This window comes from Nocardiopsis coralliicola, from assembly GCF_054779695.1.
Window position 1 is genome coordinate 1 of sequence record NZ_BAAGXT010000027.1, and the last position, 57,671, is coordinate 57,671.

A 57,671-nucleotide genomic window follows, 5' to 3' on the forward strand; every position below is an offset into this window, starting at 1 on the left:
GGCGGCCGGGGCGCGCCGGCTGCGCCGACCGACCCGTTGACCGCGCCGGCCCCGCAGCCCCGGGGCCGGCCGCAGCAGACCGCAGGGCGCGCCCGCGCGCCCGAGAGCCGCCGCCCCTGCGGCGGCACACAGGAAAGGACGCCGTGGTGAGCGCGGAAGACTCGGCCGCCGTTGATCCCGTCCCCGCTGAGGCGCGCGAGCGCCACGCCGAACTGTCGCAGGAGCTCGACGACCACAGCTACCGCTACTACATGCAGAGCCCGATCATCTCCGACGCGGAGTACGACGGGCTCATGCAGGAGCTGCGTGCCCTTGAGGAGCGCTATCCGGAGCTGGTCACCCAGGACTCGCCCACCCAGAAGGTCGGCGCGCCGATCAGCAACGAGTTCGCGCCGGTGGAGCACCTGCGCCGGATGGAGAGCCTCGCCAACGCCTTCAGCGCCGACGAGCTGTCCGCCTGGGCGGACCGGGTGGCCGGCGAGGCACCGGTCGACGCGTACCTCTGCGAGCTGAAGATCGACGGGCTCGCCGTCGACCTCGTCTATGAGAACGGCAGGCTGACCAGCGCCGCCACCCGCGGCGACGGGCGCGTCGGCGAGGACATCACGCTCAACGTGCGCACCATCGCCGCCGTCCCCGACCACCTCGACGGGTCGGTCCGCCCGGCGCCCGAGCTGCTCGAAGTACGCGGCGAGGTGTTCCTGCCGGTGGAGGAGTTCGGCGCGCTCAACCGCCGGCTGCTCGCCGAGGGAAAGCCGGAGTTCGCCAACCCGCGCAACGGCGCGGCGGGCTCGCTGCGCCAGAAGGACCCGCGGATCACCGCCACCCGGCCGCTCACCATGATCGCGCACGGCGTCGGCGCGCACCGCGGGGTGGAGTTCACCCACCAGTCGCACGTCTACGACCTGCTCCGCGATTGGGGCATCCCGATCAGCGACCGGTACCGGGTGGTCGGCTCCCTGGCCGAGGTGCGCGCCTTCGTCGACTACTACGGCGAGCACCGGCACGAGCCGGCCTACGAGATCGACGGCGTCGTGGTGAAGGTCGACGACGTCACCCTGCAGCGCCGCCTCGGCTCCACCTCCCGTGCGCCGCGCTGGGCGATCGCCTACAAGTACCCGCCGGAGGAGGTCACCACCAAGCTGACCGACGTCCGCGTCAACGTCGGCCGCACCGGGCGGGTCACGCCGTACGGGGTGATGGAGCCGGTGCGCGTCGCCGGCTCGGAAGTCGAGTTCGCCACCCTGCACAACGCGCAGGAGGTCGCGCGCAAGGGCGTCCTGATCGGCGACACGGTCGTCCTGCGCAAGGCCGGCGACGTGATCCCGGAGATCGTCGGCCCGGTCGCGGAGCGCCGGGACGGCTCCGAGCGGCCCTTCCAGATGCCGGAGACGTGCCCGGAGTGCGGCACACCGCTCGGCCAGCAGAAGGAGGGCGACGTCGACCTGCGCTGCCCCAACGCGCGGCGCTGCCCGGGCCAGCTGCGCGAGCGGCTGTTCTACGTCGCCGGCCGCAAGGCGCTGGACATCGAGACGCTCGGCTACGTCGCCGCAACAGCGCTCACCCAGCCGCTGGAGCCGGCCGAGCCGCCGCTGGCCGACGAGGGCGACCTGTTCGACGTCACTGTGGAGCAGCTGCTGCCGATCCGCACCCTGGTACTCGACCCCGACACGACCGAGCCCAAGACCGACCCCAAGACCGGTGAGCCGAAGGTCGTCACGTTCTTCGCCAACGCCGACGGCGAGCCGAAGAAGACCGTCGAGCGGCTCTTCGCCGAGCTGGAGGCGGCCAAGGAGCGGCCGCTGTGGCGGGTGCTGGTGGGGCTGTCCATCCGGCACGTCGGCCCGCGCGCGGCCGAGGACCTGGCCCGGCACTTCCGCTCGATGGATGCGATCGAGTCCGCAACCGAGGAGGAGCTCGCCTCGGTCGAGGGGATCGGACCGACCATCGCCGCCTCCATCCGCGAGTGGTTCGCCGAGGACTGGCACCGCGACATCGTCGCCAAATGGCGGGCCGCGGGTGTCCGCATGGCCGACGAGGGCGCCGACAGCGGGCCCCGCCCGCTCGACGGCACCACCGTCGTCGTGACCGGATCGCTGGAGGGCTTCACCCGGGACGGCGCCAAGGAGGCCATCGCGGAGCAGGGCGGCCGCGCCTCCGGCTCGGTGTCGAAGAAGACGCACTTCCTGGTGGCCGGCGACAGTCCGGGCAGCAAGTACGACAAGGCCGTGAAGCTCGGTGTCCCGGTGCTCGACGAGGACGGCTTCGGAGTCCTGCTCCGGCAGGGCCCGGAGGCGGCCGCGGCCGTCGCCGTCACCGGCGGCGAGGACGGCGCCGGCGGGGACTCCGCCGACGCCTAGGGCGTGCCGGGCGGGCACCTGTCCTGCTGCGCGGCGCCCCGGCGCGCCCCTCGCGACGTATCTCCTCTCCTCGACGGGAGAAGCCCGCCCTGACCCCCTCGTCGGCCGTGCGGCGGGTGCACTGCCGGCACCGCTCGCGGCAGACGCCGTCCGCCCGGCACGCCCCGAGGGCGCGCGCCCGGAGGTGGTGCTCCGGGCGACAGGGCCCCGCCGCAGCCGGTACCGGCCAACCGCCGGGAGCCGGCGCCGAAGCGTCTGAAACCGCGGCGCCGGAAGCGGGCGGCTGCCCCGCGGCAGCCGCACGCTTCCGCGTCAGCCCAGCGCCGGCCGCTCCCTCCCGCGCGGCCGGAGCTTCCCCGGCGTGCCCGCCCGCGGCACCGCCGTGCGCTGAAACAGCCCACCATGCGCGACCGCGGCGCTACCCGTCGCAGTACTCTGGGGGCGGGCGCGCGATACCCGACCTTTCGGCCGACGTCTTACGCAACGTCCCCGTATGGCGACACCTGGTGATGAAGAGTCGTAAGCTGGGCAGAGTCGCGGGCACCGATTCGGTCGTTTCGCGGCGCCGAACCGGCCGCATCCGCTGCCGCCTCGGATGGAAAGGGTGGGAACCGGCACCGCGCATGGACGTACCGAGACGACAACCGCCGCAACGGATACCGGGACAGGTACCGAGCTGATGAGGGACCCGAACAACACGCGGGACATCGGCCCGCGGGCCGGCACCCCGCTCTGGTGGTACCTGGCCGGCGGCACGGCCGCGGGAGCGGCGCTGCTGGCCGGGTCGCTGGCGTGGTCGGGGCGGGACAACCTGCTGCTCCTCGCCGAGCAGCCGCTGGTCTGGGTCGTCCTGTGCATGGTGGTCCTCGGCGAACTGCGCCCCATCGCCACCGCCGGGTCGGCCACCGACGAAGGCGCGCCCACCTCGCTGCCGTTCTCCTTCGCGCTGCTCATCTTCGTCGGGCTGCCCGCGGCCGCCGCGGTGCAGGCGGTGGCCACCCTCGTCGCGGGGACGATGCGCCGGCACTCGCTGCACCGCACCGCGTTCAACGCCGGCCAGTACGTGCTCTCGCTCGGCGTCGCAGACGCCGTCCTGCGGCTCTTCCACGCGCCCGCCTCCGCCTACCCGTGGGTGCCCGACGGCGCCGAGCTGCTGCTCGTCGCGCTGGCGGCCGCCGCCTACTTTGTGACCAACCTGGTCCTGGTCGAGTGCGCGGTCGCCATGCACGAGCGGGCGCCGCTGCACACGGTGCTGGGCAAGGACTTCGGCCAGCGGCTCTTCGTCAACGGCGTGCTGCTCGGCCTGGCTCCGCTGGTCGTCGTCACCATGGCGCAGTCGATCTGGCTGGTCCCGCTGTTCGCGCTGCCCCTGGCCGCGCTCTACGTCAGCGCCACCCTCTCGGTCACCCGCGAGCACCAGGCCAACCACGACGAGCTGACCGGCCTGGCCAACCGCAAGCTGCTCATCCTGCGCACCGAGGAGGCGCTGACCGAGGCCCGTCAGCGCGGGCACCGCGTCGGGCTGCTCCTGCTCGACCTGGACCGGTTCAAGGAGGTCAACGACACCCTGGGCCACCCCACCGGTGACCGGCTGCTGCAGATCGTCGCGCTGCGCCTCACCCACAGCGTCCGCCCGGGCGACCTGGTCGCGCGGCTGGGCGGGGACGAGTTCGCCGTGCTGCTGCCGCAGGTGCGCGATGCCGCCTCGGCCCGGGAGGTCGCCGCCCGGCTGCGCGTCTCGCTCGCCGAGCCCACCCGGATCGACGGGATGGACTTCGACCTGGAGGCCAGCGTCGGCATCGCCCTGTTCCCCGAGCACGCGCCCGACTTCGAGATGCTGCTGCAGCGCGCCGACGTCGCGATGTACGTCGCCAAGGAGCGCCGCACCGGCGCCGAGTCCTACACGCCGCAGAAGGACCGCCACTCCACCGCCCGGCTCAGCCTCTTCGGCGAGCTGCGCCGCGCCCTGGTCGAAAAGGAGCTGGAGATGTTCTTCCAGCCCACCGTCGACCTGTCCACCCGCGGCACGGTGGGCCTGGAGGCGCTGGTGCGCTGGCGGCACCCGCAGCGCGGCGTGCTGGAGCCGCACGACTTCGTGCCGCTGATCGAGCAGTCCTACCTGATCCGCGGCTTCACCCACGAGGTCCTGGAGCAGACCCTCACCCGGCTGGCCGAATGGCGGGCCGCCGGCCACACCGTGCCGGTCGCGGTGAACCTGTCTGCCCGCGAACTGCTCGATCCCACGCTGCCCGGCGTGGTCGAGGCCGCCCTGCGCCGGCACGGAGTCCCCGCCGCGGCGCTGCGCCTGGAGATCAGCGAGCGCGTCGTGGTCGCCGAGGCCGACGCGGTCACTCCGGTCATCCTGGCGCTGGCCGACATCGGCGTGCCGCTCAGCCTCGACGACTTCGGCACCGGCTACTTCACCCTGGCCCGCCTCAACGGCCTGCCCGTGGAGGAGATCAAGGTCGACCCCTCCTTCGTGCGCCGGATCGCGGACGGCGGAGACGGCCGCACCATCGTCGCGTCGGCGGTCGCCCTGGTGCGCACCCTCGGCATGCGCTCGGTGGCCGAGGGCGTGGAGGACTCCGCCACCGCCGACGCCCTGCGCGCCATGGGCTGCGACGCCGCGCAGGGCCGCTTCTTCGCGCCGCCCCTGGAAGCCGCGGCGGTCACCGCGCGGCTCCGCGCCGAGTACCCGCCCGATCCCGGCGGACTCCCCGGCGAGCGCAGGATCGGGCAGTTCTAGGGCGTGTTGGGTGGGCAACTGTCCTGCTGCGCGTCGCCCGGGCGTATTCGGGGAACGCCGGCGGCCCCCGACCCGCCCGCGCCGCGGAGCGGACCCGGGCGGCCGGACTCGGGGCGGACCCCGACGCAGGACTGCCGCGCGGTCATAGGATCGGGGCGTGGTGAACGCACGCCCGACGGCTCTGAGCAGAGAGCGGTACATGTCCGGAGGTACTGCGCCATCGCCCGCGGTGGGCGCGTCGTGGGCGGGCGGCTGTCGGTCGACTTCGGCAGAGGAGTGCTGTGCGGCCATAGGATTGGCTTGTCGTGAACCGCGTGTGGTCGGGTGTGCCTGGCGGTTGGGTCCCCTCCGGCTGCGCACTCGACGGCCCCAGAGCAGAGAACGGTACGTATCTACATGACCGCCATCACCCGTGATGAGGTCGCGCACCTCGCCCGGTTGTCGCGGCTGGCACTGAACGAGGACGAGCTCGAACCCCTCGCCGCCCAGCTCGACGAGATCATCTCCGCAGTGGCGAAGGTCCAGCAGGCCGCCGAGGGCGACATCCCGCCGAGCTCGCACGCGCTGCCGCTGACCAACGTCTACCGCCCCGACGAGGCGCAGCCCGGCCTCACCCCCGAGCAGGCGCTCGCCGGCGCCCCGGCGGTGGAGGACCAGCGGTTCCGCGTCCCGCAGATCCTGGGCGAGGAGGAGTAGCGATGAGCAGCGAACTGATCGGGCTGAGCGCGGCCGGGCTGGGTGCGGCCATCGCGCGCGGCGAGGCGTCGGCTGCCGACGCGGCGACCGCCTACCTGGACCGTATCGGCGAGGTCGACGGCGGCATCAACGCGTTCCTGCACGTGGACCGCGAGGCGACGCTGGCGCAGGCGCGCGCGGTGGACGAGCGGCGCGCGGCGGGTGAGGAGCTGGGCCCGCTGGCCGGTGTGCCGATCGCGCACAAGGACGTGTTCACCACCTCCGACATGCCCACCACGGCGGCCTCGCGCATGCTCGAGGGCTGGACACCGCCCTACGACGCGACCGTCACCGAGCGGCTGAAGTCCGCCGGCATGGTGGTGCTCGGCAAGACCAACATGGACGAGTTCGCGATGGGCTCCTCCACCGAGAACTCCGCGTTCGGCCCCACCCGCAACCCGTGGGACACCGGCCGCGTGCCCGGCGGCTCCTCCGGCGGCTCCTCTGCGGCGGTGGCCGCGTTCGAGGCGCCGCTGGCGACCGGCACCGACACCGGCGGCTCGATCCGCCAGCCGGCCGCGGTCTGCGGCCTGGTCGGCGCGAAGCCCACCTACGGCGGCTCGTCCCGCTACGGGCTGATCGCGTTCGCGTCCTCGCTGGACACGCCGGGCCCGTTCGCCCGCACCGTGGAGGACGCCGCGCTGCTGCAGGAGGCATTCTCCGGGCACGACCCGCGCGACTCCACCTCGATCGACTCGCCGGTGCCGCCGGTCGTCGAGGCGGCGCGCCGGGCCGACGTGTTCGGGATGACCATCGGCGTGGTGCGCGAGTTCGGCGGCGAGGGATACCAGGCCGGCGTGCTGCAGCGGTTCCAGGAGAGCGTCGAGCTGCTGGAGTCGCTCGGCGCGAAGGTCGTCGAGGTCTCCTGCCCGAGCTTCGACACGGCCCTGGCCGCCTACTACCTCATCGCGCCGAGCGAGGCGTCGTCCAACCTGGCCCGCTTCGACGCGATGCGCTACGGCCTGCGGGTCGGCGACGACGGCTCGCGCGGCGCCGAAGAGGTCATGGCGCTGACCCGCGCCGAGGGCTTCGGCCCGGAGGTGAAGCGCCGCATCATCCTCGGCACCTACGCGCTGTCCAGCGGCTACTACGACGCCTACTACGGTTCGGCGCAGCAGGTCCGCACGCTCATCAAGCGGGACTTCGACGCGGCGTTCGGCCAGGTGGACGTGCTGGTGTCGCCGACGGCGCCGACCACGGCGTTCCCGCTGGGGGAGCGGACCGGCGACCCGATGGCCATGTACCTCGCCGACCTGTGCACGATCCCGACCAACCTCGCGGGCAACGCGGCCCTGTCGGTGCCGTGCGGCCTCGCTCCGGAGGACGGCCTCCCGGTCGGCCTGCAGGTGATGGCGCCGGCGCTGGCCGACGACCGCACCTACAGGGTGGGCGCGGCCCTGGAGGCGGCGCTGCGCGACCGCGACGGCGCCGCGTTCCTCGACCGCAGCCCCTACGCGGTCTAGGGCAAGCAGGCCTGCAGTTCGGCACCTTTCGGCGCCCCCGGCCACCGGCCGGGGGCGCCGCGTGCGCTGTACCCGTGCCGGCGGAGCCCCCCGGCCGCACCGCAGCGGTGCCGGGCCGGGCGCCTGCCGTGCCCGCGGACGCGCCACGGCCCCGCAGCCGGGCGGCTGCGGGGCCGTGTGCAGTTCCGGACGGGCCGGACCGGGGATCCGGTCAGGCTTCGTCGACGGCGCTGCGGCGCTTGCGGCTCAGGTACATGGCCGCACCGCCACCCGCGACGGCGGCGACGGCCGCGCCGATGAGCGCGGTCAGGGCGCTACCGGTGACCGGCAGGCCGCCCTGGTCCTCGTCCTTCTCCGGGGCCGGCTTGTCGTCCGGCTTGTCCGTCTCCTCCGGAGCGCTGGGCGACGGCGACGGCTCCTCCGGGGTCTCCGTCTCCTCCGGCGGCGGCGGGGTCTCGCCGCCCTCGGACGCCGCCCAGGAGACCGACGCGCCGGCGGTGACCTCGGTCGACTTGCCGGCGGCGGTGATCAGCGTCTGGGTGGCCTCCTCGCCCTCGGCGCCCTTGAACAGGCGGCCGACCTCGACCGTGGCCGAGACGGTGCCGGAGACGCTGGCCTGGCCGGCCTCGGCGTCCTCGGCGACCTGGAAGCCGAAGGTGTCGCCGTTGGCGACCTCCTCGACGGGCTCGCCCGACTCAAGGTCGACCAGCTGCACGCCCTCGGGCGCGTCCAGGGTCAGCGGCACGGAGTCGGCGCTGGTGGCGACCGTGAACTCGCCGATGGTCTCGCCGGCGGTGCCCTCGGCGGACCCGGGGGTGATGGTCAGCGAAGCCTGCGGCTCCTCGACCTCCTGGTCCTGGGCGTTCTCGACCAGGCTGTCGTACAGGGCATCGACGTTTCCGTCCTTGCCCTTGTCCAGCTCGACACCGTTGCTGAAGTGCCAGATCGCGGCCTGGGTGCCCGCGATGGCCTGCTCCTGGGTGAGGCCCTCGATCTTGGTGGCCTCGGCCAGCGTGGCCACGTCGACCTTGGGGAAGGAGTTCTGCAGGATCCAGTGGACCTTGCCGGCGTCCTCAGTGGAGCCCTTGCCCGGGTAGTTGGCCCAGGCGTCCTCCTGGTAGGCCGCGCCCTTGCGGATGTTGGTCTCGTAGTCGATGCAGTACGTCTTCAGCACGGTGCCGTCTTCGAGGGTGAGGTCGAAGACGCTGGTGCCGATCGTGCTGCCGTTGACGGAGACCTTCTGGCCAGCGGTGCTGGTGCCGTCGTAGACGCCCTTGGCGCCGGAGGCCAGGGCGGGGGCCCCGGAGAACCCGAAGGCCAGGGCGGCGGCGGTGGTGGCGGCCGCGAAGGCGGCCGCGCGCCGGCCGCGGCGCGGTGCGCTGTGCGGAATGGTCGTCTCGATCAAATTGTGTCCCGGTGGATTTGAGGGAACCGGATTGCGGCGGGCGCACCCACGCCGTGCTGGAGGGCACGGTGGAAATCGGGGTGGGCGCAGGCCCGAGGGTGCGGGTCCGGAACGGCGCGGCGGACGCGGGCGCTCGAAGGGCGGCCGCGGGCCGTGGCTCTCGGGAATTGAGATGCGTGGTGGGGCTTCCGGACTACCGCACCGCCTGATCTTAGCGACCCGATTACGGTCTTCCAACATGGTTCGCGGAATTAGTCAGAATCGATGAGCTAGGTCGGGCTCGCGGCACTATGTCGCAATTCTCGACCTGCGGAAATGTCGAAAACCGCGAGTTCGGGGGCTGTGGACAACGGGCTCTCGTGCCGCTGCCCTGACGTTTTCGGACCCCGGTGGTTTACCTGCCGACGTGGCCGTTTGCGGAACTCTGCGCCCTGCCGCGGCCGGCGTGACTCCGGTCTCAGGCCGCGTGATTACGCAGTGTTCCGTGCCCCCTGGGGCATTCGGGACCATTGATTGCGGTGGGGCGGCGCCGCAATGGGGGTGCCGGCCCGCGCGGCAGCCGGAGTGCGCAATCGGGCCGCCGGTTTCAGCGCCGCCGCCGCGCCAGGGCCATCGCCGCCGCCCCGGCCAGCGCGAGGACCGCGCCGGCCGCCAGGAGACTGCCCAGCCAGGTGCCGGTGCGGGCGAGCGCCGCGGGCTCATCCGCTCCGGGCTGCGGCGACGGTGAGGGCGCGGGAGCTGCGTCGGGCTGCCCGCTGGGGACCGGGCCCGCGGCGTCCGGCGCCACCGGCGTCCCCGGCGGGGGAGCCGTCGGAGCGGCCTCGGCCGGAGCGGTGGCATCAGGGCCCCACACGGCCTTGACGGTGTCGGTGCGCGGCGCCGAGGCGGCCTCGGCCGTCACCATCGCCACGGCGGCGACGCCGTCGCGGCCCACGAACGGGCGGCCGGGCTCGATCGCCGCATCCTCCACCGCCGCATACACGGTGGCCACGCCCGCGGCGCCCGGGTCGGGCGCGCGCAGGAAGAACTCGCCGCCGTCGGACACCCGCTGCAGCGCGGTGCCGTCGGCGTCGGTCAGCGCCGCGCCCTGCGCACCGCGCACGTCGACCCGGACCGGGCCGGAGGCCGTGGTGGACACGGTGAACGGCCCCATCGGGCCGCCGGGGCCACCGCCGTCCAGCCGCTCGGGGGAGAGGTGCAGCGCCGGCGCCGCGAGCGGGCCGTCCTGGCCCTCCGCGCCGTCCACCAGGTGCCGGTAGAGGCGGAGGACACCGGGGTCGTTGGCGCCGCTGCGCGGCGGAGCGGGCTCCGCGCCGTCGGTGTAGTGCCAGATCGCGGCTTGGGCGGCCGCGATGGCCTGGGCCTCGGAGAGCTCGGACAGCCCGGCCCGGCGGGCCAGCGTGTCCAGGCCGTTCTCCGGGTAGGCGTTGCGCACGATCCAGGTGACGGGGCCGGCGGCGCGGTCGGCCCCGGTGCCCGGGGCCGCGTCGTCCCAACCGCCTTCGACATAGGGGGCGGACGGGTCAGGCTCGGTGGCGAGCGCCGTGCCGTAGGCGGCGGCGCTCGCGTCGTCGGTGATGCGGAGCCGGTACAGGGCGGTCGGCACTTCGCGCCCGTTGGAGAGGACCACGGGGGCGCCGGGGACGGCCTCGCGCTCCACCCGCGACACGCCGCCCTGCGCGGAAGCGGGTGCGGCCGGAGCGGCGACGGCTGCCGCGGCGGCGAAGGCGCCGGCCAGCAGGGCGGCCAGGACGGGGCGCAGGAACGAGCGGGAGCGGGCCGGTGCGGCAGCCGCCCGACGGGCGCGCAGGACCGTCCGGCGGCGGAGCAGAGCAGCACGGGACACGGTGCGTGATCTCCTTCGCGCGGAACGTGGTTGCTGCCAGCGTAGCCGCCGGGCCCCCTCGTGTCGGGAGGAACCGCCCCCCGTATCCCGATCGTGCGCGCTCTGTGACATTGCGCCCGGCCCGCTCGGGCAGGTCCGCGGCATCGGTAGGCTTCAGGCAGATCCCCGCTTCCGCGCCGGCGTGCAGCCGGCAGGGGGAGCGGTGCAGTCGGGGCGCGCGCGGCGCGCCCCGGGCCGATGTCCACGGATGAACAGAACGGGTTGTGCGGCGATGGTCGACGCGGTGAAGAACGCCCCTGCCGCGAGCGGAGCTCCGGCGCCGGTGGCGTACGAGGACGCGGTGCAGCGGTACGCGCCGCTGCTGGGCCTCGAAGTACACATCGAGCTGGGCACCGCCTCGAAGATGTTCTGCGCGTGCGCGACCGCGTTCGGCGGCGACCCCAACACCCAGGTGTGCCCGGTCTGCCTCGCCCTGCCCGGTGCGCTGCCGGTGGTCAACGCCACCGCCGTGGAGAGCGCGATCCGCCTCGGCCTGGCGCTGAACTGCTCCATCGCGTCCTGGTGCCGGTTCGCCCGGAAGAACTACTTCTACCCGGACATGCCGAAGAACTACCAGATCTCCCAGTACGACGAGCCGCTGTGCAGCGACGGCCACCTCGACGTCACCGTCGACACGCCGGACGGCCCCCGCGAGGTCCGGGTGCCCATCGAGCGCGTGCACATGGAGGAGGACACCGGCAAGAGCGCCCACGTGGGCGGCTCCACCGGCCGCATCCACGGCGCCGACCACTCCAACGTCGACTACAACCGGGCCGGCATCCCGCTGCTGGAGATCGTCACCCGCCCGATCGAGGGCGCCGGCGACCTCGCCCCGGCGGTGGCCCGCGCCTACGTCGCCGAACTGCGCGCGCTCGCCCGCTCGCTGGGCATCTCCGACGTCCGCATGGAGGAGGGCTCGCTGCGCTGCGACGTGAACGTGTCGCTGTCGCCGGCGGGCTCCGACGAGTGGGGCACCCGCTCGGAGACCAAGAACGTCAACTCGCTGCGCTCGGTCGACCGCGCCGTGCGCTCCGAGATCGAGCGGCAGGCCGGCGTGCTCGACGCCGGCGGCCGCGTGGTGCAGGAGACCCGCCACTTCCAGGAGAACACCGGTACCTCGGTGTCCGGCCGGAGCAAGGAAGAGGCGCAGGACTACCGCTACTTCCCCGACCCCGACCTGGTGCCGGTCGCGCCGAGCGCCGACTGGGTCGAGGAGCTGCGCGCCGGGCTGCCCGAGCTGCCCTCCGCCCAGCGCGCCCGGGTGCGCGCCGAGTGGTCGCTCACCGATGAGGAGCTGCGCGACCTCGTCAACGCCGACGCCATCGAGCTGGTCGCCGCGACCGTCGCCGCCGGCGCAGGGCCGGACGAGGCGCGCAAGTGGTGGCTGAACGAGCTGTCCCGCGCCGCCTCGGACCGCAGTACCGAGCTCGCCGCGCTGCCGGTCAGTCCGGAACAGGTCGCGCGGGTCTGCGCGCTGGTGGCCGAGGGCACGCTCACCAACAAGCTGGCACGCCAGGTCGTCGACGGCGTGCTCGCCGGAGAGGGCGGCCCGGACGAGGTCGTCGAGGCCCGCGGGCTCGCCGTCGTCAGCGACGACGCGGAGCTGGGCGCGGTGGTCGACCAGGCCATCGCCGACAACCCCGATGTGGCCGAGAAGATCCGCGGCGGCAAGGTGGCCGCGGCCGGCAAGCTGGTCGGCGACGTCATGAAGGCCACTCGCGGCCAGGCCGACGCCGGGCGCGCCCGCGAGCTCATCCTGGAGCGGCTCGGGGCCGGCTGATCAGTGCCGGATCCGGTGCGGGGCGGGGAGTGATGGCGGTCACCCACCGTGCACGGTTCGTCGCCGGGTCTCCGCCCGTCCTCAATCCCAGCGTGACCTTGCGTGCATACCGTTGCGGCGCAAGGAATGCCGTGACCGGCGGGAACGGTGCCCGGTGTGCCGCTGGTGCCAGTGCGCCGCGCGGTGCTGCGCAGCGCCGCCGGCCAGTACCGGAGGCCGTGCGGCCGCGCCGCGGGCCCGGATGTGCCGGAGCGGTGCCGGAGCGGACGGCTCCGGGGGACGGAGCGCAGCGCCGGGGCACCGGCGCAGCGCCGAACGGCGGCGGATGCGCCGCAGTGCACAGCGCCATCGACCGAAGGGGTGCCCAGTGAGATCGCCCGCGGCGGTGGCCCCATGACGGGCATACACCGGATCTGGATCGCCGGCATCGCGGCGGTCACCGTGCTCTACGCCCTCGGCACCCTGGTGCCGACGGGGACCGGGGTGACGCTCACCTCGGCGCTGGGCAGCTGGCCGGCCGGTGTCGCCGCGGCGGCCGCCGCGGCGTCGCTGCTGTACGCGTCCCGCCAGCGCGCCGCGACCTCGGCCGACGACGCGGCCAACGCCGACGGCGCCGACGGCGCGGGCGCGATGCGCCTGCTCGGGTTCGCCGCTGCCGCGTGGAGCGCCGGCGCCGTCACCCTGGCCCTCACCGGGCTGCTGGTGACCAGCCCCGCCGTGTCGCTCACCCTCAGCGACCTGTTCTCGCTGGCCGCGCTGCCGCTGTTCGTGCTGGGCTTCATCCGGTTCGCCCCGCTGCCGCACGGCATGCGCCCGATCACCCGGCACTTCACCGACAGCTACGTCGCGGCCGCCGCGGTGTTCTCGGTGGTGTGGCTGCTGCTGTTCGCGCCGCTCTACACCGAGCTCAGCGATGGCGGCGAGTTCCTCGGCTTCGCGCTGGTCTACCCGGTCGCCGACATCGCGGTGCTCTGCCTGCTGGCGCCGCTGGTGTTCACCTCGCCGCACAGCACCCGGCGCGCGGTGCTCATCGCGATGGGCGCGTTCGTCATCGTGTGCGGCGCCGACCTCATCGGCGCCGTCACCCGGCTCACCGGCACCGCGCCGGCCGGCGGCATCGAGTACCCGGTCCGGGTGCTCGGCTTCGCGCTGCTGGCGCTGCTGCCCTGGCTGATCCGGGACCGGGCCGGCGCCGATCCGCGGCGCATCACCGGCCGCGCCCTCTACCGGTTCGCTCCCGAGATTGCGGCGTGCGGCGCACTCGCGGTGGGCGCCGTCGTGCTCACCATCGCCGCGCTGCGGATGGCCGACGTCGCGCCCGCGCTCGCCGTGGCCGCCGGGTCGTCGGTGCTGGTACTGCTGGTGCGCATGGTGGGCCTGCTGGAGGAGAACGGCACGCTCACCCGGATGCTCAGCACCCGGGAGAGCCACTTCCACGAGCTGGCCCGCAACAGCGGCGACGTCATCCTCATCCTGGAGCAGGACGGCCGCGTCTTCTACGCCAGCCCGGGCGCCGCCGAGTCCTTCGGCTACGGGCTGGACGACCTGGTCGCCGAGCCGCTGACCGCGATCATCCACCCCGAGGACCTGCCCCGGGCCGGCGCGGTGGCGCAGGTGTTCGAGCGCGGCTCGGACAGCGTGCACCTGCGGGTGCGCGCCCGCGCCGGAGACGGGACGTGGCGGCACACCGAGTCCACCGTGTCGCTGTACGAGCAGCCCGGCGAGCCCGACCGGCTGCTGGTCACCACCCGCGACATCAGCGCCCAGGTGGCGCTGGAGGACCAGGTCAACCACCTGACGTTCCACGATGGACTCACCGGCCTGCCCAACCGGGCCTATCTGGAGGAGCGCGCCCGCGAGACGCTGGCCGGCCGCGCTGTCGGCGCAGACGGCGGCCCGGGCGGTGCCGGGGCCGACGGCGGCGAAGTCGCCGCGATCTTCCTCGACCTGGACGGCTTCACCGCGGTCAACGACTCCGCCGGGCACAGCGCCGGCGACTACCTGCTGGCCCAGGCCGCCCGCCGGCTGCGCGCCACGGCGCCGTCCGGCACCACACTGGCCCGGTGGGGCGGCGACGAGTTCGCCGTCCTGGTCGAGGGCGGCCTGACCGCGCAGCGCATCGCCGATCTCGCCGAGCGGATGGCGCAGACGATCGGCGCGGAGCCGTTCCACATCGCCGACCGCGAGGTGCTGCTGACCGCCGCCTCCGGCGCCGCGTTCGCCGAGCCCGACATGGACGCCGGCGAACTGCTGCGCAACGCCGACATGGCGCTGGCCCGCGCCAAGGAGCAGGGCGGCGGCCGGATGGAGATCTACGCCGCCGACATGCACGCCCGGGTGGTCGGCCGGCTGGAGCTGCAGGCCGAGCTGCGCCAGGCCCTCGCCGACGGTGCCTTCACCCTGGAGTACCAGCCCGTGGTGGACCTGGAGAGCTCCCAGGTGACCGCGGTCGAGGCGCTGGTGCGCTGGAAGCGCGGGGGCGGGGACGCCGAGCTGGTGCCGCCGGCCGGGTTCCTCGGCGCCGCTGAGGAGTCCGGCCTGATCGTGCCGCTGGGCGCGTGGATCCTCCGCGAGGCGTGCGAGCGGGTCGCGATCTGGCGGGCCGCGGACTGGGACATCGCGCTGTCGGTCAACCTGTCGGTGAAGCAGATCCTCTCGCCGAAGTTCGTGGAGACGGTGGCCGGAGCACTGGAGGAGAGCGGCCTGCCCGCTTCGGTGCTCACCCTGGAGGTCGACGAAGAGGTCCTGCTGGAGGACCAGGGCGAGGCCGTGGAGCGGCTCGCCGCGCTGCGCCGGCTGGGCGTGCGGCTCGCCATCGACGACTTCGGCATGGGGTATGCGTCACTGGCCCACCTGCGCGAACTGCGGGTCGACGCGATCAAGATCGACCCCTCCTTCGTCCGCGACCTCGGCACCGACGGCACCGTCACGCTGCTCACCCACACCCTCATCCGGCTCGGCCAGGACCTGGGCGTCCAGGTGATCGCTGAGGGCATCGAGCGGCCCGAGCAGCTGCAGAAGCTGCGCGCCATGGGCTGCGGCTTCGGCCAGGGCTTCCTGGTGGCCCGCCCGATGGCGGCCGAGGGGATGGAGGCGCTGGTCGGCGGCGCCGGCATCACGCTCTGACGACGCACGCCGACGCCCCCTGCCGCTGACCGGAGGACCCTCCAGGCCCGGCGGGGGGCGTCGTTGCGCCCGGCCCCCGCCGCTCTCAGGTGTACGTATGTCGGAAGTCACATCCCGAATGCTGAGACGTTCTGTAGTTCCGGTTGACGTCCGCCCCGGCCTCGGCCAAGGTTGACACCGTGCAGAGCAACCTCCACCTCATTCTCGTACTTGGTCGGCGCGCAGCCGGTTGACCAAGTCTCTTCTGCTGCGCGCGCCCTCCGACCGCATCGAGCGGTGGAGGGTTTTTTGATGCCGCAGGCGGCGGCATCGACCACTGCACACCGATACCGAGCCCTCGAGCTCTCGAAGGAATGTGTGATGACCGATCAGATGACCGGAGCCCAGTCGCTCATCAGGTCGCTGGAGCACGCAGGCGCCGACGTGGTCTTCGGAATCCCCGGCGGGGCCATCCTCCCCGCCTACGACCCCCTCTACGACTCCGCCAAGGTCCGGCACATCCTGATGCGCCACGAGCAGGGCGCAGGCCACGCGGCAGAGGGCTATGCCTACGCCACCGGCCGTCCCGGCGTGTGCATGGCGACCAGCGGCCCCGGCGCGACCAACCTCGTCACCCCCATCGCCGACGCCCACATGGACTCGGTGCCCATGGTCGCCATCACCGGCCAGGTGGCGACCCCCGCGATCGGCACCGACGCCTTCCAAGAGGCCGACATCTCCGGCATCACGATGCCGATCACCAAGCACAACTTCCTCGTCAAGGACGCCGAGGACATCCCGCGCACCATCGCCGAGGCGTTCCACATCGCCTCCACCGGCCGGCCCGGCCCCGTCCTGGTCGACATCGCCAAGGACGCGCTGCAGAACAGCGCCGGGTTCCGCTGGCCGGAACGGCTCGACCTGCCCGGCTACCGCCCGGTCACCAAGCCGCACGGCAAGCAGGTGCGCGAGGCCGCCCGGATGATCGCCGACGCCCGCCGCCCGGTCCTCTACGTCGGGGGCGGCGTGCTCCGCGCAGGCGCCCACCAGGAGCTGCGCGTTCTCGCCGAGCTCACCGGCGTGCCGGTCGTCTCCACCCTGATGGCCCGCGGCGTCTTCCCCGACTCCCACCCCCAGCACCTCGGCATGCCCGGCATGCACGGCAGCGTCTCCGCTGTCGGCGCGCTGCAGAAGGCCGACCTCGTCGTCGCCCTCGGCGCCCGGTTCGACGACCGGGTCACCGGGCGGCTGGACAGCTTCGCGCCCGGCGCCGCCATCGTGCACGCCGACATCGACCCCGCGGAGATCTCCAAGAACCGGCACGCCGACGTGCCGATCGTCGGCGACTGCCGCGAAGTCCTCGCCGACCTCGTCGTCGCGGTCCGCCGCGACCAGGCCGAGGACCGCTACGGCGACTACGCCGCCTGGTGGGCCCAGCTGGACCGGCTGCGCAGCGTCTACCCGCTCGGCTACGACCGCCCCTCGGACGGAAGCCTCGCCCCGCAGCAGGTCATCCAGCGCCTCGGCGAGATCGTCGGCCCCGACGCCGCCTACGTCGCCGGCGTCGGCCAGCACCAGATGTGGGCCGCCCAGTTCGTCTCCTACGAGAACCCGGGCAGCTTCATCAACTCCGGCGGCCTGGGCACCATGGGCTTCTCGGTGCCGGCCGCGCTCGGCGCCGCCGTCGGGCAGCCGGACCGCCCCACCTGGGCGATCGACGGCGACGGCTGCTTCCAGATGACCAACCAGGAGCTGGCCACCTGCGCCGTCGAGGGCATCCCGATCAAGGTCGCGGTCGTCAACAACGGCAACCTCGGGATGGTGCGGCAGTGGCAGACCCTCTACTACGAGGGCCGCTACTCCAACACCGAGCTGCGCACCGCGCCCGACGAGGGCAAGGTCCGCATCCCCGACTTCGTCCGGCTCGCCGAAGCCTACGGCTGCGTCGGCCTGCGCTGCGAGAGCGCCGAGGACATCGACGCCACGATCGAGAAGGCCATGGCGGTCGACGACCGGCCCGTCGTCGTCGACTTCACCGTCAACGCCGACGCGATGGTCTGGCCGATGGTCGGCCCCGGCATCAGCAACGACAACATCCAGTACGCACGCGACATGGCGCCGGACTGGGGCGACACCGACTGACACCCCCGCGGCACCCGCCCCGCGGCGGCCCTCCGGCCAGCGCACCCGCTGCCCGGAGCGCAGCGCCGCAGCGTCCACCGCCCCACCGCGTCCCCAACCCAGCGAGAAGAACGAGACAGAGGGCCTCACCGATCATGACCCAGCACACGCTCGCCGTCCTCGTCGAGGACACGCCGGGCATCCTCGCCCGCGCCTCGGCCCTGTTCTCCCGCCGGGGCTTCAACATCAACTCCCTCAGCGTCTCCACCACGGAGTACGAGGGGCTCTCCCGCATGACGATCGTGGTCAACTGCGACCGACACCCCTTGGAGCAGGTGACCAAGCAGCTCAACAAGCTCGTGAACGTCATCAAGATCGTCGAGATGGACACCGAGGCATCGGTCCGCCGGGAGCTGCTGCTGGCGAAGGTCAAGGCCGACGCCGCCAGCCGCCCGCACGTCATCCAGACCGCCGAGCTGTTCCGCGCCAACATCGTGGACGTCGGCACCGACGTGGTGGTCATCGAGGCCACCGGCAAACCGGAGAAGCTCGACGCGCTGATCCGGAACCTGGAACCGTACGGGATCAAGGAACTGGTCAAGTCCGGTCTGGTCGCCCTCGGGCGCGGACCCCGGTCCATCACCGATCGATCGCTGCGCCCCGTCGAGCGCAGCGCCTAGGGCGCGCACCCCCGCGTCCCGCGCCGGCGGCGCGCCTCCCGCGCCGCCGCCGCACCCCGCGTCCGCTGCTGCAGCACCCCCTGCAGCGCGCCCGCGGCAGACACGAGCACGAGCAACGAGCCGAGGAGCCCGAAGTGGCAGCAGAGATGTACTACGACGACAACGCCGACCTGGGCATCATCCAGGGCCGCAAGGTCGCGGTGATCGGATACGGGAGCCAGGGGCACGCGCACGCGCTCTCGCTGCGCGACTCGGGGGTCGACGTGCGCGTCGGCCTCGCCGAGGGCTCCTCCAGCCGCGCCAAGGTCGAAGAAGAGGGCCTGCGCGTCGTCACGCCCGCCGAGGCCGCCGCAGAGGCCGACCTCATCATGGTGCTGGTGCCCGACCACATCCACCGCGACCTCTACGCCAAGGAGATCGAGCCGCACCTGAAGGACGGCGACGCCCTCTTCTTCGGACACGGCTTCTCCATCCGCTACGACCTCATCGTGCCGCCCGCCGGCGTGGACGTGGCGATGGTCGCGCCGAAGGGCCCGGGCCACCTGGTCCGCCGCCAGTTCGAGGAGGGGCGCGGCGTCCCGGTGCTCGTCGCGGTCGAGCAGAACCCCACCGGCGGAGCCTGGGACCTGGCGCTCTCCTACGCCAAGGGCATCGGCGGCACCCGCGCCGGCGCGCTGAAGACCACCTTCACCGAGGAGACCGAGACCGACCTGTTCGGCGAGCAGGCCGTGCTCTGCGGCGGCCTCGCCGAGCTGATCAAGGCCGGCTTCACCACCCTCACCGAGGCGGGCTACCAGCCGGAGATCGCCTACTTCGAGTGCCTGCACGAGGTGAAGCTCATCGTCGACCTCATGTACGAGGGCGGCATCTCCAAGATGAACTGGTCGGTCTCCGACAACGCCGAGTACGGCGGCTACACCCGCGGCCCCCGGGTCATCACCGAGCAGACCCGCGAGGAGATGCGCCGGATCCTCGCCGAGGTCCAGGACGGCACCTACGCGCGCGAGCTCGTCGCCGAGTTCGATGCGGGCCGGCCCAACTTCCTCAAGCGCCGTGAAGCCGAGCAGGCCGAGCCGATCGAGAAGGTCGGTGCGGAGCTGCGTCCGCTGATGAGCTGGTTGAAGGCGTAGTGGTGGTGCTGGGCCGGGTCTTTCCTGTCGGAGGGGGCCTGGTCCGGCGCGGGGGCGGTTCGGCCGCGCGCCGCTGCAGCTGCACGGGCCCCTTCCCTTCCGGGGAGGGGCCCTCCGCGTGCGCGGGATCGCCGGCCGGGCACCGGCTCCGGCGTCCGCGCCGCCGGTGCGGGCGAGGGGTCGGACACATCGGCGCGCGGCGGGGACGCGCACGCGGCACCGCCCCGGGCCTGCTCCACCCGCTGCGCTGCAGGCGCTTCCGCCGGCGGCCGGGCGCCTGCGTCGGCCCTGGCAGGTGCGTCCCGGACCCGGCCGGGGCGCCGTGGAAAGACCCCTTCCCGCCCCCCATTCCGACCGCAGGACTAGACTTTCGGGGGCCGAAGCACCCGACCTGCCGTCCCAGCACTGCAGTATCGACCACTGAAGGAAGGCGCTGTGCCCAAGCCCGCAGTACTCGTCGCGGAAGAACTCTCCCCCGCCGGAATCGCGCTCTTCGAGGGCGACTTCGAGGTCCGGCACACCGACGGTGCGGACCGCTCCCAACTGCTGCCGGCCCTGGCCGACGTCGACGCCCTCATCGTGCGCAGCGCCACCCGCGTCGACGCCGAGGCCCTCGCGGCGGCGCCGAAACTGAAGGTGGTGGCCCGCGCCGGAGTGGGGCTGGACAACGTCGACGTGGAGGCGGCCACCAAGGCGGGCGTCCAGGTCGTCAACGCGCCCACCTCCAACATCGTCAGCGCCGCCGAGCAGGCCGTGAACCTGCTCCTCGCCTCGGCCCGCAACACCGCCCCCGCGCACAACGCGCTGATCAACGGCGAGTGGAAGCGGTCGAAGTACACCGGCGTCGAGGTCTACGACAAGACCATCGGCATCGTCGGCCTCGGCCGGATCGGCGCGCTGGTCGCACAGCGCCTCTCCGCGTTCGGCACGCACATCCTCGCCTACGACCCGTTCGTGCAGCCGGCCCGCGCCGCGCAGATGGGCGTGCGCATGGTGACCCTGGACGAGCTCCTGGAGCAGTCCGACTTCATCACCATCCACCTGCCGAAGAACGCCGACACCGTCGGCCTGATCAGCGACGAGGCGCTGTCCAAGGTCAAGCCGTCGGTGCGCATCATCAACGCCGCGCGCGGCGGCATCCTCGACGAGGCCGCCCTCTACCGGGCGCTCAAGGAGGACCGCGTCGGCGGCGCCGGCATCGACGTCTGGGCCAGCGAGCCGTGCACCGACAGCCCGCTGTTCGAGTTCGAGAACGTGGTCGTGGCCCCGCACCTGGGCGCCAGCACCGCCGAGGCGCAGGAGAAGGCCGGCACCCAGGTGGCGCGCTCGGTCAGGCTCGCGCTGAGCGGCGAGTTCGTGCCGGACGCGGTCAACGTGCAGGGCGGTGCGGTCGCCGACGAGGTCAAACCCGGCCTGCCGCTCACCGAGAAGCTCGGCCGCATCTTCACCGCGGTCGCCGGCGGCCTGCCCAGCCGGCTCGACGTGGTGGTGCGCGGCGAGATCGCCGAGCACGAGGTCAAGGTCATCGAGCTCTCCGCCCTCAAGGGCGTCTTCGCCGACGTGGTGGAGGAGTCGGTCACCTTCGTCAACGCCCCGCTGCTGGCCAAGGAGCGCGGCGTCGAGGTCGCCCTGGAGACCGGCGACGGCGACTCCGACTGGCGGAACCTCATCACCGTGCAGGGCGTGCTCGCCGACGGCCGCCGCATCTCGGTCTCCGGCACGCTCACCGGCCCCCGCCAGACCGAGAAGCTCGTCGAGCTCAACGGCTACACCATGGAGATCGCTCTCAGCGACCACATGGCGTTCTTCACCTACGACGACCGCCCCGGCATTGTCGGCACCGTCGGCGCCCTGCTCGGCGGCTCCGAAGTCAACATCGCCGGCATGCAGGTCAGCCGGGACACCCAGGGCGGCACCGCGCTGATCACCCTCACCGTCGACTCCGCCATCCCGGCGCCGACCCTCGAGGAGATCAGCACCGAGATCCGCGCCGAGTCCACCCGCCAGGTCGACCTGGAGGACTGACCCGGACGCCGCCGCGCGGCCGGTCGGGCGGGCCGGTCCCGGGTTCTCCGGGACCAGCACCCCCGGCCTCCGGGCGGGCCAGTCCCTGAGCGCCGTACCCCGGGCTGCGGGCCCGGGGTGCGGCGCTCTGCTGCGCCGAGGTGCCGCCGCCCGGTCCGCGCGGGATCAGCCTCCGGATTCGGGCGCCGGGAGCAGGCCCGCCTGGCGGTAGACGGAGCGGAGGAAGCGGGCGGCTTCGGGGCGGGTGAGGGGGGCGGGTTGGAGGACGCGGTAGACGACGGCGCCGACCATCATGTCGATGAGGGCGTCGAAGTCGGCGGAGGGGTGGACCAGGCCTTCGTCGACGGCCTGGGTGAGCAGGGCGGCGGCCTGCCTGCGGCGGGGGAGGATGTACTGCTCCCAACTGGCCTCCATGATCCGCGGGTGGGTCGCGGCCGAGCCGAGGACCTGGGCCAGGACGGTGCGGAAGGCGGGCCGGGCGAGGGTGTCGGCGGCCGCGGGGACGGCCCGCTCGATCTGCTCGGGGACGCTCATGCGGGGATCGGCGGCGGGCGGGTCCGGGATGTCGCCGCGCACGGCCTCGATGGCCTGGGCGATCAGCTCCTCCTTGTCGGGCCAGCGCCGGTAGACCGTGAGCTTGCCGACGCCGGCCCGGGCCGCGATCGCCTGCATGCTCGTCCCCGTCGCGCCCTTCTCGGCGAACAGCTCCAGAGCCGCCGCGAGAATGGCGCGGTCGGCCTCCGGGTCGCGCGGGCGGCCGCGCCGGGGGAGCCCGGGCTGCTCGGGGCGCGAGCGCTCCGCGGTCATCGGGTGCGGCCCGTGTCCAGCAGGCCGTCGAGCACCGCGCCGAGGCCGGCGCCGGCGGTGCCGCCGCGCCAGAGCAGGTGCGAGTCGGGGCGGATCAGCAGCATGTCGGCCAGCTTCCGGTCGCGGGGCGTGAGCACTTCGACGGCGTCCTTCAGCCGGTCGCGGACCGCCTGCGCGCCGGGCGGGTCCGGCTCGGACGACAGCAGGACCCAGTGTGCCCTGAGTTCGGCGTGCAGGCGGGTCGGGGTGCCGTCTTCGCGCAGGCAGGGCAGGTCGGCGACGCGGTCCCCCGGCGCGGGGCCGGAGCCGGGGCGCAGCGCGGCCGGTGTCCGGCGGCCGCCGAGCGGGCCCTTGCGGTAGCTGACGTTGAGCTGGGAGGCCGCGCGCGTCGCGGCCCGCTGGACAACCCCGAGCCCGATGAGGGGGAGCATGATCCGTTCGCGCACGAACCGTACCAGCGCCCCGTCGCCCACCTGCAGCCGCGAGTTCGCCGTGGTGACCCGCAGGACGCCCTCGGCCAGCGGCCTCCGCTCGGCCTGGTAGGCGTCGAGCAGCGCCGGAGCGGCGGTGCCGTGCACCACCAGCGCGAGCTTCCAGGCGAGGTTCTCGGCATCGCCGATGCCGGTCAGCATCCCCTGGCCGCCGAGCGGTGAGTGGAGGTGCGCGGCGTCGCCCGCGAGCAGCACGCGGCCGTGCCGGTAGGAGTCGACGAGCCGGCGGTGGATGCGGAAGACCGAGGTCCACGGCGCGTCGATGATGCCGGCATCGGCGATGCCGCTGCGCTCCGGCACCATCCGGCGCAGCAGGTCGACGATCTCCGCGGAGTCCGGCGGGTCCTCCGCCAGCCCCGGCGCGTAGAACATGAGCCGCCACAGGATGCCGTCGCCGTCGGGGTCGCGCATGGGCAGGGCGGCGCCGACGCCGTCCGGGTGCATCCATCCCGTGGTGCCGTCCGCCGGCAGGCGCCAGTCCATGTGCGCATCGGCCAGCAGCCACGTGTCGGCGACCGGGGCGCCGGGGAATGCGGCGCCGACCAGCTTGCGCGTCGCAGAGTGGGCCCCGTCGGCGCCGAGGAGCCAGCGCGCGCGGAGCGTGCCGGTGGCCGGGGTGCCGCCGTGCGCCGTCTCCACCGTGGCAGTGGTCCCGCCGCCGTCCTGCTCGATTCCGGTGAGGCGGGTGCCCCACTCCACTGCTCCGCCCAGGCCGGCCCAGCGCTCCCGCAGGCGCTTCTCGACCTGGGCCTGCGGGGTGACCAGCGCGGGCCGGCTGGTGTGCAGGCCGGTGTCGCCGAAGCGGATCACCGAGACCGGCTGCCCGCCCATGTGCAGCGTGATGGTGAGCGCGGAGACCGACTTCTCCGGCAGGTCGCCGAGTGCGCCGACCTTGTCCAGGACCTCGGCGCCGCGCGCGTGCACGAGGTTGGCCCGCGAGGTCGGCGAGGGGCCGTCCGCGGCGTCGATGATCCGGACCGACACCCCCTGGAGCGCGAGCGCGCACGCCGCGGTCAGCCCGGTCGGCCCTGCGCCGGCGATGAGGACGTCGGTGTCGGTGGTGTCCATGGGTGCCCCGCAATCGGTATTAAGTTAACGGGTCGGTACCGTAAACATATTACGCCGGAAGGCGGCACTCGGCCAGGGCCGTGCGGGGAGGCCTCCCTGCCTGCCGCGGGAGTGCTGCCGGGGCGGTGCGGGCGTCCGGCGGCGCCGCGGTCTGCGCACGTGCGGGGGGTCTCGCGCGAATGCTCGGACGTCCGATATTCTGATGGCCGAGTACCCCGGGTGCCGCATCACGGCGCCGGGGGCTCGCCGCGGACCGCCGGTCGAGTGATCCCCGCCGGAGTCCGGTCCGCACGCCTATCGCGCCCCGCCGGCTATCGGGCCGGCCGCCGCGGTCTTCTGGTCGCACCCGTCCGGCACCGCCGCCGGCCGCCGTGCGCGCAACTCCGCTCCCGCCGCTCGCGGCACCGCGGCAGGGCCCGACCGGGCCGCCGCCGGCGCTCGGTGCGGCTGGAGGCCGAGCGAGGAGCCGGGCCAGTGCAGGCGCTGCCCGGCGAGGAAGGGATCACCATGCAGGACATCTACGACACCCGCGACACCTCCGACGACGGCCAGGACGCCTCCCGTGCGCTGCAGGAGGCGCTCGAGCGCCGGGACTGATCCGACGGCGCGCCCAGGGGACCCGCACCCCGGAACCGGAGTGCGGGTCCCCGCGTGTCTGCAGGGGCCGTCGGCGCCGGAGCCGCTCAGCGGCCCGGTCCGCCGCTGATCCCCGCCGCGGGGCCGGTCGGCGGTCCGCTCCGCGTCAGCCCCGCGCGGGAGGCGGGGCGAAGCGGTCCGGTTCCGCGAGGCCGTGCGAACCCACGGGCGACATCTCGGGGACGCCTTCCGCCCGCGCCAGCTCGTCCAGCCCCAGCCGCGCGCGCCGCACGCGTTCGCGCGCCGTCTCCGCGACCGCCGGCGCCAGGTGTCCGCCCGCCGGGTATAGCCCCGGGGCGTTGCGCAGCCCGAACTTGACGTACACCGGCGCGCACGCCCGCACGATGGCCGCGATCTCGTGGTGGCGCACGAACCCCCCGGTGTCGTCGGGCGACTCTACGTAGACGTCGAGCGCGGCGGTCCCCGCCGCGCGCAGCTCCGCCAGTTCGTGGACGGAGAGTTCGGGCGGGGTGTTGACGGTGTCGGCCCCGAGGAGCTCCTGGACCCGGAACGCGGCCGGGTTGGCCGGCGCGGCGGCCGCCGAGACCTTGAGCCGGATCCCGGCGGGCAGGGCGCCGCCCGCCCGCATCCGGTGCAGGGCCCACAGCAGGCCTTCGTCCGCGACCAGCAGGCCGCCCGCGCCCAGGGCGGCCGCGCGTTCGGCCTGGGCCGCACCGGCGGCGAGCTGGCCCGCCCCCCTGCTCCGGCTCGCCACGGGGCCGGTGGCGGCCGAGCGTCCCGCGCCCGCGTCCCAGTCCGCGCCGGGGCGCACGAACAGGCAGAGCTCGGCGCCCCTTTCCCGGCACAGGCCGGCCATCGCGGCGATCTCGGCATCGGTCAGCATGCCGACCCCGGAACCCTGCGAAACCCGGTGCACCGGGACACCGAGCCCGTCGGCCGCCGCGAACACGGCCTCCAGGGCGGCCGGCCCCTCGACGCTGGGGACCTCCACCCGCCAGGCGCCGCCGTCGGGGAAGGCCCGCCGTGACGGGGGCGGGGAGCCCGGGGGGCCGGTGAGGCCGAGGTCCTCCAGAGTGCGGTGTCCGGGCGGGCGGGGGTGTTCGCGCGCGGGCATGCGGGGGTCCTCTCGGGCGCCGGGAGCGACTGTTCTGTATTTCGAACGGCGTTTCCGATTTCGAATTCAGGCTAGGGCGGGCCGAGTCCGCGGTCAACGGCGCCCTGGGGCGGCGCACGACCGCCGCACGGAGTGTCCCACGTCACCGGAGGCATTGACCTGGGTCACGCGAGTGGCACAATGTCTTCGACATCAGAGACAACGTCCGAAATATCGAACACCCGGTGCGCGGTGCTCCCCCCTTCCTCCCGACGGCGCGGCGCCCGGCCCCGACGCGCATTCAGGCCCCGGACAGGCAGGTCCCCCCATGCCCGACACCGCGAGTCTCTCCGTCGGATGGCTCATGGCCATCGCCGTACTCTCCATCGCCACCCTGCTGTTCCTCATCATCAAGGTGCGCCTCAACCCGATCCTGGCGCTGATCCTGGTCAGCGCCGTGACCGCCCTCGCCACCGGCATCCCCGTCGGCGACCTCGTGCCCACCCTCACCGAGGGCATGGGCCAGACCCTCGGCTCCGTCGCCCTGCTCATCGGCTTCGGCGCCATGCTCGGCCGGATGATCGAGGTCTCCGGAGGCGCGGAGGTCCTGGCCGGCGGCCTGCTGCGCCTCTTCGGGGAGCGCCGCGCCCCGCTCGCGCTGAGCGTGGCCTCCCTGCTCTTCGGCTTCCCGATCTTCCTCGACGCGGCGTTCGTCGTGATGCTGCCGGTGATCTTCTCCGTCGCCCGGCGCATGGGCGGATCCGTGCTCGTCTACGCCCTGCCCGCCACCGGCGCCTTCGTCGTCATGCACGCCCTGCTGCCCCCGCACCCCGGCCCGGTGGCCGCGGCCGAGATCGTCGGCGCCGACATGGGGCTGGTCATCGTGTTCGGGCTGCTCGTCGGGATCCCCGCCTGGTACCTGGCCGGCTACCTGCTCGGCCTCTGGCTCGGACGCCGCTTCGACCTGCCCGTGCCCGGCATCCTCGGCGGCGGGGACGAGGACGGCGAGGACCGCCTCGGGCCCCCGCCGAGCCTCGGCGTCCTGGTCTTCCTGCTCCTGCTCCCGCTGCTGCTCATCTTCATGGACACCGGGCTCTCCACCCTCGCGGCGACCGGGGCCGTCGACTCCGGTGCCGGATGGGTGCAGGCGCTGCAGACCATCGGGCAGACCCCCGCGGCCCTGTTCATCACCGTGCTCGCGGCGATGTGGCTCCTGGGGTGGCGGCGCAGGCACCGCGGCGACGTGCTCAACCGGATCATCGACCGCGCGCTCGCGCCGGTGTGCACCATCATCCTGCTGACCGGGGCCGGCGGGATGTTCGGCCACGTGCTCAGCCTCAGCGGGATCGGCGACGCCATGACCCAGAGCCTGGACCGCATGGGGATCCCCGTGCTCTTGGCGGCGTTCCTGCTCGCGGTGGTGATGCGGGTCGCGCAGGGGTCGGCGACCGTGGCGGTCACGACGGCGGCGGGGCTGATCGGGCCGTCGATGGCCGCGGGGGACTTCAGCGGCCTCCAACTCGTGCTGGTCGTGCTGGCCATGGCGGCCGGGTCGATCGTGCTCTCCCACGTCAACGACTCCGGCTTCTGGCTGGTGCGCGGGTTCCTGGGCATGGACACCGCGACCACCCTGAAGACCTGGACGGTCCAGGGGACGGCGGTGGGGCTGCTGTCCTTCGCCCTGGTCTGCCTGCTCTACCTGCTGATCTGACGGGCGGGTGCGCGCGGCACCGCGTTCAGGCCTCGCTCGCCCCGAGCCGCAGGGAGAAGCGCCGCGCACCGGCGCGCACCAGGTCGCGCAGCTGCGCGCAGCGCTCGTCGGACCACCGGTGCTGGGGCACGGAGATGCTCAGCGCCGCCACGACCTGGCCCGTGCGGTCGCGGACCGGGGCGCTGACGCAGGCCACGTCGGGGTTGGCCTCGCAGACTTCCACCGCCGACCCCGACTCCCGCACCCCGGCCAGCTCCTCGACGAGCCGGCCGGGGTCGGTGACCGTCCCGGCGCTCAGCGCCTCCAGGGGCTCCGGGCCCAGGCGCCGGAGCACCTCCTCGTCGGGCAGGGCCGCCAGCAGCGCCTTCCCCAGCGCGGTGCAGTGCGCGGGCAGGCGCCGGCCGAGGCTGGAGACCATCCGGACCGCATGCGAACTGTCGACCTTCGCGAGGTAGACGATGTGCGCGTCGTCGAGGACCGCCACATGGGACGTCTCGTTGCACTCCTCGACCATCTCCCGGGCGGCCTCCCGCCCCAGGGTGGGCAGGTCGAGGCCGTCGGTGTAGGCGCTGCCCAGGCGGAAGAGCTGGAGCCCCGGGCGGTACCGCCCGGGGATGTCCAGGTGCCTCGTCAGGTAGTGGCGGGCGGAGAGGGTGTGCAGCAGCTCGTGCACGGTGGTGCGCGGCAGGCCGAGCTCGGCCACCACCTCCGGCGCACTGACGGACTCGCGGCCGTCGGTGAACAGTTCGAGGATGTCCAGCCCTCGCTGCAGAGCCGGTGCGCGGCGTTCCACGGCCGACCTCCTCGTCTTCTCCCTGCTCGGACGACCGCCAGAGTACCGGGGTTCCGGGCGGGCCGGGCTTCCGGAGGCCCGGCCCGCCCGGCCGGAGGGCGTCGGGCCGGGGCGGGGTCAGTGCGATTCCCGGGGGACCCCGTGGCCGCTGCGGCCCACCAGGAAGTCCAGGTCCGCACCGCGCTCGGCCTGCAGGACGGTGTCGCAGTACAGCTTGGTCCACCCGCGGGGGCTGTGCGGCTCCGGCGGGGTCCACTCCTGTGCGCGGCGCTCCAGCTCCGCGGGGTCGACGTCGAGGGTCAGCGAGCGTCCCGGAACGTCGAGGGCGACCGTGTCGCCGTCGCGCACGAGCGCGAGGGGGCCGCCGACCGCCGCCTCGGGCGAGGTGTGCAGCACGACGGTCCCGTAGGCGGTGCCGGACATGCGCCCGTCGCACACGCGGACCATGTCGGTGACGCCGGCGGCCAGGAGCTTGGACGGCAGGGCCACGTTGCTGACCTCGGGCATGCCCGGGTAGCCGGCCGGGCCGCAGTTGCGCACGACGAGCACGGTGTCGGCGTCCACGTCCAGGTCGGGGTCGTCGGCCACGGCGTAGTACTCCTCGGGGGAGTCGAAGACCTTCGCCCGGCCCCGGTGCACCATGAGGTGGCTGCTTGCGGCGGACTGCTTGAGCACCGCCCCGCCGGGCGCGAGGTTGCCGCGCAGCACGGCCGTTCCGCTCCCGGGCTGCTGCAGGGGGTCGTCGAACGGGCGGATCACCGCGCGGTCGTGGCACTCGGCGGCCCCGGCGCGGGCGGGTGCGTCGAGGGGCTCGCCGGTGACGGTGACGGCGTCGGTGTGGAGCAGGTCGCCGAGCTCGGCGACCACGGCGGGGAGTCCGCCCGCGTAGCAGAAGTCCTCCATCAGGAACCGTCCGCTGGGCATGAGGTCGAGCAGGGTCGGTACGTCGCGCGCCAGGGTGTCGAAGTCGTCCAGGCCGAGGTCCACCCCCAGGCGTCCGGCGATCGCGGTGAGGTGGATGACGGCGTTGGTGGAGCCGCCGATGGCCGCGTTGACCCGGATCGCGTTCTCGAAGGCCTCGCGGGTCATGATCGAGGACGGGCGCACGTCCTGGTGGACGAGGTCGACGATGCGGCGCCCGGACTTCTGCGCCAGGGCGTAGCGGCGGGCGTCGACCGCGGGCCAGGTTGCGCCGTAGGCGGGCTGCATGCCGAGGGCCTCGGCCATGCACGCCATGGTCGAGGCGGTGCCCATGGTCATGCAGTGGCCGTTGGAGCGCGACATGCACGACTCCGCGAAGCCGCACTCGGCCTCGGTCATGCGTCCGGCGCGCACCTCCTCCTCGAACTTCCACACGTGGGTGCCCGAGCCGATGTCCTCGCCGCGGAACTTGCCGTTGAGCATGGGCCCGCCGGTGAGCATGAGCGCGGGCAGGTCGACGCTGGCGGCGGCCATGAGCAGGCCGGGGGTGGTCTTGTCGCAGCCCGACAGCAGGACCACCCCGTCGAGCGGGTTGGCGCGGAAGAGCTCCTCGGCCTCCATGGCCAGGAGGTTGCGGTAGAGCATCGCGGTGGGGCGCAGCACGGTCTCGCCGAGCGCCATCACGGGGAACTCGAGCGGGAACCCGCCCGCTTCCCAGACGCCGCGCTTGACCGACTCGGCGAGCCGGGACAGGTGGGCGTTGCAGGGGGCGAGTTCGGAGCCGGAGACCGCGATCCCGACGACGGGGCGGCCGTCGAAGACGTCGTCGGCGAAGCCCTGGTTGCGCATCCAGGAGCGGTAGAGCATGCCGGAGCGCCCTCCGGCGCCGAACCAGTGCCGGCTCCGGAGTTCGCCGGTGCGTCGGGGGCGGTCGTCTCCGGTCGTCGCGGGGTCCTCGTGCGGCATCGGGGCTCCTTCGGGGGGTACGCGGCGGGCGCGGGGGGCGGGGGTGCGAGCCAGGGGATGCGAGCTGCGTTCGAGATTTTGAACAACGGTCAGTATCTCGAAACACGGTAAAAAGCGCCGGGGAGGGCGTCAACACCCCGAGCGGCCCCGAGCGGCCCCCGGCGGCGCCGGGCGCACGGCCGCGGCGCGCCCCGCCTCCGGACTCCGTGCGGGGGCCGGACGCGGGCACGCTGCCGAGACGGTAGGGTCGTCTCATTCAGTGTCCATTCGGATCTCATTGGTTGAGATGGGGTCGCGTCCGGGTTAGGGGCAGTCCGTATGGCAGCGCGCACCGTGAAACTGGCGGTCATCGGCGGAGACGGCATCGGCCCCGAGGTCGTGGCCCAGGGGCTCCGGGTGCTCGAGGCCGCCGCACCGTCCGGCACCGCCGTCGACACGACCTCCTACGACCTAGGTGCGGCCCGCTGGCACCGCACCGGCGAGACACTGCCCGACTCCGTCGAAGAGGAGCTGCGCGGCCACGACGCCATCCTGCTCGGCGCCGTCGGCGATCCCACCGTGCCCAGCGGCGTGCTTGAGCGCGGGCTGCTCCTGCGGCTGCGGTTCGCCTTCGCGCACTACGTCAACCTGCGCCCGGTCCGCCTCTACCCGGGCGTGGCCGGCCCGCTCGCCGACGCGTCGCCCGACGACGTCGACATGCTCGTCGTCCGGGAGGGGACCGAGGGCCCCTACGCCGGCATGGGCGGCGTGCTCCGCAAGGGCACGCCCGACGAGATCGCCACCCAGGACAGCGTCAACACCCGGATGGGCATCGAGCGCGTCGTCCGCTACGCCTTCGCCAAGGCCGACGCCCGGCCGCGCCGCAAGCTCACCCTGGTGCACAAGGACAACGTCCTCACCTACGCCGGCGACCTGTGGCAGCGCACCGTCCGCGAGGTCGGCGCCGAGTTCCCGCGCGTCGCGGTCGACTACAGCCACGTGGACGCGGCCGCGATGTTCTTCGTGACCGACCCGGGCCGGTTCGACGTCATCGTGACCGACAACCTGTTCGGCGACATCATCACCGACATCGGCGCCGCCGTCACCGGCGGCATCGGCCTCGCCGCCAGCGGCAACATCAACCCGGAGAACGCCTTCCCCAGCATGTTCGAGCCGGTCCACGGTTCGGCCCCGGACATCGCGGGCCAGGGCCTCGCCGACCCCACCGCGACCGTGCTCTCGGTCGCCCTGCTGCTGGAGCACCTCGGCCACACCGGGGCGGCCGCGCGCGTCGAGCGCGCCGTCGCCGAAGACCTGCAGGTCCGCGCCAAGGAGGGGAGCGACCGCCCCACCTCCGCCATCGGCGACGACCTCGTTGCGCGAGTAGTCCGGCAGGGCTGAGCCGCGCGGCGCCTCGGCCCTGCCCCCACGCACGGGCGCGGCCGAGGCGCCGGCACCGCGGCACCGCGGTGCCGAGCAGTCGGGCGCGCCCGCTCCCGGATCACCCCCGGGGCGGCGCGCCCTTCGCGTGTGCCGGAGCCGGACGGCAGGACCTCCGCCGACGTGCAGGGAGCCCGCAGCGGGCCGTGCACAGGAGTTCTCCACAGCCACAGCACCGGCACTGGCACCGGGCGCGCCGCGTCAGCCAGACTGGAACCAGGGTCGGCAGCGCTGCCGGCCCGATGAAGGTGAGAGGACCTGAAACCCATGAGCAACGACACCACCACAAGCGGGTTGACGTTCGACGTCCAGCCCTCGTCGGCGCGGAAGACCCCGCAGGAGCGCGAGGCACTGCTGGACGACCCCGGGTTCGGCCAGGTGTTCACCGACCACATGGTCACCATCCGCTACACCGAGGGGCGCGGCTGGCACGATGCCCGCCTCGAGCCGTACGGCCCCCTGTCGCTCGACCCCGCCACCAAAGCCCTGCACTACGCCCAGGAGATCTTCGAGGGACTCAAGGCGTACCGCCACCCGGACGGCTCCGTCGCCGTCTTCCGGCCCGAGGCCAACGCCGCGCGGATGAACCGCAGCGCGCGCCGCCTCGCAATGCCGGAGCTCGCCGAAGAGGACTTCGTCCGCGCGATCGAGCTCCTGCTCTCCCAGGACGCCGACTGGGTGCCCACCCAGCAGGACTCCAGCCTGTACCTGCGGCCCTTCATGATCGCGACCGAGGTCGGCCTCGGCGTCAACGGCCCCGCCACCAGCTACCTGTTCGCACTGATCGCCTCGCCGTCGGGCCCGTACTTCTCCGGCGGCGTGCAGCCGGTCACCGTCTGGCTCAGCGAGGACTACGTCCGCGCCGCGCCGGGCGGCACCGGCCAGGCCAAGTTCGCGGGCAACTACGCCGCGAGCTTCCTCGCCCAGAAGCAGGCGGTCGAGCAGGGCTGCGACCAGGTCGTCTGGCTCGACGCCGTGGAACACCGCTGGGTCGAGGAGATGGGCGGGATGAACCTGTTCTTCGTCTTCGGCTCCGGTGACGACGCCCGCATCCTCACCCCCGGGCTGACCGGCACGCTGCTGCCCGGAATCACCCGGGACTCCCTCCTCAAACTCGCGCCCGAACTCGGCATCGGAGCCGAAGAGGGCCGCATCTCCACCGAGGAGTGGCGGCGCGGCGTGGAGAGCGGCGCCATCACCGAGGTGTTCGCCTGCGGCACGGCCGCGGTCATCACCCCGGTCGGCGCCGTCAAGGGCAAGGACGGCTCCTTCGACATCAACGGCGGCAAGGCCGGCCCGGTCACGATGCGCCTGCGCGAGGAGCTCGTCGACCTCCAGTACGGCAAGCGCGCCGACTCGCACGGCTGGATCCGCCGCTTCTGAGGAGGCGGTCCGGAGCGCGGGGCGGGACCGGTGCCGGCAGGCCGCTGCCGGGCCGGTCCGCTTCCCGCCGCCTGCTCCGAACAGCCCTGATGGGCCGCATCGGGAGATTTTCCGTCTCGCTCTCCGAGACGTTTCCCGGCTGCGCCCGGGTTCGAGCACCGGCGTATGGCAGACTGGCCGCGTGCCGTCTCAGGTGATCATTATCGTGAGGCGCGCCGGCTAACAGGACCCCGCCGGCGCGCTGACCTCTCGTGTCCACGAGGGGTTTTTTTGTTTTCCGGGGGCGGTCCGCGTACACACCGCACGCTCGGAAGCACCGCCGGCGGGCACCAGCATCCGACTCGGGAGTTCCACCGATGCCAGACGACCGCTTCCACGTGTTCGACACGACCCTGCGGGACGGGGCGCAGCGCGAGGGCATCGCGCTGACCGTCGCCGACAAGCTCGCCATCGCCCGTCACCTCGACGCGTTCGGTGTGGGGTTCATCGAGGGCGGCTGGCCGGGGGCCAACCCCAAGGACACCGAGTTCTTCCAGCGGGCTTCACAAGAGCTCGACCTGGAGCACGCGCAGCTCACCGCGTTCGGCGCAACCCGCCGTCCGGGGCTGCCGGCGGCCGACGACCCCCAGGTCGCCGCACTGCGCGAATCGGGTGCGCCGGTGGTCACCCTCGTGGCCAAGAGCGACCTGCGGCACGTGGAGCGCGCCCTGCGCACCACAGCCGCGGAGAACACGGCGATGGTCGCCGACACGGTGGCCCACCTGAAGGAGCACGGCCAGCGGGTCTTCGTCGACTGCGAGCACTTCTTCGACGGCTACGCCCACCACCCCGAGCACGCGCTGGCCGTGGTGCGCGCCGCGGCCGGCGCGGGCGCCGACGCCGTCGTCCTGTGCGACACCAACGGCGGCATGCTCCCCGCGGGTGTGGCGCGCACCGTGCGCGAGGTGGCCGAGGCCACCGGCGCCCGCCTGGGCATCCACGCCCAAGACGACACCGGCTGCGCCGTCGCCAACACACTGGCCGCGGTCGACGCCGGCGCCACGCACGTCCAGTGCACCGCCAACGGCTACGGCGAACGGGTGGGCAACGCCGACCTGTTCGCGGTGGTGGCGGCGCTGGAGCTCAAGTACCAGCGCGCGGTACTGCCGCCCGGCCGGCTGGCCGAGGCGACGCGGGTCTCCACCGCCATCGCCGAGATCGCCAACATCGCGCCCGCCACCCACCAGCCCTACGTCGGCTCCTCGGCGTTCGCGCACAAGGCGGGCCTGCACGCCTCCGCCATCAAGATCGACCCCGACCTGTACCAGCACACCGACCCCGCCCTGGTGGGCAACGGCATGCGGATGCTGGTCTCGGACATGGCCGGCCGGGCGTCGATCGAGCTGAAGGCGGCCGAGCTCGGCCTCGACCTGGGCGGCGACCGCGCCCTGCTCGGCCGGGCCGTGGAGCGGGTCAAGGAACTGGAGCAGGAGGGCTACAGCTTCGAGGCGGCCGACGCCTCCCTGGAGCTGCTGCTGCGCGCCGAGATGGGCGAGAAGCCCGACTACTTCCAGGCCGAGTCCTGGCGCTGCATCACCGAGCGCCGCCCCGGCGGGGCCTCGGCCAGCGAGGCGACCGTGAAACTGCACGTCAAGGGCGAGCGGGTGATCTCCACCGCGGAGGGCAACGGGCCGGTGAACGCGCTGGACCGCGCACTGCGCAGCGCCGTCGAAGGCGTCTACAGCGCCCTCACCGGAATCTGGCTCGTCGACTACAAGGTGCGCATCCTCGAAGGCGGGGCCGGCACCGGCGCCGTCACCCGGACGCTGGTCACCTTCGGCGACGGCCGCGGCGAGTGGACCACGGTGGGCGTGGGGGAGAACGTCATCGACGCCTCCTGGACCGCGCTGGAGCAGGGCACGGTGTACGGCCTGATGCGGCAGGGCTACCCGGTCTCCTGACGCCGTCCGCTCTCCCCGCCGGCACGCCCCGGCCCCGGTGCGGGCGGTGGCCGCTCCGGCGTCCGCACCGCCGGGGCCGTGCGCGAGCAGCGGCGCGGCAGTGCCGCCACGGCACCGCAGCGGCGGACACCGAGTGCGGGCGAAGCCGGGGCGGCAGCCTGCCTAGGGGGTGTTCCACCCGTTGGGCTTGCAGCCGTCCAGGGACAGCGTCTGCTGCTGCATGACCGGCGCAGGCTCGCCGTCGCCGGGGCAGTTCACGTGGCCGTGTCCGAGGGCGTGGCCGACCTCGTGGTTGATCACGTAGATGCGGTAGGTCTCCAGGTCGCCGCCGAAGTCCTCGACGCCCTCGGTCCAGCGGTTCTGGTTGATGATGACGGAACCGCCGCTGGTGCAGGACGTGAAGCCGTTGGTGCTGAGCGGCGCGCAGAGTGCGTCGGTGGTGTCCGGGGAGGCGAGCTTCACCGTGAAGTCGACGGCGGCGTCCGCGTCGCCGGTGCGCTCGAAGGAGAGGCCGTCGCCCCAGCCGCGCTCGTCCGGCAGGATCGCGTCGACCGCGGCGGCGAAGTCCTCCGGGTCGTCCGGCAGGCCCTTCTCCACCTCGACCCGGTACTTCTGCACCGGACCGTCGCCGGCCCGGTCGCTGCTGCCGGAGACCGCGGCCAGCTCCCCGTCGGCGGAATCGACCGGGTCGGCGACGGACGCGAGGATCGCGGGGTCCTCCGCGCCGGACGGGGACGGCGAGGGCGACTCCGACGGCGAGGCCGGCGGGGATGCCGACGCCGACGGCACCGCGGTTTCGGGCGTGGACGCGGAGGAGGAGGGGGACGGCGCGGCCGACTCCGGGCCCGCGGCCTCATCCGGGGCCTCCGGCGCCTCCGAATCGGCCGCGTCGGACGAGGCCGGTGTGCCGGGCACCGCCGGGACCTGGTCAACCACCAGGAAGGCGCAGCCGATACCGACGATGGCCAGCCCGAGGACGAGCTCCGGGGGGTACCGGCGGCGTTCGCCGCGGTCCGTTCGCATTCCTCGCATGGTGCCCAAGCATCCCAGATTCGGCCGCCCCCGGAGCGCATTGCCGCATCCGCCCGAAATCCGCGTCGCCCGCGGCGCGGCCCCCAATCCGGTGTCTGGCGCAGGTGGCGGTAGGGAGGGCGGCCACGGGAGCGGGGCGGCATTCCGCCGCGATTCTCCGGGTCCGGGGCGGCGGTGCGCGCCCGGTCGAGTCCGTAGCCCGGCGGGCTGCGAGGGGCCGAGCACGGACGCTCCGGAGACTCTGCGCTCCGGACCCGCCGGCCCCGTTCCCGCCCACGCGCGGGGAGAACGGCCGGCACGGGCGCAGTGCTCGGGAGGCCGGGGCCGCGGAGGGCGGCAGGAGCGCCGCCCGTGTCTGCCCTTCGCCCGCGTGCGGCCGCACCGGTCCGCGGCGGACGGCGGTAGCGCACCGCGGACCGGTGCCAGCGTGCCCGGCCGCGGTGCGGGACCGTGGGGGCGGATCAGCCCGTCGTCGCCCGCCGGGTGCGGAGGGCGTCCAGGCCGTCGGGGGTGAGGGAGCCGTGGACGCGGAGGCGGGAGTAGCCGCCGTCCGGGTAGACGTCGATGCGGAGGTGGGTGGCGGTCGGGGCGCCGTCCAGCAGGAACCGGTGCGGGGAGTCCGGCTGGATCTCGGTGCGCGGCAGGAGCACCGTCCAGTCGCCGGCGGCGGGAACGGCGTCCGGCTTGGCCGGGTCCAGGTCGGCGGCGGAGACCTCCACCCAGCCGGCGGCGTTGCCCTTCAGGTAGGCGGTGTCCAGCTCCAGGGCGTGCAGTGCGCCGCGGCCGGCCAGGCGGTGCACCACCCAGTCGTTGCTGGTGCGGACGCGGCGGCGGCGGTTCTCCCAGCCGTCGTCCATCTTCTGCGAGCGGCCGGGCAGGATGGTGTTCTCCGGCGGCGAGTAGAAGCGGTCCGACGCGTCGGCGACGGAGCCGCCGTTCTCCAGTGCAGCCAGGTCGGCCGTGCCGAGCGCGGCCAGCCACTCCGGGTCCGGCTCCGGCCGGCCGTGCACGCGCAGCCGCGCGATGCCGCCGTCCGGGTACATCTTCAGCCGCAGGTGCGTCCAGCGCCGCGGGCTGTCGACCGCGAAGCCGTTGGCGGCGTGCCCGCGCAGTTGGGAGCGCGGCACGATCTCGGTCCACTCGGTGTCCGGCGACAGCAGCTCGGCCTCCGACGGCGTGCCCGGGAGGCATGCGGCCTCCACGGCAGCCTGCTGCGGGTAGTTGCCGCGGAAGTGGGCGGTGTCCACCACGATGCCGGAGACGGTGCCGGGCAGGCCGAGCCGGATCAGCGCCCAGTCGTGCTCGGCGTCATCGGGGAACGGGCTGCCGGCGGTGTTGCGGCGGCGCCGGGTCTCCCAGCCGTCCATCACCTTGCCCTTGTGGCCGAACGCCTCGGGGTCGAACACGGCGCGGCCCGGGATGAGGAGGTTCTCCCGGGGGGCGAAGAACTCGTCGTTGGCGGCCACCGCGCCGGCGCCCAGGCGGCGGTCGGCGAGGTCGGGATCGGCCGTGAACGCGTAGTCGCCGGCCCGGTAGTCGGCGAACGGGTCGCCGCCGGGGTAGGGCTGGGCATCGAAGGCGTGCGGATCGGACGTGGACGCTGCGGCGCCGGTCACGGGGCTCCTCTCGGGAGGACGGGGAGGGCCGCTCCCGGGGCGGTTGCGCCAGGGCGGCCGGTGCAGGTCCAGTGTGCGCCGCCGATACCGATCGCGTCTATCGCGAACTTATGAGCATTATGTTCAGAAGAATTGAACAATCTAGGTGGCGGTTCCGGAGCCGCCCGCGTCCGTCCCGGCCGCCGCACCGCCGACGTGGTCGGCCGCCGCCCGCTGCAGCGCCGCGAGCAGCCGCGCCAGCGCCGGCCGCTCCCCGGAACCGGACCGCACCGCGGCGACGACGTACCGCTGCGGCCGGTCGGCGCGCAGCTCCCGCACCGCCACCCCGCGCCGCGCCGCCGGCGCCGCCAGCCGCGGCACCAGCGCCACCCCCAGCCCCGCCTCGACCATCGCGAGTATCGCGTCCCAGTCCGAGGCCGCGTGGGCGCGCCGCGGGGTGAACCCCGCCGCCGCGCACGCGGCCACCGTGATCTCGTGCCAGGGGCCGGTCTCGCCGTAGATCCAGTCCTCGCCGGCGAGGTCGGCCAGGCGCAGCCCGGGCGCCTGGGCCCACCGGTGGCCGGCGGGCAGTGCCGCGTACAGCGGATCGGCGAGCAGCGCCGTCCGGTCGAAGCGGTGGCCGGGCCCGCCGCCCAGGAGCCCTTCGCCGAACGGGTCGCCGCCAGCGTCTCCGGGCGCGCGCCCGGTGGCGTCCGGCGGCTGGGCCGACAGTGACAGGGCGAGGTCGACTTCGCCCGCCGCGAGCAGCGCGCACGCCTCGCCCGCCTCGGTCTCGCGGAGGTGCACCGCCAGCCCGGGATGGCGCCGCTTCAGGTCCCGGACCGCCGGCACGACCAGCGCGGGCACCGCGGTCGCGAAGGTGCCCACCCGGATCCTCCCGGTGGCGCCCGCGGCGTGCGCGGCCAACTCGGCTTCGGCCCGCTCCAAGTGCGCGAAGACGGCGTCGCCGTGCCGCAGCAGCGCATGCCCGGCGTCGGTGATGCGGACCCGGCGGCCGTGCGCCTCCAGTACGGCCACGCCCGCCTGCCGGGACAGCGCCGAGAGCTGCTGCGACACCGCGGACGGCGTCATGGACAGGGCCGCCGCAGCGGCGCGGACCGTTCCGTGGTCGTCGAGCGCGCGCAGGATGCGGAGCCGGCGCAGATCCCAGTCGGTCATGCGCGAATAGTAAGCGCCAAAGAACAGGACTGGCAGAGCGTTCCGCATATTTGAACGGATGCTGTGGCGCGGTAGTCTGCGGGGGGCCGCCGCCGCGCCGCCCGACCTGCAGTGAACAGGCGGGCCGGAACGCAGCGCGCCGGCCCAAGGCAGAGTAGAGACATCGGCAGGACAGGGGCGGGCGTGCGCATCGCGAGATTCTCCTCCGGAGACGAGGTCGGCTTCGGGCTGATCGACACTGACGCCGACAGCGGCGAGACCCACATCTCCCGCATCTCCGGGCATCCCCTCATGGGCAACATCCAGCTCGCCGGGGAGCGGGCCAAGCTCGACGACGTCCGGCTGCTCTCGCCGATCCTGCCGAGCAAGGTCATCTGCATCGGCAAGAACTACGCCGACCACGTCGCGGAGATGTCCGGCATCACCGGCGCCTCCACCGAGGAGCCGGTGGTGTTCCTCAAGCCGTCGACCGCGGTGGCCGGCCCGAACGACCCGGTCTTCTACCCGCAGATCTCCGAGCGCGTCGACTTCGAGGGCGAGCTGGCCCTGGTCATCGGGCGGCTGGCCCGCGAGGTGCCGGCGGAGCGCGCGAGCGAGGTCGTCTTCGGCTACACCTGCGCCAACGACGTCACTGCGCGGGACCTGCAGAAGAAGGACAAGCAGTGGACCCGCGCGAAGGGGTTCGACTCCTTCTGCCCGCTGGGCCCGTGGATCGAGACCGGCCTCAGCCTGGAGGAGGCCTCCGACCTGCGGATCACCACGGAGGTCGACGGCGAGGTGCGCCAGGACTCGCGCACCTCCCAGCTGATCCACCCGCTCGCCGAACTCGTCTCCTACGTCAGCTCCTTCATGACGCTGGTGCCCGGCGACGTGATCCTGACCGGCACCCCCGCCGGCGTCGGCCCGGTCACCCCCGGCCAGCGGGTCACCGTTTCGGTGGAGGGCGTCGGCGCGCTGACCAACACCATCGCCACGCGCGACTGACCGGGCCGGCCGGTCCGCGGACGCGAAGCGGCGCCTCGCCCCGAGGAAGAGGGGGCGGGGCGCCGCCGTGCGCTCCGCCGGGCCGGGCTGGTGCCGAATGCTTCCGGTCCGCCCCGGACGCGTCTGCCAGACCCGGCCTAGTCCTTCGCGGGTTCGGCGCCCGCCACCGGTGCCTGGGCCTCGGTGTTGAGTTCGGCGAGCGACTCCTTGGTGAACCCGAAGAAGTAGGTGAAGGCGAACCCGGCGACGTAGCCGGTGAGCAGCCCCGCGGCGTACACCGCGACCGCGGGCAGGATGCCCTGGCTGCCCTGCATGAGCGGGAAGAGCGCCCAGCCGGACGGGCCGATCGCGGTGGAGCCGACCGTCGTGCCGAGCTGGCCGAGCATCCCCACCACGCCGCCGCCGACCGCTCCGCCCGCGCAGGCCGTGATGAACGGCCGGCCCAGGGGCAGCGTCACACCGTAGATGAGCGGCTCGCCTACGCCGAGCACGCCCGCCGGCAGCGCGGACCGGATCGTCGTGCGCACCCCGCTGTTGCTGCGCAGCCGCATGTAGACCGCGAGCGCCGCGCCCACCTGGCCGGCGCCGGCCATCGCCAGGATCGGCAGCAGCACCGTGTAGCCGTCCAGCCCGATCAGCGTGGTGTGGATCGGGATGAGCGCCTGGTGCAGGCCGAGCATCACCAGCGGCAGGAACAGGCCGCCGAGGATCAGCCCGGCCGGCGCGCCCGCGAAGCCCAGCAGCCGGTCGGCGAGGACGCCGATGCCGTCGGAGAGCCGCCCGGCGGCGAACATCAGCCCGTACACCGTGGCCATCCCGGAGACGAGGACCGCGATCGTGGGCGTGATCAGCACGTCGAGGCTGCGCGGCACCCACGGCCGCACCCAGCGCTCGACGTAGGCGCACAGCACGGCTGCGCCCAGCGCGCCGAGCACGCCGCCCTGGCCGGGAGCGAGCTCTTCGCCGAACGCGGTGATCTCGGCGACGCCGGCGAACGGGATGATCGCTGCGACCGCGCCGCCCAGGATCGGGGTGCCGCCGAACTCCCTGGCGGCGTTCATGCCCACGAACACCATGATCAGCGACATGAACCCGCCGGAGACCGCGGTGAGCGCCGGCAGCACGCCCGGCAGCCAGCCCAGGTTCTGCAGCAGGCCGCCGACGCCGGCCAGGATGCCGCAGGCGATCAGCGCCGGGATCAGCGGGACGAAGATGTTGGCGATGCGCCGCAGGAACTGCTTGACGGGCGTCGCATTGCGCTTCCGGTTGGCCGCCCTGATCCGCGCGCCCTCCGCGGCGAGCGCCTCGGCGCCGGCGGGCCGCGCCCCGTCCGCGGCGGCGCCGTCCGCCTCCGGAGCGGCGTCGGAACCGGACCCGGCGCGGTGCTCCGCCACCAGGCGGCGGAACGCCTCGGTGACCTGGGTGACCGCGGCCGGGCCCAGGACGATCTGGTAGGTCTCGTCGTCGACGACGCCGAGTGCGGCCGGGTGCGCACGCACGCCCGCGTCATCGACCCGGTCCCGGTCGACCAGGCCGAGGCGCAGGCGGCTGATGCAGTTCTCGACCGTGGTGACGTTGCCGGCCCCGCCGACCAGGGCGAGCAGGGCGCCCGCTGCGGTGTCGGGGCTTTCCGGTGCGCTCATGGCGGCCCTTCCTTTCGGGGGTGGCCCCGCCCAGGGGAGGGCGGGGCCGGTGCGCGGGCCCGCGGGTCAGCCGCGCGGTGCCGCGTCGATCGCGTCGCGCAGACGTCCGTCGGAGGCGGCCAGCAGGGCGGCCGCCTCGTGCGGGCCGACGCGGCCGAGGATGGTGAGGATCGCGGTCTTCACGTCGCCGCCGGCACCCGTCAGCGCCGCTTCGGCCTCCGCGTACGGGGCCCCGGTCGCCATCTCCACGATCCGGTGGGCGCGGGCGCGCAGCTTCTCGTTGGTGCTGCGCAGGTCCACCATCAGGTTCCCGTAGGTCTTGCCCAGGCGGATCATGGTGATGGTGCTGAGCATGTTCAGCACCAGCTTCTGCGCCGTGCCCGCCTTCAGCCGGGTCGAGCCGGCCACCAGCTCGGGACCGGTGTCGACCTCCAGGGCGTGGTCGGCCTCGGCACCCAGCGGCGAGGACGGGTTGCACGAGACGCCGACGGTGAGCGCGCCGGCGCTGCGGGCATGCTGCACGGCAGCGACCGCGTAGGGGGTGCGGCCGGAGGCGGAGATGCCGACGACGGTGTCGCTGGCGCCGATGCCGAGGTCGTTCAGGTCGCGCACCGCACCGGAGGCGTCGTCCTCGGCGCCCTCGACCGACGACGTCACCGCGCCCGGGCCGCCCGCGATCAGCCCCACCACCAGTTCGGGGTCGGTGTTGAAGGTGGGCGGGCACTCTGAGGCGTCGAGCACGCCCATCCGGCCGGCCGTTCCGGCGCCGGCGTAGACGAGCCGGCCGCCGCGGCGCATCCGGGCCGCGATGGCGTCCACGGCCGCGGCGATGCGCGGCGCGATCGCGCCGACCGCTGCGGGCACCTCTGCGTCGGCGGCGTTCATCCGCGCGACGATGTCGGCCGTGGCCATCCTGTCCACTTCGGCCAGATCTTCGCTGCGCGCCTCGGTAGCCAGCTGCTCCAGCTCTTCGCGCACCGTCCGCGTGCCCACCGCGCCCCCGTCTGTCTGGGTAGGTTTCCTCCGTCCGAGGAAGTCGACTGGAAGATTACCAACTTTCCCCGTTTGGGCCGATACCCGGGCACTGCGGATCTTCGTGCACGGAGCGGATGCCCGTCCGGACAACAGCTGAGCAGGGAAGGCGGCGCCCGGGCCCCGTTAGGCTGGGTCGGGTGAGTGAGACTTCGATTCGTGTGCGCTTCGCCCCCTCGCCGACCGGCATGTTCCATGTCGGAGGTGCGCGGTCGGCGCTGTTCAACTGGGCGCTGGCCCAGCAGCAAGAGGCGGGGCGGTTCGTGCTCCGCGTCGAGGACACCGACGCCGCCCGGAACAAGCCGGAATGGACCGAGGGCATCATCTCGGCGCTGTCCTGGCTGGGCATCGATGCCGCCGACCCCCACTTCGAGGGGCCGTACTTCCAGTCCGACTACGCCGACGCCCACCGCGCCACCGCTGCAGCCCTGTACGAGCGCGGCCGCGCCTACTACTGCGACTGCACGCGGGAGCAGGTCGCCGAGCGCCGCGGCAACGAGCACCTCGGCTACGACGGGTTCTGCCGCGAGCGCGGGCTCGGGCCCGGTCCCGGCCGCGCGCTGCGCTTCCGGGTGCCGGACGGCGGCCCCACCGTCGTCGACGACCGGATCCGCGGGCAGGTGAGTTTCGAGCACTCCGCGATCGAGGACTTCGTCATCGCCCGCGCCGACGGTTCGCCGCTGTTCGTCCTGGCCAACGTCGCCGACGACATCGAGATGGGCATCAACCAGGTGATCCGCGGCGAGGAGCACCTGTCCAACACCCCCAAGCAGCAGCTGCTGTGGGAGGCCCTGGACAAGACTCCGCCGGTCTGGGCGCACCTGCCCGTCATCGTCAACGAACAGCGCAAGAAGCTGTCCAAGCGGCGCGACAAGGTGGCCCTGGAGTCCTACCAGGACGAGGGCTACCTGCCCGAGGCCATGGTCAACTACCTCATGCTGCTCGGCTGGGCGCCCGGCGAGGACCGGGAGATCATGGACTGGGCGGACATGGTGCCGCTCTTCCGCATCGAGGACGTCAACTCCTCCAGCGCCTTCTTCGACGAGAAGAAGCTGCGCGCCTTCAACGGCGAGTACATCCGCGCGCTCAGCACCGAGGAGTTCGCCGAGCGGTGCGCCCCCTGGCTCGCCGCGGACAGTGCGCCCTGGCCGGAGGAGAACTACGACCCGGCGGTGTTCCGCGCCGTCGCGCCGCTGGCGCAGTCCCGCATTGCGCTGCTCGCCGAGATCGTGCCCAACGTCGACTTCCTCTTCCTCGCCGCGCCCGTCTTCGACGAGAAGTCCTGGAACAAGGCGATGAAGCCCGGTATCGGCGCGGAGATGCTCGCCGCGGCGCTGGAGAGGTTCGGCGACCCCGCGCTGGAGTGGAAGGCCGAGCCGCTCAAGGAGGCGCTGGAGGCCGCCGGCGCCGCGCTCGGGCTCAAGCTCGGCAAGGCGCAGGCGCCGGTGCGCGTCGCGGTCACCGGGCGCACCGTCGGCCTGCCGCTGTTCGAGTCGCTGGAGCTGCTCGGCCGGGAGCGCACCCGGGAGCGGACCGCGGCCGCGCTGCAGCGCCTCACCGCCGAGTCGGAGGACGTCTCCGGGTAGGCGCCGGCCGCTCGGCCGCGCTCCCCAGGGGGCGCTCGGGGGTGCTCTGGACCGCGTCCGGGCGCCCCCGTTTTTCAGTTCGCGAGCACTCCCAAAGTCCGCTAAGGTTAAGCACGTCGCCGCGGGGAACGGGAGCGGAAAGCCCCAGTACCGGCGGAAATGCACTGGGGTATGGTGTAATCGGCAGCACGGCTGATTCTGGTTCAGTTAGTCTAGGTTCGAGTCCTGGTACCCCAGCCAACGGCCCTCACGCAGGGTCGGGGCCGATCTCGGCCCGTCCTGGCCCCCGTCGTCTAGTGGCCTAGGACGCCGCCCTCTCAAGGCGGTAACGGCGGTTCGAATCCGCTCGGGGGTACACAGTACAGGGATCGCCTCCCACCGCAGTGGGAGGCGCTGCTCTGTGCCCGGCCCCCGTCGTCTAGTGGCCTAGGACGCCGCCCTCTCAAGGCGGTAACGGCGGTTCGAATCCGCTCGGGGGTACACAGTACAGGGATCGCCTCCCACCGCAGTGGGAGGCGCTGCTCTGTGCCCGGCCCCCGTCGTCTAGTGGCCTAGGACGCCGCCCTCTCAAGGCGGTAACGGCGGTTCGAATCCGCTCGGGGGTACCACCGAAGCCCGCACACCCGGTGTGCGGGCTTTTCTGTGTCCGGGGGGTCCGCGGGGCCTGCGGTCCATCCCCGCGTTCCGCTGCGCCGCCCGCCGTGCGGCGGCGCCGCGAGGAGCCGGGGTCAGGGCAGAGCTGCGCCCGCACCGCCCTCCGCCGCGTCGGCCGGGCCGGCGAACCGCCGGGTCGCGGCGTCTTCCTGCGCCATCCGCCGCAGCGACGCCAGCGCCGCGTCCATCAGCGAGCAGCGCACCGCCATGTACTCCACCGCCCGCTCCCGCGGCCATGCGCCGTCGATCGCCGCCACGTCGGCGGCTGCCAGGTCCTGCGCTGCTGCGGCATAGCGGCGCAGCGTCGCCCGGTCCACCCCGAACCCGAGCCGGTCCATCGCCGCCAGCGTGCGCGCCAGGCCGGCGCGGTCCGGTGCATCGCCCTGCACCTGCCAGCCCAGCTCCGCCAGGAGTGCGTCCACACCCCCGTCCGGTGCCGCGCCGGCCTCGCCGCGGGTGCTGCCGGCGCTCTCCGCCGCGGGGACGGCGTCCGCGGCGGCCGCACCGGTCGACCACGGCGGGATGGCGCCGGTGGCGAGGGTGTACTGCACGGAGCCCAGCAGCCGGTAGAGGTCCATGCCGGTGTCATCGACCGCCGAGACGAGTCCGCGCACGGTGGCGAGCGGCAGTCCGGCGACGTCGCTGAGCGCGCGGATCAGCCGCAGCCGGCGGATGTGCTCGGGGCCGTAGCTGGCCTGCGTCGCTGCCAGCGCCTCGCCCTTGGGCAGGAGGCCCTCCCGCAGGTAGTACTTGATCGTCGCGACCGGCACGCCGCTCTGCCGGCTCAGCTCCGCCATCCGCATGCCCGGCCCCCTCCGTCGCCGCTCCGCCCTCCTCCGGGATCGTACTGACCGCGCTCCGCCCCGCACTGCTCCGGTGGGGCCGGCCGCCCGTTCCAACGCTTCGCAGCGCGGGGACGGCCCGTCGCCACCGGCGCAGCGGAGGCTCCCGGGGCCGGGATAAGGCCGTCAGCGAGCGCTCAGCCGGGCCGCCGCGCGCAGAGCGGCCGGGGACAGGCGCGCCAGGAGAGCCGTAGCGCGGACGGCGGGCGTCGCCGGAAGCAGGTCCGGGGCGCGGTCGATCCCGTCGGCGATCACCGCGGCGGTGCGGCGCGCCACCGCGTCGCCCCGGCTGCCGCCGCCGGTGTGCGGAGTGCCCGCCGTCACCACCTTCACGCCGTGCTGCGCCAGGTCCGCACGGAGCGACCGGCTCGCCGCAGCCACCGCGGCCTGTTCGGCCGCGTGCTCCGGCCGGGCCGGCGACGGGAGCCACGCGGCCGGCGACACCGTGTTCACGATCCGCCCGGCGAGGCCGGCCTCCACCATCTGCCGCGCGAACGCCCGGCAGAGGCCGACCGCACGGTCCGCCCGGCCGCCGGCCGCGGCGCCCCACCCCTGCCCGCCGGTCCCCGGGACCCCGGGCGCCGCGGAGGGCGCTCCGGCGTCGGCGGCGGCGGCGTTCACCACGATGTCGGGCACGCCGAGCTCTGCGCGCACCCGGTCGGCGAACGCCTCCACCGGCGCGAGGGCGCGCGCGTCCAGCGTGAAGCCGACCGCGCCTGCGGTGCGCGCGCAGGCGTGGCGCGCCGTCTGCAGAGCGCGTCCTGCAGCCGCGTCGGCGCAGGCCACCCGCGCACCGCGGGCGGCGAGCTCCAGTGCGACGGCGCGGCCTATCCCGCTGCCCGCGCCCACCACCACCGCCACCTGCCCGGTGAGCGGGCGCGCGTCCGGCCGAACGGCGGCCGGGGGCGCCGCGGCACCGGCGGCGCGCACGGCGGCGGGGGGAGCGCCGGCGTTCCGCCGCTCCAGATCGGTGTGGAACGCCTCGACCCGGCCCGCCACCGCTTCCGGCCGGGTCCGCGGCATCCAGTGCCCGCCGGCCACCCGGTGGAAGCGGAAGTCCGGCGCCCACTCCGCGGCCGCGCGCTGCAGCGCCTCCGACATGAACAGCTCCGCGGCCGGCACCAGTACCTGCACGGGGACGGGGGTCCGGCGCAGCTCGGGCCGCCGCATGCGGCGGCCGAAGTTCGCCCGGTACAGCTCCAGCCCGTTGATGTGGCCGCGCACTGACCGGCGCGCGGCGGGCGCCGCCGCAGGCCGGCCCAGCAGGTCGGCGCCTGCCAGCACCGCGCTGCCGACGCCGGAGTACCACGCGGCCTCCGGGACCGCCGGCAGATGGAAGAAGCCGATGTAGCCCGAGCGCGCCATCTGGTCGGCGAAGGCCCGCAACCGCCGGGGCGACGGGCGCAGCTGCGCGCGCAGCCACGCGCCGGCCGAATCCAGCGAGGGGCCCGAGATCGAGGTGAACGAGGCGAACAGCGGCGCTGAAGCGGGGTCGGAGACGGTGTGCCAGGCGGCGATCGAGCCCCAGTCGTGCGCCAGCAGGTGCACCGGCCGGCCGCCGCCCGCGGCACGGGCGACGGCGGCCATGTCGGCGGCCAGCCGGTCCAGCGTGTAGCCCTCCCGCGACTCCGGGGCCGGCGACCGGCCGGCGCCGCGGACGTCGTAGGCGACGACGTGGTACCGCTCGGCCAGGCGAACTGCCACCCCCTCCCACACCCGCGAATCGTCGGGGTAGCCGTGTACGCAGAGCAGAGTGGGGTGCTCCGGATCGCCGTAGGACCGGACCGCGAGCGGCAGTCCGTCGGAAGCGGGCAGGCGGAACAGGCGGGGGGTCATGGCGGACGCTCCTGTCCGTTGGTGGGGCGGATGTCTTCCGGGGACCGCACCGCGCCATCGTAGACGTCGGCCCCCCGCGCTTCCGGGCCGCGCTCCGGGCGCAGCGCCCCGCCCCCAGTCGTGGCCGTATCGTGCCCCGCCGCCCCGGCCCGCGCGGATTGCATCGGCACGCACCGGGGAGGAAGCGTGTATGCCACGAAATGCACGAACGCTGCGCTGCGGCGCCGTCGCCGCGGCAGCGGTGTTCCTCGTCGGTGCCTGCGGGGGCCCGGGTGCGGACGGGGGCGGCGGCGCGCACGGCGAGGAGCGCCTCGCGCCGCCCGGCGAGCCCGAGACGGTCGCCGACGGCTTGGAGACGCCGTGGTCCATCGCCTTCCTCCCGGACGGGTCGGCCCTGGTGAGCGAGCGCGACACGGCGCGGGTGCTCCGCGTCCAGCCGGACGGCTCCACCGAGGAGGCCGGGCGGGTGGACGGCGTCGCACCGGGCGGCGAGGGCGGCCTGCTGGGCCTCGCCGTTCCGCCGACGCTGGGGGAGGACCTCGAGGGCGAGGTGTACGCCTACTACACGGCGGCCGGCGAGAACCGGATCGTGCGCATGCCGTTCACCGACAGCGGGGGACTGCAGGGCGGCGCCGGCCAGCAGCAGACCGTGGTCGACGGAATCCCGGCCGCGGAGTTCCACAACGGCGGCCGCATCGTGTTCGGCCCCGACGGCATGCTGTACGCCGGAACGGGCGACGCCGGCGACCCCTCGCGCGCCCAGGACCCCGCCTCACTGGGCGGGAAGGTGCTGCGGATGACGCCCGAGGGCGATCCGCCGCCGGACCCTGCGCTCGACGGTGTCGTGCACAGCCTCGGCCACCGCAACGTGCAGGGGCTCGCGTTCGACGGCGACGCGCTGCTGGCCACCGAGTTCGGCCAGGACGCCTACGACGAGGCCAACATCATCGAGCCGGGGGAGAACTACGGCTGGCCCGAGGTGGAGGGCGAGGGCGGCGGAGCCGAGTTCACCGACCCGATCGCGGTCTGGACCACCGACGAGGCGTCGCCGAGCGGCGCCGCGGTCGCCGCCGACTCGCTGTGGGTCGCCGCGCTGCGCGGCGAGCGGCTGTGGCGGGTGCCCCTCACCGGCGCCCCCGACGACCCGGCCGGCGAGCCCGAGTCCCTCTTCGAGGGCGACTACGGCCGCCTCCGCGACGTCGCCACCACCCCCGACGGCTCGCTCTGGATCGCCACCAGCAACACCGACGGCCGCGGCTCACCCGCCGACGACGATGACAAGATCCTCCGCGTCCCGCTGGAGGATTAGGGCGTGTTGGGTGGGCACCTGTCCTGCTGCCAGCACGCCCTAGCGCCGGCTAGCGGTTTCCGGAGTCGGCAGTGGGCCGGTGAAGGGCCCGGGGAGGTGCAGCTCGGCACCGCCGGTGGCGCGCGTCTGCGTGCGGTAGAGGCCGTTCTCTGGTTCGGAGAACAGGGTCCAGTAGCCGTCGTCGCTGTCGACGAGCAGGTACGACGGGACGTGGCCGCGGGCGTACCCGCGCGGCTTTTCGACCCTGTCAGGGTCAGCGTTCGACGGAGAGGTGATCTCGACTGCGAGGGGCACGTCTTCGGAGGAGAAGCGCCACTCCTTGCCGGTGAGGACTGATGTGGGCAGCACGGCGAGGTCGGGCACGTAACGCTCGCCCGTCGCCGCGATCTCCACCGTGACGAACTGGACGACCTCCCACTCTTCAGCGAGGAGGGCGCGCAGCGCGTACTGGCCCCTGGAGGCGAGCAGGGCGTGGGAGCCGAGAGGGGTGGGGGACACGACGATGTTCCCTGCGATGATCTCCACCCGGTAGCCATCGGGGGTCTCGATGTGGTCGGCGATGGAGCCGAGGTCGCCCATCACAGTGGAGCTGGGCATCGCCATGGGGCTGCCCTCCTTCGTGCGTCCGTTCTTCTGTTGTCAGTCTGCCCCGCCGCGGCTTTGAGCGCAGCGCCCGTCTGCCGATCTGCGGATCAGCCTTCTTCGTCCAGGTAGAAGCCGGTCGTGCGGGCCTCGGCGGCGCGGGCTGCGGCGGGGTCGGCGCCGGAGTCGATGGCCCGGTCGGCCCAGTAGCGGCTGCTGGCGGCGATGGCGCGGCGGGCGTCGTCGGTGGCGACCCAGGGGGTGGTCTCCAGCGGGGTGACGCTGCCGGTGGCGAGGTGGTGGGCCAGCCCCAGGAGCGCGAGGTCCCAGCCGACGCCAGCGGCGCCGGGGCCGTAGGTCTCCCAGTGGTCGCGCTCGGCGTCGCCCCGGTGCTCCAGGGACAGCAGCGCGCGCTGCGGGCCGCGCTCGTCGATGCGCACCGACACCGACGACTCGGTGCCGCCGTACTCCCAGGTGGCGGTGTAGGAGTGCGGCGGATCGCAGGCGGTGATAGTGCCCGCCGCGTTGTCCTCGATGCGGTAGCGGCCGCCCTGGCGCAGGTCGCCGTCGACCGCGGCGAACCACAGGGACAGCTGGTCGGCGCTGCTGCACGCCGCCCACAGCGCAGCGGCGGCCACCGGGTATTCGCGGGCGAGGCCGAGCACCATCGGCACACTGCCCGCGGCACCTCCCGCGGCCGGGGTGCCGCCGGCGGTGAGCGTCCGCTCGACCGCGGCGGTCTGGCCGGCCCCGTCGAACGCGTCCCAGTCGCCCTGCTCGGTCATCCTGCCTCCTGCCGCCGCGGTGTCCACCCTCGCGCGCCCATTGTGTCCGCGGAGGGCGACATCGGCGCCGGGGCACGCCGGGCCCGGCGTGCGGCCCCGCTATGCCTGGTCGCTGTGGAGCGCCTCGGTGATCTTCTCGGCGGCCGCGCTCACGGCGGGCGCGTGCAGGCGGCCGGGAGAGCGGGTGAGGCGCTCGATCGGTCCGGACACCGAGACGGCGGCGATCACCCGCCCGCCCGGCCCGGCCACCGGCGCCGACACCGAGGCGACGCCCTGCTCCCGCTCAGCGACGCTCTGCGCCCAGCGGCGGCGGCGCACCTGGGCGAGGCTCTGCGCGGTGAAGTGGGCGCCGCGCAGCGATCGGCGGATGCGCTCGTTGTCCTCCCACGCCAGCAGAGTCTGGGCGGCCGAGCCCGCGTTCATCGGCAGCTCGCTGCCGACCGGAACGGTGTCGCGCAGTCCGCTGGCCCGCTCTGCCGCCGCGACGCACACCCGCACGTCGCCCTGGCGCCGGTAGAGCTGGGCGCTCTCGCCCGTCAGATCGCGCAGCTGCACCAGCACCGGGTTCGCGACCGCCAGCAGCCGGTCCTCGCCGGTGGCGATGGAGAGTTCGCCGAGCCGCGGGCCGAGGACGAACCGGCCCTGGGCGTCGCGTGCGACCATGCGGTGCCGCTCCAGAGCGACCGCGAGCCGGTGGGCGGTCGGCCGCGCCAGCCCGGTCAGCCGCACCAGCTGGGCGAGCGAGGCCGGCCCCGCCTCCAGGGCGTCGAGCACGGACATGGTCTTGTCCAGGACGCCGACGCCGCTCGATGGGCTAGAGTTGTCCATGGCTTGATATTGGCGTCTCGCAATTTGGAATGCAAATCCGCGCGCCGGGCTCCGCGCCCCGGCGGATGCATCCGGCGGCGAGGGGCCGCAGCCGCCGCCGCTGCGGCGGGGCGGAGGACCGGCAGACCCCCGACAGCACACCCGAGGAGGCGACGCATATGGCGCGCACGATGGCCGAGAAGGTCTGGGAGGAGCACGTCGTCCGGCGTGCCGACGGCGAGCCCGACCTGCTCTACATCGACCTGCACCTCGTGCACGAGGTGACCAGCCCCCAGGCGTTCGAGGGGCTGCGACTCGCCGGGCGGCAGGTGCGCCGCCCCGACCTCACCGTGGCCACCGAGGACCACAACGTGCCCACGGACACCATCACCGGCCCGATCGCCGACAAGGTGTCGCGCACCCAGATCGAGACGCTGCGCAAGAACGCCTCCGACTTCGGCGTCCGCCTCTTCCCGATGGGCGACCTCGACCAGGGCATCGTGCACGTCGTCGGCCCGCAGCTGGGGCTCACCCAGCCGGGCATGACCGTGGTCTGCGGCGACAGCCACACCAGCACGCACGGCGCGTTCGGCGCGCTCGCCTTCGGCATCGGCACCAGCCAGGTGGAGCACGTGCTCGCCACCCAGACGCTGCCGATGGCGCCGTTCAAGACGATGGCGGTCACCGTCGAGGGCTCGCTCAAGCCGGGCGTCACCGCCAAGGACATCATCCTCGCCGTCATCGCCCAGATCGGCACCGGCGGCGGCCAGGGCTACGTCATCGAGTACCGCGGGCAGGCCATCCGCGAGCTGTCGATGGAAGCCCGGATGACCGTGTGCAACATGTCGATCGAGGCCGGCGCCCGGGCCGGCATGATCGCTCCCGATGAGACCACCTTCGCCTACGTCAAGGGCCGCCCGCACGCGCCGGCCGGCGCCGACTGGGACGCTGCCGTCGCCCACTGGGAGAGCCTCCGCACCGACCAGGGCGCCGAGTTCGACCGCGAGGTCGTGATCGACGCCGACGCGCTCAGCCCGTTCGTCACCTGGGGCACCAACCCCGGCCAGGGAGTTCCGCTGGACGCGCCGGTGCCCGACCCGGAGGCGATGGCGGACCCGTCGGCGCGCGCGGCCGCCGAGAAGGCCCTGGCCTACATGGACCTGGCGCCCGGCACGCCGATGCGCGACATCGCCGTGGACACCGTCTTCCTCGGCTCCTGCACCAACGGCCGGATCGAGGACCTGCGCGCCGCGGCCGAGGTCATCCGCGGCCGCACGGTCGCCGACGGCGTGCGGATGCTCGTGGTGCCCGGCTCGATGCGGGTCAAGGAGCAGGCCAACGAGGAAGGCCTCGGCGAGGTCTTCACCGCGGCCGGCGCCGAGTGGCGCGAGGCGGGCTGCTCGATGTGCCTGGGCATGAACCCCGACCAGCTGGCCCCCGGCGAGCGCAGCGCCTCCACCTCGAACCGCAACTTCGAGGGGCGCCAGGGCAAGGGCGGCCGCACCCACCTGGTGTCGCCGCTGGTCGCCGCGGCAACGGCGGTGCGGGGCACGCTGTCCTCGCCGGCCGACCTGTGACACCGGCACCACCCACGACCGCGGAGAACGGAGAACGAGGAGCCATGGAGCAGTTCACCGTCCACACCGGCCGCGCCGCACCGCTGCGCGCCGGCAACGTGGACACCGACCAGATCATCCCTGCGGTCTACCTCAAGCGGGTGGCCCGGACCGGGTTCGAGGACGGCCTGTTCGCCGCCTGGCGCGCCAACGACCCCGCCTTCGTGCTGAACAAGCCGGAGTACACCGGGGCGAGCGTGCTCATCGCCGGTCCCGACTTCGGCACCGGCTCCTCCCGCGAGCACGCGGTGTGGGCGCTGCAGGACTACGGCTTCAAGGCCGTCATCTCGCCGCGGTTCGGCGACATCTTCCGCGGCAACGCGCTCAAGGGCGGCCTGCTCGCCGTCGTGCTGCCCGCCGAGGCCGTCGAGCGGCTCTGGGCGGCCGTGGAGGCGGACCCCGCCGCCGAGGTGACCGTCGACCTGGTCGAGCGCGAGGTCCGCGGCCCCGGCGTGCAGGAGCCCTTCGAGCTGGACGACTACTCCCGCTGGCGGCTCATGGAAGGCCTGGACGACATCGCGCTCACGCTGCGCGAGACCGATGCGATCGACGCCTTCGAGAACCGGCGGCAGCCGTGGCTCCCGGTGACCCGCTAGGGCGTGGTCGGCGGGCGGCGTCCGCAGGACGGCTGTCCGCCGACCACGCCGGCGGCCCCGGTCCGGCGGGGCGCGCCGCGGGCGCGCCCTCCGGGCCGGGCGGGGCGGACGGCGCCGGACCGCGGTCGCGGCCGGAGCCGGACACCCCCGACCCGCACCGCAGTGCCGGCCCGGAGGGGGCCTCCGGGCCCGCGGAGCACGCCGACGCGCCCGGCCGGGGGTCCTGCGGCGGAGAATCCGGTGCCGCCCGCGGGTCGTCCGACAAAACCGCGGCCTCAGGGGCCGCCAGCCCTCACGACACGGGCACCGATGTGGCCGACGAGGACGCCGAAGAGCGCCGTGACGCCGATTTTTACCTTGATTTGGCGGAGCGGCTGCGCGAGGCGCACCGGCGCGCGGAGGCGCTGCCGGAGGGTGTCCGGATTCCGGTTATTCGTCGACTTCTGGCCGTGACGGAATCGGTCAAAAGGGATGCCGCTCGCGGTTCTGAGCGTCTCGACCGCATGCTTGAGGAGATCTCTGCGCAGGTCGATGACGACTCGACACGCTGAAATCTCAGGGTGTTGTGTTTGTGCGGAAGCCCTCCGGTCCCCTAATTTCGTGCGAGCAAGGGGGAACCGGAGGAACCAATGAACAAGCGTGACCTGATCGACGCGATCTCTGACCGTTTGGGCGACAAGAAAACCGCGACCGAGGCGGTCAACGCCGTGTTGGAGACCATCCAGAAGACCGTCGCCGCCGGCGACAAGGTCGCCATCACCGGGTTCGGTGTGTTCGAAAAGGCCGAGCGTGCCGCCCGGACCGCCCGCAATCCCGCCACTGGCGAAGCGATCAATGTCCCTGCCAGCTACGTCCCGAAGTTCCGGGCCGGAGCCGACTTCAAGGACATGGTCAACAACAAGAAGAAGTAGCAGACCCGGCCCTGTGCCGACTGCGCCGACCGCCCGGTCCGCCCTCAGCGGGCCGGGCGATCGTCATGTCCGGCCCCGGACGCCGGCTGTGCGGACGCCGGCTGTGCGGGCGCCGGGAGGGCCGGGGCGGATGCCGTCAGGCGGTGCGGCGGCAGGGGCCGGCCGCGGCGGCAGCGGTGTGCGGGCCCAGGCCGAGTTCGGCGGCCGCCGCAAGGTCGGCCGCGGTGTCGACGTCGCGGCGCAGCCCGGCCAGCCCGGAGCCGCCGATCTCGGCGGCGCCGCGGCTGCGGTGGCGCAGCCGGGAGCCGCCCTCGAACGCCGGGGCGAAGTCCCCGGCCGACGCGGCGGCGTACAGCGTCGTCCCGATCCCGGCGGCGTCGGCGGCGAACGCCTGCGCGTCCTGCCCGGCCTCGGCCAGCGCCACGGCGGGCTCCTGCGGGCGCAGCGCCGGCAGGTCCGCCGACAGCGCGGCAACGCCGTGACCCGGCCGGCGCAGGGCGGCGGCTGCGGCGCCGTGCCGCAGCGCCGGGTTGAGGCCCCCGTCCGGCTCGCCGTCGAGCGGCACCGCACCCAGCTCGGACAGCGCCCGCTGCGCCTCCGGATCGGCGGTCACGGCGAACACGGCGCCTACGGCCGGGCACGCCGCGGCAGCCAGCACCGTGTCGCGGGCGAAGGCGAGCGCGAGGGACCGGCGCACGCCGGGGTCGGCCGCAAGCCGGGTCTTCGCCCGCTCCAGCCGCTTGACGGGCACCAGCAGCGACCAGGTCCCCTCCACCGGCTCTCCCCCCGCTCAGCCCCTTCGGCGGTGCCCCGCCGGGCGCGCCCAATCATAGGGCGGGGCGTCCCGCGGCGCCGGAGGCCCATGCCCCCCACGCGACGTGGGTGATCGCGCACTCCGCCTAAACTGGACCGATCGCAGTCGTAGGGCCGCCCCCCTCGGCCCGGGCACCGAACGTCCAGGGGGCGATTCCGGAGGAAGCAGCAGTGGCCAAGCAACGCGAGTCGCGGTGGGTCAAGGTCGTCGTGGCCTCCATCGTCCGGCCGATCATGACGGCGCTCACGCGGGCGGAGTGGTCGGGCACGGAGAACATCCCGCGCTCCGGAGGGTTCATCCTGGCCGCGAACCACCTGTCGATGGCCGACCCGCTCACCATCGCCCACTACCTGTACGTCGGCGGGCGCCGCTGGCCCACCTTCACCATGAAGGACGGCGTCATGCGCATCCCGGTGGTCAAGTCGGTGGCCCGCGCGACCGGGCAGATCCCGGTCAAGCGCGGCAGCGCGGAGGCGGTCAAGGCCCTCGGCGAGGCCGAGAAGGCGCTGGTGGAGGACGGCAGCTCGGTCATCTTCTACCCCGAGGGCACGGTCACCCGCGACCCCGAGCTGTGGCCCATGGTCGGCAAGACCGGAATCGCCCGGCTGGCGCTGAGCACCGGCGTCCCGGTCATCCCGCTGGCGCACTGGGGCGAGCACAAGCTGCTCGAATACGGCACCAACAAGCTGAGCCTGTTCCCGCGCAAGCGGGTGCAGATGCTGGCCGGCCCGCCGGTCGACCTGTCCGCATGGCTGGACCAGCCGATGACCGCGACCGCGCTCTCCGAGGCCACCTCCGCGATCATGGCCGACATCACCGCCCTGCAGGCGCAGATCCGCGGCGGAGAGCCGCCGGCGGTGCCCTTCGACCCGAAGAAGGCCCGCGCGGCCGCCGCCGAAGCCGCTGGGGATGCCGACCCGGCCGCGCCCGTCGAAGCGCCGGAGACCGCAGACCGGGCCGCGCCGAACGGCAGTGCCCCCGACGCCGCCGCGCCGGAGCCCGCCGGCGAGCAGGGAACCGGGGACGGCGCCGCGAAGGGCGCTCCGCAGGGCGGCGCAGCGAAGAGTCCCGAGGAGGGCACCGGATGACCAAGGTCGCGATCATGGGCGGCGGGTCCTGGGGCACCGCGTTCGCCAACGTGGTGGCGGACGCCGGCGCCGCCGACGCGGTCCTCTACACCCGGCGGCCCGAGGTCGCGGCTGCGGTGAACGGCCAGCACGCCAACGCCGACTACCTGCCCGGCATCGAGCTCAACCCGGCGCTCACCGCCACCGCCGATCCGGCCGAGGCGCTGGACGGCGCCGCGTTCGCCGTGATGGCCGTGCCCTCCCAGACGCTGCGCGCGAACCTGCAGGCGTGGCGGAGCCACCTGGCGCCCGGCGCCGTCGTGGTCAGCCTGATGAAGGGCGTCGAGCTCGGCACCAGCCTGCGGATGAGCGAGGTGGTCGCCGAAGAGCTCGACCTGCCCGCCGACCGCGTCGCCGTGCTGACCGGCCCCAACCTCGCCCGCGAGATCGCCGAGCGGCAGCCGGCCACGGCCGTCGTGGCCTGCCCGCACGAGGCCTCGGCCGTCCGCTTCCAGCACCTGTGCAAGTCCCCGTACTTCCGGCCGTACAGCAGCACCGACCTGGTCGGGGCGGAGCTCGGCGGCGCGGTGAAGAACGTGATTGCCCTGGCCGTCGGCGTCGCCACCGGCATGGGACTGGGCGACAACGCGAAGGCGGCGCTCATCACCCGCGGCCTCGCCGAGACCGTGCGCCTCGCCGTCGCCCTCGGCGCCGACGAGCACACCCTGGCCGGCCTCGCCGGCATGGGCGACCTCGTCGCCACCTGCAGCTCGCCGCTGTCGCGCAACCGCACCTTCGGCGAACGGCTCGGCTCCGGCCTGAGCGTGGACGAGGCGGCCGCGGAGATGAAGCAGACCGTGGAGGGCGTCAAGTCCTCGGAGTCGGTGCTCGCGCTCGCCCGCAAGCACGGCGTGGACATGCCCATCACCGAGGTCGTCGTGCAGATGATGCACCACGACCTCAGTCCCGCCGAGGCCACCGTCATGCTCATGTCGCGGAGCGCCAAGCCGGAGCGGTACGGGGTCGGCTCCCAGGACGGCTCCGCCTGATGGCCGCCGGCGACGGCGCGGAGCGGGAGCCCGGCGAGGCCACCCGCGCGCTCAACCTGCCCTCCGGCCCGCCGCTCGGCGAGCGGCCGTTCCGTCCGCCGGTGCACCGGAGCACGACGTGGGCGTTCGACACCTCGCAGGACTACGCCGACGTGCTCGACGGGGCACGGCCCGGCTACTCCTACGCGCGCATCGACAACCCGACCGCGGCGGCCTTCGCGTCCGCGCTCGCCGCGCTGGAGGGCGCCGGCGTGCCCGGCGAGGTCCGCGGCGAGGCGTTCGCCTCCGGGATGGCCGCCATCTCCACCGCGGTGCTGGCGCTGGCCGGCGCGGGCGCGCATGTCGTCGCCGCCCGGTCGATCTACGGCAACACCTACTCGCTGCTGGACGGGCTGCTGCGCCGGTTCGGGGTGGACACCGACTTCGTCGACGGCACCGACACCGCAGCCGTGCGCGCCGCGCTGCGGCCGGAGACCCGGCTGGTCTTCACCGAGACGCTGTCCAACCCGGCGATGCTCGTGGCCGACCTGCCCGAGCTCGCCGAGGCGGCGCACGCGGCGGGCGCGCTCCTGGTGGTCGACTCCACCTTCGCCTCGCCCGCGGTGTGCCGCCCCCTCGAGCACGGGGCCGACCTGGTGGTGCACTCGGCCACCAAGTACATCGGCGGCCACAGCGACGCCACCGGGGGAGCGGTCGTGGGGCGCGGCGAGCCGATGGCCGCGGTGCGATCGGCGCGGATCGACCTCGGCACCCACCTCGCCCCCGACGAGGCCTACCTGCTGCACCGCGGCCTGGAGACGCTGCCACTGCGCGTCGGCCGGCAGTGCGCCAGCGCAGCCGAGTTCGCCGCGGCGCTGGCGGACCACCCGGCGGTGCAGCGCGTGGACCACCCCTCGCTGGCCGGCCATCCCGGGCACGCGCTGGCGCGCACGCTGTTCGACGGCGGCCGCGCGGGCGCCGTCGTCACGGTGGCGCCGCGCGGCGGCCGGGAGGCGGGAATGGCGTTCGCCGACGGACTGCGGGTGGCGTCGGTCGCCGCTTCGCTGGGCGGCACCCACACCCTGGCCGGGCACGTGGCCTCCACCACGCACCGCCAGATGGGCGATGCGGAACTGGATGCAGCGGGCA

Annotated in this window: 43 protein-coding genes and 4 tRNA genes (1 of these 47 running past the window's edge); 29 read left to right on the forward strand and 18 right to left on the reverse strand. The window is 74.0% G+C overall.

The annotated features are described in order from the left end of the window. The first annotated feature begins 146 nt into the window (after positions 1–146). The 4 genes from ligA to gatA all read left to right on the forward strand — a co-directional run bounded on the left by ligA (position 147) and on the right by gatA (position 7,304). Entirely contained in the window at positions 147–2,360 is a 2,214-nt protein-coding gene (ligA, locus tag ACYVGT_RS18230) for an NAD-dependent DNA ligase LigA (protein ID WP_460859910.1), read from the forward strand. Positions 2,361–3,039: 679 nt separating this feature from the next. Beyond that, positions 3,040–5,106 (forward strand): putative bifunctional diguanylate cyclase/phosphodiesterase, encoded by a 2,067-nt coding sequence (locus ACYVGT_RS18235; RefSeq protein ID WP_460859912.1) that lies wholly within the window; start codon positions 3,040–3,042, stop codon positions 5,104–5,106. Positions 5,107–5,502: 396 nt separating this feature from the next. Beyond that, positions 5,503–5,802: an Asp-tRNA(Asn)/Glu-tRNA(Gln) amidotransferase subunit GatC gene (gatC, locus tag ACYVGT_RS18240; RefSeq protein ID WP_460859914.1), complete on the forward strand. Its 300-nt coding sequence runs from the start codon at positions 5,503–5,505 to the stop codon at positions 5,800–5,802. Positions 5,803–5,804: 2 nt separating this feature from the next. After that, positions 5,805–7,304, forward strand: coding sequence for an Asp-tRNA(Asn)/Glu-tRNA(Gln) amidotransferase subunit GatA (gatA, locus tag ACYVGT_RS18245; protein ID WP_460859916.1), 1,500 nt, complete (start codon positions 5,805–5,807; stop codon positions 7,302–7,304). Positions 7,305–7,515: 211 nt separating this feature from the next. Here gatA and ACYVGT_RS18250 read toward each other — a convergent pair whose 3' ends face one another. Continuing rightward, a complete protein-coding gene (locus tag ACYVGT_RS18250) occupies positions 7,516–8,709 on the reverse strand; it encodes a thioester domain-containing protein (RefSeq protein WP_460859918.1) in 1,194 nt (397 codons plus the stop codon). A 586-nt stretch (positions 8,710–9,295) separates the two neighbouring features. Continuing rightward, complete coding sequence (locus tag ACYVGT_RS18255) at positions 9,296–10,555, reverse strand: thioester domain-containing protein (protein ID WP_460859920.1); 1,260 nt, start codon at positions 10,553–10,555, stop codon at positions 9,296–9,298. A 322-nt stretch (positions 10,556–10,877) separates the two neighbouring features. On the opposite strand from ACYVGT_RS18255, the gene gatB reads away from it, so the two are divergent. The 6 genes from gatB to serA all read left to right on the forward strand — a co-directional run bounded on the left by gatB (position 10,878) and on the right by serA (position 21,435). Continuing rightward, on the forward strand, positions 10,878–12,374 hold the full coding sequence (gene gatB / locus ACYVGT_RS18260; protein WP_460860018.1) for an Asp-tRNA(Asn)/Glu-tRNA(Gln) amidotransferase subunit GatB: 1,497 nt from the start codon (positions 10,878–10,880) through the stop codon (positions 12,372–12,374). Between the two features lie 393 nt (positions 12,375–12,767). Further along, positions 12,768–15,500, forward strand: coding sequence for a putative bifunctional diguanylate cyclase/phosphodiesterase (locus ACYVGT_RS18265; RefSeq protein ID WP_460859923.1), 2,733 nt, complete (start codon positions 12,768–12,770; stop codon positions 15,498–15,500). Positions 15,501–15,791: 291 nt separating this feature from the next. Continuing rightward, positions 15,792–17,621, forward strand: a complete 1,830-nt coding sequence (locus ACYVGT_RS18270) for an acetolactate synthase large subunit (RefSeq protein WP_460859925.1) — start codon at positions 15,792–15,794, stop codon at positions 17,619–17,621. A gap of 134 nt (positions 17,622–17,755) precedes the next feature. Beyond that, positions 17,756–18,280, forward strand: a complete 525-nt coding sequence (ilvN, locus tag ACYVGT_RS18275; protein ID WP_460859927.1) for an acetolactate synthase small subunit — start codon at positions 17,756–17,758, stop codon at positions 18,278–18,280. Between the two features lie 134 nt (positions 18,281–18,414). Next, positions 18,415–19,410, forward strand: a complete 996-nt coding sequence (gene ilvC / locus ACYVGT_RS18280; protein WP_460859930.1) for a ketol-acid reductoisomerase — start codon at positions 18,415–18,417, stop codon at positions 19,408–19,410. Between the two features lie 435 nt (positions 19,411–19,845). Next, positions 19,846–21,435: a phosphoglycerate dehydrogenase gene (gene serA, locus ACYVGT_RS18285; protein ID WP_460859932.1), complete on the forward strand. Its 1,590-nt coding sequence runs from the start codon at positions 19,846–19,848 to the stop codon at positions 21,433–21,435. A 165-nt stretch (positions 21,436–21,600) separates the two neighbouring features. Here serA and ACYVGT_RS18290 read toward each other — a convergent pair whose 3' ends face one another. Then, positions 21,601–22,242, reverse strand: coding sequence for a TetR/AcrR family transcriptional regulator (locus ACYVGT_RS18290; protein WP_460859935.1), 642 nt, complete (start codon positions 22,240–22,242; stop codon positions 21,601–21,603). Then, positions 22,239–23,801: an FAD-dependent monooxygenase gene (locus ACYVGT_RS18295; protein WP_460859937.1), complete on the reverse strand. Its 1,563-nt coding sequence runs from the start codon at positions 23,799–23,801 to the stop codon at positions 22,239–22,241. The genes ACYVGT_RS18290 and ACYVGT_RS18295 overlap by 4 nt, the downstream gene beginning before the upstream one ends. 474 nt (positions 23,802–24,275) lie before the next feature. On the opposite strand from ACYVGT_RS18295, the gene ACYVGT_RS18300 reads away from it, so the two are divergent. After that, positions 24,276–24,398, forward strand: coding sequence for a hypothetical protein (locus ACYVGT_RS18300; protein ID WP_460859938.1), 123 nt, complete (start codon positions 24,276–24,278; stop codon positions 24,396–24,398). Positions 24,399–24,543: 145 nt separating this feature from the next. Here ACYVGT_RS18300 and ACYVGT_RS18305 read toward each other — a convergent pair whose 3' ends face one another. Continuing rightward, positions 24,544–25,512 (reverse strand): hypothetical protein, encoded by a 969-nt coding sequence (locus tag ACYVGT_RS18305; RefSeq protein WP_460859940.1) that lies wholly within the window; start codon positions 25,510–25,512, stop codon positions 24,544–24,546. Between the two features lie 307 nt (positions 25,513–25,819). Here ACYVGT_RS18305 and ACYVGT_RS18310 point away from each other — a divergent pair, with 307 nt between their 5' ends. Continuing rightward, the gene (locus ACYVGT_RS18310) at positions 25,820–27,202 is read left to right on the forward strand and encodes a GntP family permease (protein WP_460859941.1); all 1,383 of its coding nucleotides are present in this window, start codon (positions 25,820–25,822) and stop codon (positions 27,200–27,202) included. 25 nt (positions 27,203–27,227) lie between these two features. Here the strand turns inward: ACYVGT_RS18310 and ACYVGT_RS18315 are convergent, their stop codons facing one another. Both ACYVGT_RS18315 and ACYVGT_RS18320 read right to left on the reverse strand, forming a co-directional pair. After that, complete coding sequence (locus tag ACYVGT_RS18315) at positions 27,228–27,995, reverse strand: IclR family transcriptional regulator (protein WP_460859943.1); 768 nt, start codon at positions 27,993–27,995, stop codon at positions 27,228–27,230. A 117-nt stretch (positions 27,996–28,112) separates the two neighbouring features. Continuing rightward, entirely contained in the window at positions 28,113–29,882 is a 1,770-nt protein-coding gene (locus ACYVGT_RS18320; protein ID WP_460859945.1) for an IlvD/Edd family dehydratase, read from the reverse strand. Positions 29,883–30,200: 318 nt separating this feature from the next. Between ACYVGT_RS18320 and ACYVGT_RS18325 the strand changes: the two genes are divergently transcribed. The 3 genes from ACYVGT_RS18325 (at position 30,201) to cimA (ending at position 34,624) form a co-directional block, all read left to right on the forward strand. Continuing rightward, positions 30,201–31,262 (forward strand): 3-isopropylmalate dehydrogenase, encoded by a 1,062-nt coding sequence (locus tag ACYVGT_RS18325; RefSeq protein ID WP_460859947.1) that lies wholly within the window; start codon positions 30,201–30,203, stop codon positions 31,260–31,262. Positions 31,263–31,568: 306 nt separating this feature from the next. Beyond that, a complete protein-coding gene (locus ACYVGT_RS18330; protein ID WP_460859948.1) occupies positions 31,569–32,684 on the forward strand; it encodes a branched-chain amino acid aminotransferase in 1,116 nt (371 codons plus the stop codon). A gap of 356 nt (positions 32,685–33,040) precedes the next feature. Further along, positions 33,041–34,624, forward strand: a complete 1,584-nt coding sequence (gene cimA / locus ACYVGT_RS18335; RefSeq protein ID WP_460859950.1) for a citramalate synthase — start codon at positions 33,041–33,043, stop codon at positions 34,622–34,624. 162 nt (positions 34,625–34,786) lie between these two features. Here cimA and ACYVGT_RS18340 read toward each other — a convergent pair whose 3' ends face one another. From ACYVGT_RS18340 to ACYVGT_RS18350, 3 genes are all read right to left on the reverse strand, one after another. Then, the gene (locus tag ACYVGT_RS18340; RefSeq protein WP_460859952.1) at positions 34,787–35,647 is read right to left on the reverse strand and encodes a DUF3152 domain-containing protein; all 861 of its coding nucleotides are present in this window, start codon (positions 35,645–35,647) and stop codon (positions 34,787–34,789) included. 470 nt (positions 35,648–36,117) lie between these two features. After that, the gene (alc, locus tag ACYVGT_RS18345; protein WP_460859954.1) at positions 36,118–37,272 is read right to left on the reverse strand and encodes an allantoicase; all 1,155 of its coding nucleotides are present in this window, start codon (positions 37,270–37,272) and stop codon (positions 36,118–36,120) included. A 141-nt stretch (positions 37,273–37,413) separates the two neighbouring features. Then, the gene (locus ACYVGT_RS18350) at positions 37,414–38,430 is read right to left on the reverse strand and encodes a LysR family transcriptional regulator (protein ID WP_460859957.1); all 1,017 of its coding nucleotides are present in this window, start codon (positions 38,428–38,430) and stop codon (positions 37,414–37,416) included. A gap of 183 nt (positions 38,431–38,613) precedes the next feature. Between ACYVGT_RS18350 and ACYVGT_RS18355 the strand changes: the two genes are divergently transcribed. Further along, complete coding sequence (locus ACYVGT_RS18355; RefSeq protein ID WP_460859959.1) at positions 38,614–39,414, forward strand: fumarylacetoacetate hydrolase family protein; 801 nt, start codon at positions 38,614–38,616, stop codon at positions 39,412–39,414. A gap of 137 nt (positions 39,415–39,551) precedes the next feature. Here the strand turns inward: ACYVGT_RS18355 and ACYVGT_RS18360 are convergent, their stop codons facing one another. Together ACYVGT_RS18360 and murQ are read right to left on the reverse strand one after the other, a co-directional pair. After that, complete coding sequence (locus ACYVGT_RS18360; RefSeq protein ID WP_460859961.1) at positions 39,552–41,057, reverse strand: PTS transporter subunit EIIC; 1,506 nt, start codon at positions 41,055–41,057, stop codon at positions 39,552–39,554. Positions 41,058–41,123: 66 nt separating this feature from the next. After that, a complete protein-coding gene (murQ, locus tag ACYVGT_RS18365; RefSeq protein ID WP_460859963.1) occupies positions 41,124–42,050 on the reverse strand; it encodes an N-acetylmuramic acid 6-phosphate etherase in 927 nt (308 codons plus the stop codon). A 179-nt stretch (positions 42,051–42,229) separates the two neighbouring features. Between murQ and gltX the strand changes: the two genes are divergently transcribed. The 5 genes from gltX to ACYVGT_RS18390 all read left to right on the forward strand — a co-directional run bounded on the left by gltX (position 42,230) and on the right by ACYVGT_RS18390 (position 44,283). Beyond that, entirely contained in the window at positions 42,230–43,675 is a 1,446-nt protein-coding gene (gene gltX, locus ACYVGT_RS18370) for a glutamate--tRNA ligase (protein ID WP_460859965.1), read from the forward strand. 165 nt (positions 43,676–43,840) lie between these two features. Next, positions 43,841–43,915, forward strand: a tRNA-Gln gene (locus tag ACYVGT_RS18375). Positions 43,916–43,957: 42 nt separating this feature from the next. Continuing rightward, a tRNA-Glu gene (locus tag ACYVGT_RS18380) sits at positions 43,958–44,030 on the forward strand. A gap of 52 nt (positions 44,031–44,082) precedes the next feature. Continuing rightward, positions 44,083–44,155, forward strand: a tRNA-Glu gene (locus ACYVGT_RS18385). A gap of 52 nt (positions 44,156–44,207) precedes the next feature. Continuing rightward, positions 44,208–44,283, forward strand: a tRNA-Glu gene (locus ACYVGT_RS18390). Between the two features lie 120 nt (positions 44,284–44,403). Here the strand turns inward: ACYVGT_RS18390 and ACYVGT_RS18395 are convergent. After that, the gene (locus ACYVGT_RS18395; RefSeq protein WP_460859966.1) at positions 44,404–45,132 is read right to left on the reverse strand and encodes a MerR family transcriptional regulator; all 729 of its coding nucleotides are present in this window, start codon (positions 45,130–45,132) and stop codon (positions 44,404–44,406) included. A gap of 165 nt (positions 45,133–45,297) precedes the next feature. Then, positions 45,298–47,007, reverse strand: coding sequence for an SDR family oxidoreductase (locus tag ACYVGT_RS18400; RefSeq protein ID WP_460859968.1), 1,710 nt, complete (start codon positions 47,005–47,007; stop codon positions 45,298–45,300). Positions 47,008–47,197: 190 nt separating this feature from the next. Here ACYVGT_RS18400 and ACYVGT_RS18405 point away from each other — a divergent pair, with 190 nt between their 5' ends. Continuing rightward, positions 47,198–48,316, forward strand: coding sequence for a PQQ-dependent sugar dehydrogenase (locus tag ACYVGT_RS18405; RefSeq protein ID WP_460859970.1), 1,119 nt, complete (start codon positions 47,198–47,200; stop codon positions 48,314–48,316). A 39-nt stretch (positions 48,317–48,355) separates the two neighbouring features. Here the strand turns inward: ACYVGT_RS18405 and ACYVGT_RS18410 are convergent, their stop codons facing one another. The 3 genes from ACYVGT_RS18410 to ACYVGT_RS18420 all read right to left on the reverse strand — a co-directional run bounded on the left by ACYVGT_RS18410 (position 48,356) and on the right by ACYVGT_RS18420 (position 50,463). Further along, complete coding sequence (locus ACYVGT_RS18410) at positions 48,356–48,919, reverse strand: Uma2 family endonuclease (protein WP_460859972.1); 564 nt, start codon at positions 48,917–48,919, stop codon at positions 48,356–48,358. 89 nt (positions 48,920–49,008) lie between these two features. After that, the gene (locus tag ACYVGT_RS18415; RefSeq protein WP_460859974.1) at positions 49,009–49,683 is read right to left on the reverse strand and encodes an SRPBCC domain-containing protein; all 675 of its coding nucleotides are present in this window, start codon (positions 49,681–49,683) and stop codon (positions 49,009–49,011) included. Positions 49,684–49,782: 99 nt separating this feature from the next. Further along, on the reverse strand, positions 49,783–50,463 hold the full coding sequence (locus ACYVGT_RS18420) for an IclR family transcriptional regulator (RefSeq protein WP_460860021.1): 681 nt from the start codon (positions 50,461–50,463) through the stop codon (positions 49,783–49,785). A 206-nt stretch (positions 50,464–50,669) separates the two neighbouring features. On the opposite strand from ACYVGT_RS18420, the gene leuC reads away from it, so the two are divergent. From leuC to ACYVGT_RS18440, 4 genes are all read left to right on the forward strand, one after another. Next, on the forward strand, positions 50,670–52,067 hold the full coding sequence (gene leuC, locus ACYVGT_RS18425) for a 3-isopropylmalate dehydratase large subunit (RefSeq protein WP_460859975.1): 1,398 nt from the start codon (positions 50,670–50,672) through the stop codon (positions 52,065–52,067). A gap of 44 nt (positions 52,068–52,111) precedes the next feature. After that, positions 52,112–52,702, forward strand: coding sequence for a 3-isopropylmalate dehydratase small subunit (leuD, locus tag ACYVGT_RS18430; protein ID WP_460859976.1), 591 nt, complete (start codon positions 52,112–52,114; stop codon positions 52,700–52,702). Between the two features lie 311 nt (positions 52,703–53,013). Then, the gene (locus ACYVGT_RS18435) at positions 53,014–53,253 is read left to right on the forward strand and encodes an SCO5555 family protein (protein ID WP_460859977.1); all 240 of its coding nucleotides are present in this window, start codon (positions 53,014–53,016) and stop codon (positions 53,251–53,253) included. Between the two features lie 78 nt (positions 53,254–53,331). Then, positions 53,332–53,613 carry an HU family DNA-binding protein gene (locus ACYVGT_RS18440; protein WP_460859980.1) on the forward strand — a complete coding sequence of 94 codons (282 nt, stop codon included), beginning with the start codon at positions 53,332–53,334 and terminating at the stop codon, positions 53,611–53,613. A gap of 136 nt (positions 53,614–53,749) precedes the next feature. Here the strand turns inward: ACYVGT_RS18440 and cofC are convergent, their stop codons facing one another. Beyond that, positions 53,750–54,388, reverse strand: a complete 639-nt coding sequence (gene cofC / locus ACYVGT_RS18445) for a 2-phospho-L-lactate guanylyltransferase (protein WP_460859982.1) — start codon at positions 54,386–54,388, stop codon at positions 53,750–53,752. A gap of 209 nt (positions 54,389–54,597) precedes the next feature. Between cofC and ACYVGT_RS18450 the strand changes: the two genes are divergently transcribed. The 3 genes in view from ACYVGT_RS18450 to ACYVGT_RS18460 are tightly spaced (each overlapping or abutting the next) and all read left to right on the forward strand, a layout consistent with a single transcriptional unit that may run on beyond the window. After that, positions 54,598–55,515: a lysophospholipid acyltransferase family protein gene (locus tag ACYVGT_RS18450; protein WP_460859985.1), complete on the forward strand. Its 918-nt coding sequence runs from the start codon at positions 54,598–54,600 to the stop codon at positions 55,513–55,515. Further along, positions 55,512–56,543 carry an NAD(P)H-dependent glycerol-3-phosphate dehydrogenase gene (locus tag ACYVGT_RS18455; protein WP_460859988.1) on the forward strand — a complete coding sequence of 344 codons (1,032 nt, stop codon included), beginning with the start codon at positions 55,512–55,514 and terminating at the stop codon, positions 56,541–56,543. Before ACYVGT_RS18450 ends, ACYVGT_RS18455 begins: the two co-directional genes overlap by 4 nt. Beyond that, positions 56,543–57,671, forward strand: the 5' portion of a protein-coding gene (locus ACYVGT_RS18460) for a trans-sulfuration enzyme family protein (protein ID WP_460859991.1). The gene runs 92 nt beyond the window's last position; the window shows 1,129 of its 1,221 coding nt (coding positions 1–1,129); the start codon lies at positions 56,543–56,545; its stop codon lies beyond the right edge, outside the window. Before ACYVGT_RS18455 ends, ACYVGT_RS18460 begins: the two co-directional genes overlap by 1 nt.

Coding starts and splice junctions, on each gene's coding strand:
- ilvN (WP_460859927.1), top strand. CDS start 17,756: ATGACCCAGCACACGCTCGCCGTCCTCGTCGAGGACACGCCGGGCATC.
- cimA (WP_460859950.1), top strand. CDS start 33,041: ATGCCAGACGACCGCTTCCACGTGTTCGACACGACCCTGCGGGACGGG.
- ACYVGT_RS18305 (WP_460859940.1), bottom strand. CDS start 25,512: ATGCCCGCGCGCGAACACCCCCGCCCGCCCGGACACCGCACTCTGGAG.
- ACYVGT_RS18410 (WP_460859972.1), bottom strand. CDS start 48,919: ATGGCGATGCCCAGCTCCACTGTGATGGGCGACCTCGGCTCCATCGCC.
- ACYVGT_RS18405 (WP_460859970.1), top strand. CDS start 47,198: ATGCCACGAAATGCACGAACGCTGCGCTGCGGCGCCGTCGCCGCGGCA.
- ACYVGT_RS18455 (WP_460859988.1), top strand. CDS start 55,512: ATGACCAAGGTCGCGATCATGGGCGGCGGGTCCTGGGGCACCGCGTTC.
- ACYVGT_RS18340 (WP_460859952.1), bottom strand. CDS start 35,647: ATGCGAACGGACCGCGGCGAACGCCGCCGGTACCCCCCGGAGCTCGTC.
- leuC (WP_460859975.1), top strand. CDS start 50,670: ATGGCGCGCACGATGGCCGAGAAGGTCTGGGAGGAGCACGTCGTCCGG.
- ACYVGT_RS18400 (WP_460859968.1), bottom strand. CDS start 47,007: ATGACCCCCCGCCTGTTCCGCCTGCCCGCTTCCGACGGACTGCCGCTC.
- ACYVGT_RS18415 (WP_460859974.1), bottom strand. CDS start 49,683: ATGACCGAGCAGGGCGACTGGGACGCGTTCGACGGGGCCGGCCAGACC.
- ACYVGT_RS18235 (WP_460859912.1), top strand. CDS start 3,040: ATGAGGGACCCGAACAACACGCGGGACATCGGCCCGCGGGCCGGCACC.
- ACYVGT_RS18395 (WP_460859966.1), bottom strand. CDS start 45,132: ATGCGGATGGCGGAGCTGAGCCGGCAGAGCGGCGTGCCGGTCGCGACG.
- gatA (WP_460859916.1), top strand. CDS start 5,805: ATGAGCAGCGAACTGATCGGGCTGAGCGCGGCCGGGCTGGGTGCGGCC.
- ACYVGT_RS18320 (WP_460859945.1), bottom strand. CDS start 29,882: ATGCCGCACGAGGACCCCGCGACGACCGGAGACGACCGCCCCCGACGC.
- ACYVGT_RS18295 (WP_460859937.1), bottom strand. CDS start 23,801: ATGGACACCACCGACACCGACGTCCTCATCGCCGGCGCAGGGCCGACC.
- ACYVGT_RS18360 (WP_460859961.1), bottom strand. CDS start 41,057: ATGAGCGCACCGGAAAGCCCCGACACCGCAGCGGGCGCCCTGCTCGCC.
- ACYVGT_RS18265 (WP_460859923.1), top strand. CDS start 12,768: ATGACGGGCATACACCGGATCTGGATCGCCGGCATCGCGGCGGTCACC.
- gatC (WP_460859914.1), top strand. CDS start 5,503: ATGACCGCCATCACCCGTGATGAGGTCGCGCACCTCGCCCGGTTGTCG.
- ACYVGT_RS18270 (WP_460859925.1), top strand. CDS start 15,792: ATGCCGCAGGCGGCGGCATCGACCACTGCACACCGATACCGAGCCCTC.
- ACYVGT_RS18350 (WP_460859957.1), bottom strand. CDS start 38,430: ATGACCGACTGGGATCTGCGCCGGCTCCGCATCCTGCGCGCGCTCGAC.
- ACYVGT_RS18290 (WP_460859935.1), bottom strand. CDS start 22,242: ATGACCGCGGAGCGCTCGCGCCCCGAGCAGCCCGGGCTCCCCCGGCGC.
- leuD (WP_460859976.1), top strand. CDS start 52,112: ATGGAGCAGTTCACCGTCCACACCGGCCGCGCCGCACCGCTGCGCGCC.
- ACYVGT_RS18310 (WP_460859941.1), top strand. CDS start 25,820: ATGCCCGACACCGCGAGTCTCTCCGTCGGATGGCTCATGGCCATCGCC.
- ACYVGT_RS18440 (WP_460859980.1), top strand. CDS start 53,332: ATGAACAAGCGTGACCTGATCGACGCGATCTCTGACCGTTTGGGCGAC.
- ACYVGT_RS18325 (WP_460859947.1), top strand. CDS start 30,201: ATGGCAGCGCGCACCGTGAAACTGGCGGTCATCGGCGGAGACGGCATC.
- ACYVGT_RS18420 (WP_460860021.1), bottom strand. CDS start 50,463: ATGTCCGTGCTCGACGCCCTGGAGGCGGGGCCGGCCTCGCTCGCCCAG.
- ACYVGT_RS18330 (WP_460859948.1), top strand. CDS start 31,569: ATGAGCAACGACACCACCACAAGCGGGTTGACGTTCGACGTCCAGCCC.